This window comes from Enterobacter sp. JJBC, assembly GCF_036936505.1.
Taxonomy (GTDB): domain Bacteria; phylum Pseudomonadota; class Gammaproteobacteria; order Enterobacterales; family Enterobacteriaceae; genus Enterobacter; species Enterobacter hormaechei_C.
This window is the reverse complement of record NZ_CP136935.1, coordinates 2289552-2347222: the sequence shown is the minus strand read 5'-3', so window position 1 is coordinate 2347222 and position 57671 is coordinate 2289552. Positions and strand designations below refer to the sequence as shown.

The window sequence follows — 57671 nt, the reverse complement described above, 5'->3', positions numbered from 1 at the left end:
AAGCCGCGTCCCTGTTCACCCGCACGCGCCGCCTCGACCGCCGCGTTGAGCGCCAGAATATTGGTCTGGAACGCGATGCTGTTAATCACGGCGGTAATTTCAGAGATCTTCTTCGAGCTGGTGGAAATATTACCCATGGTTTTCACCACGCCGGAGACCATCTGCCCCCCGCGGCTGGCCTTCCCGGAGGCATCTTCTGCCAGTTTACTTGCATGATGCGCGTTATCGGCGTTCTGTTTCACCGTCGCGGTGAGCTGCTCCATGCTGGCCGCCGTCTGTTCAATCGCCGCCGCCTGCTGCTCAGTACGGGAAGAGAGATCGGTGTTACCCGCGGAGATCTCGCTGGTTCCCCGGTAGATCTCCTCCGCCCCTTGCCGCACGGTGCCTACGGTGGTCACCAGCGCGTGCTGCATCGTTTGCAGATCGCGCGTCAGGCGGCCAATTTCACTGCGCCCGGTCGGTTCGTCCGGCATGGTCAAATCGCCTTTCGCGATATTTTCGATACGCGTAGCGGCTCGCTGGAGCGGGTTTATCACCGTACGGCGCAGCACCACAAAGGTGATCACCGCCAGCGCCAGCGCCAGGCCAAACGCGCCGAACATAAACATCAGCCCCAGCCGGGTGCGGGTGTGAGCCTGCGCCGTCAGCGCGTTGGCGCGTTCGGTGCGGATTTTTATCGCCTTCAGCAGCACCGCGTTATAGGCATCGTCCAGCGGACGCGCGGTCTCATTTTCGTGGTTAATAATGGCTTCAAACATGCCGTTTTTGGCATATTTCAGCATCGGCTGCATACCGGCGATGTAGGCGTCATAGCGGGCTTTCAGATCGCCGTCCAGCGCTTCATCAGCCGGTGTGCGAATAGTGCGCTTCATATAGGCGGCAAATCCATCCTGCGACTGCCTGATGCGGGTCTCAGCCTCAGCGATGTTTTGTTTCATCGCCTCCATCTCCGCGATACGGCTCGCCGCCCCCGCGTGGATCATGTTGATACGGGCGGTGCGTAAATGGTTGGAACTGTTTGACAGCCCGGTGCGCACCTGGATTTCTGCCGTGACATCCTGCTGATCGTTATCGGCCTGGAGCAGGAAATAGCCTGCCAGACCCGAGCTCAATGCAAACAGGAGAATAATGCCACCGAGAATGGAGGAAAACAGCGGAACCAGCCGGATGTGATGCAAGAAACTCAGCTTATGCTGCGCCTGCATCGATGTTGTGTTGTCCATGACCGTCGACTCTCTTATAGGTAAGATGCGTAAAAACACGCCTGTAAAAGAGTCATCGGCACGCCAGGGAATTAGATTACGGTTAAAAGCGCCAGACAGGTCACACTTTAGAAAAGATCAGGGAAGAAATGCCAGCGGAAAAAACCGCTGGCAGAATAATCAGTTGTCGCCGAAATGGATAACGGTACGAATAGATTTTCCTTCGTGCATCAGATCGAAGGCTTCGTTGATCTGCTCCAGCGGCAGGCGGTGCGTAATGAACGGGTCGAGCTGAATTTTACCGACCATCGCATCTTCAACCATGCCCGGCAGCTGGGTACGGCCTTTCACGCCGCCAAATGCCGACCCGCGCCATACGCGCCCTGTCACCAGCTGGAAGGGACGGGTTTTGATCTCCTGACCCGCGCCGGCCACACCGATAATGATGCTCTCGCCCCAGCCTTTGTGGCAGCACTCAAGCGCTGAGCGCATCACATCGACGTTGCCGATACATTCGAAGCTGAAGTCCACGCCGCCGTCGGTCAGCTCAACGATCACCTCCTGAACCGGTTTGTCGTAGTCTTTCGGGTTGATGAAATCGGTCGCGCCCATCTCACCTGCGAGCTTAAATTTTTCCGGGTTGGTATCCACAGCAATGATGCGGCCAGCTTTCGCCTGTACCGCGCCCTGGATGACTGCCAGACCGATCCCGCCGAGGCCGAACACCGCCACGGTGTCACCCTCTTTCACTTTCGCCGTGTTATGCACCGCGCCGATACCGGTGGTGACACCGCAGCCGAGCAGACAGACTTTATCCAGCGGGGCCTGCGGATTCACTTTCGCCAGTGAGATCTCGGCGCACACCGTGTATTCGCTAAAGGTGCTGGTCCCCATGTAGTGATAAATGGGCTCGCCGTTATAGGAGAAACGGGTGGTGCCGTCCGGCATAAGACCTTTACCCTGCGTGGCGCGCACGGCCTGGCAGAGGTTAGTTTTGCCGGATTTGCAGAACTTACACTCACCGCACTCTGCGGTGTAGAGCGGGATCACATGGTCGCCGGGCTTCAGGCTGGTGACGCCTTCACCCACTTCCACCACCACACCGCCCCCTTCGTGGCCGAGCACCGCCGGGAATACGCCTTCCGGATCGTCACCAGACAGGGTAAACGCATCGGTATGGCAAACGCCGGTATGGGTAATTTTGATCAGCACTTCGCCTTTCTTCGGCGGAGCAACATCAATTTCAACGATTTTCAGCGGCTGGCCTGGGCCGAACGCGACAGCTGCGCGAGATTTCATGATGTCTTTCCCTTGTTGTGAGGTGTGTGGATTTATTTTAGATAAGAGCGCAGTAAATGGCCGACTTCCGCCATCCGCACAGCCCGCTGATCCGGGGTGGTCTCCCCCGTCACCAGCTCATCTTTGAGGTGAATTTCAACCATTTCCCCCATCAGGCCATTGGCAGCGCCGCGCACGGCGGCGATTTGCTGCAAAATGGCGAGACAGGGATCGCCCGATTCCAGGGCGCGTTCAAGGGCATCAACCTGGCCCCGAATGCGGCGGACGCGGGTCAAAATACGTTTTTTATCTTCGGGTGAATGCGGCATACGCCCTCCTGATACTATAGGGGGGTATTGTATCTGTTAATACGATTTTATGTAAACATGAAGTTTATTGTGGGTTTTAAGTAGAGCCGTAGGTAATGTGAAAAATCAGCGTCTGGAGTTAATATAGGTGACTCGCTGATATATCAGAAGTGGGCAATCACGTGCCTCAGGCGCGAAAAGTAGGTATTGCTAGAAAAGCATAATTTTTAGAAATCATGCTTCATAACATTTTTTCCACGTTGTCTAACCAGGCGGGAAGATGCTCTCTGTACCAGTTGAGATACAAGGGAAAAGTACTCTTTCGCCGCATATGAAGCAGGACAATCACTTCCGTGACAATCCAGGCTTTGACAACTGCAATTTCTCTGGCCAGCTCCCTGATATTTTGATGGGAGGATAGCTGGCAATAGCGTTCTGCAAGGTCTATAAATTCTTGTTTTGTCCCCATTCCCCTTATGAGGGGAGCCAGGTCAATAGCAGGACTCCCTTTGCCAAACCTTTCCCAGTCAAAAAGAACTAAATTACCGTTTTCTCTTCTTCCCCAGTTGCCTGCGTTGCTGTCGCCTGAAACCAGGCTTTGGCAGGCGAATAACGCATTACTATTCTGCTGAAATCGTCGAAGCTGCCGGACATTTAATTCAGGTAATGCCAAAAGCATGAGAGCGTTTTCAAGCGCTGTTTCTGTCCACGTATGCGTATGATAGAGCCATTCAGAATTTGCAGGATAGCGATGCAGGCGCCCCAGCATAGCTATGGCATAATCATTTGCCACCGCGGTCTGATCAACCTTATACGGAATATACTCTAGTTTTAACTGGCGTAAGGTGGCATCAGCAGAGAAAAGCGTTGGAGTAGCAATCCCTGCCTGGTTAAGCTCTGTTGCCGCGTAGAGATAAAAGGCCCACTCAACATCGCTGACAGGCCACTTTTCTATAACTATATGATTGCAATCACTGGTATTCAGCACCACTTTGGCAGTGCCCATTTCGGATAAATCCATGGCAGACATGTACTGTCCCTTAAAAATTCACATGTTGGTTGTTATTAAGTATAATGCAAGTGTGGTACAGATGAAGTCATAAAACGTCATCCTTCCTTAAAATCCTACTTTTAAAGACTTGTGCAATCACACTAACCCCCACTAAAGAACGTAGGTATCATAAGAATAAGAAAAAGAATATACTAATACATGTTGGATATTTATTTTTGATAACATTTAGCCTGTAGTAAACAAAATAAGTCGGGTGCAACATATTGAATTAGGGTCACAACGCCTCATCATTAAGGAATGAATAAGTATGAAAAGAATTGTTCTCGCCTCTTTGGTTTTATCTTTTTCGTTATCTGCTAACGCTAATCAATTAAGCATTGATGACCAAATTAATAATGCTTGTGCTAAGGCCTTAAGCGGTGACAAAGAACCTTTGGGTAACTTCCCACCCGATAGGTATGCTGCAACAGTCAGTCCGAAAGTTAAAGAAGCTTACAACGAAGTTTTAAAATCTCGGCCCTCTATTGTAAACGATCAGAGTTTACAGAATGCAACCAGTTGCGCCAACCTGGTTAGAGATAAACTAAAATCAAAAGGTGAGTACACAGAAGAAAAATGATTGCCAGGGTGGAGAAACAGCATTTTTTCTGTGGAGCTGAACGCTTTCTCTATCAGAGTACGTTCTTAAGAAAACATCGACAAGATAGTTCCGCAGCTGTGTTTTCCACCTCTCGCTGGTCCCCCAATATCCTAACATCCCCTTGCCTGATGACACCCTCCGCAATGACATTGCCCCGCCTTAACAGCACAGACGATGTTGACGATATTTACGCTTTCGTCTCTTCGTGACCAACCCTATTTAGCTCGAAATGTTAAAAATCCGCACTTATATGGCACAATGTGAACAGAAATAACATTCTCGTCACCTAACATACTCGCTACAAACAAAATGGTGGTGTTAATGATTGTACTAAAGAGCTTTTTATTCTTCGTTGGCGCAGCGGCCGCTTGCGCACTTATTGTACTTTGTCTTTGGGTTGATATGCGGTTTGTCGGCCATGATATTCCGGAATTATCACTGACCGAAATTATGCAGGAAACGGTATTAGCGACTATTGTCGTTCTCCATTTTCGTCTGGCGAAAATGGACGAATCCATGCGTTACTGCAATATTCTGGTGGGTGGATTTTTCCTGACAATGCTAATTCGTGAGCTGGACGCGCTTTTTGATCTCATTTCTCATGGGAGTTGGGTGTGGTTCGCGCTGATTACCGCTCTGCTGGCGTTAATTCGCCCCGTTATGCATTTTCGCGCTACCCTGGAACAGCTGGCAAAATATACCCAATCCCCCTGGTACGGTATTCTGTTGAGCGGCCTGCTGGCTGTACTGGTCTTCTCCCGCCTCTTTGGCATGCAGGTGCTGTGGCACGCCATCCTGGAGCATGGCTATATGCGTGTCGTGAAAAACGCTGTGGAGGAAGGTTCGGAATCGTTCGGTTATATGCTGTGCCTGGCCGCATCCCTTGGTTATTACGTTACCTTTCCCGCTCGCGCACGACAAAAATAATCTCTTCGCACTGCGTAGAGAGATGGCGAGGGAAATAGTGATCAAGAACATCCTAAGGACGTTAGGGTGGTCATGTAAGAAAGACATATCCTAAAAAGGAGCAATCAGGCGTCGATTTCAGCGAATTCTCGCTCACGCCTGAAATGAGCGTCTATCCTTAGACTATCAACAAAAGGAGGCTGGAATGTCTGATTTCGACACTGATAAAAATGCACAATACGCTGGCGATAAAGCCAAAAACAAACTTGATGAATTATCCGGCTCTGCGCAGCAGCAGTTTGGTGAATTCGTTGACTCCCCTAAACACCAGGTGAAAGGTGCAGCGAAAAAATATGCTGCCCAGGCCAGTGATGCCGTCTCGGATGTTACTGAAGCCGTCAGAAATAACCCGTTAACGGGCTTAATCGCTGCGGGTGCGGTAGGTATCGTTCTGGGACTTCTGCTGGGACGTAAATAATTTCAGGCCCTCCGGGGCCTTTTCTTTTCCCCTCTTTCCTTCTCTTCCCCCCCTAATTTTGATAGTTCTCCTGATAAAAGCTCAATCCATACGAAAAAGTTGTACAATTTTGATGTACAGATTTGACCATATAGTTTAAATTCGATGCCAGTGATGTTACAAAATTGTTTGTTAACGGTGGAAAATTATGCGTCGCAACCATGCTCCCTCTACAGCAGAAAGCGCTATAACCTTGTATTTTAACAAGGATAACGTCCCAACACAGCAGGAAACCCTTGGTGCCATCGTCAGTGAGATCATCAAAGAAAATGTACAACTGAGCAGAATGACAATTTGTACAAAGCTGTTGCGTAGAATTGAAGAATCCACGTCTGACGTTGAGAAAGCGCACTACAACGGTTTGATAGCCCTCTTCTTCGAGCGTTAACCTGAACACTGTTTTTTAACTTACTAAGTTAGTCATGCTGAGTGAGAATAGAGCTTCTGAATGCGATGACTAACCCCATGCTACAGCCTGCCGCGTGTAGCAGAGTGAGATTGAAGGTATGCATAGAACTAAATTTGAACGACTTAAGGATGACCTTATCGGTGAGGCCGTATTATCCATACTGAAAGAGAACGGACCTATTACCTTTGTGTCTCTTGCTAATCGCCTGCGGGCGATGGCTAACGTTGAATCAAATGATGAACGTAAAAATGCATTGATTGCCGCTGAAGATGAAGTGCGCCAGCGTGTAACCGGCGTCTCGCACGACCGGGGAAGAGTGATGGGCAATTATGACATGGGTCGCATGCGATCTCTCTTTACTCACAACACGCTTTTGACCCCAGACAAGAAACACTAATTTTAACCGAAACGGTGACCACCATGAGTAAAGCGATTATGCAGCAGACGTATAATTTTGAAGCCTTGCACGATAAAGGACTGGCGGAACATTTTCTTAATGCAGGAAAACATCTCAGTGGTGAGGTTGAAGTGTTGGGCTCGGCAATACGCTGTATTATGCTGACCGGTGACAATCTCTCTAATAAAGAGATTATCCTGCAACTGATTCACGCCCTCGAAATTACCGAGGAGCCCGAAGCCTGCGATGTCATTCGAAATACGCTTGAAATTGTTGTCGGTTTTACGCGCGATGATATCTGATAACAGATTATTGCGCTGGTGAGTGACTGTTTTTGCTGGTGGTAGAAAAGTTTCTCTGTCGTACCACCAGCATAGTGAACCCATTAACTAAATAGCCGTACCATTCGATCAAGCTCTTCTTCTTTAACCGCCCGGGAAAGATAATATCCCTGAAAGCGTTTAACACCTAACGCGACAAGTTTTTCAAATTTTTCTTCGCTATCGACGCCTTCCGCAACGCATTCCCTTCCCGTCATGTCGCTATATATCTGTATCGCTTTAATAATGCTATAGTCATTGTCGTTAGCAACAAAGTGCTCAACTATATCGCGGTCAAGCTTCAATCCATCAACATTAATCTGTCGGATGGGTAACATAGCGTAATCTCTGGAAAAGCAATCATCCAGAAACAGCCGACACCCCTCGGCGCGTAAACGCTGAAGAGTGACAGGAATATTTGGATCCTTTGTCACATCAATCGCTTCAGCTAATTCAAAGACAAGTTTCCCGGCCCACTGCGGCTTCAGTAACATCTCAACGGCTTTTTTCGCCATTCCCGGCAGCGCGTTCCCGGTAGCCAGTGGAGGCGGAATATTAACCGAAAAATAATATTTCCCATTGTATCTGTTGATACCTGACACGGCCGCGTGGATGACTAACGCCGTCAGCTTGAGCCATATTTCGCCATTTTTCACCCCACCCAGAAATTGGGCAGCCTTCAGAACCTGACCGTTTTTATGCCAGCGCAGCAGAATTTCAAAGCCTACTCCTTTTTTATCGCCATCGGTAATAATTTGATAAGCCGCAAAGATTTCCCGCTTATGTAACGCCTGCAAAATATCAATTTCCGCATCCGAAAACCCCTGCGGATTATTTTTTACTGCACAGACTTCATCTATGAAAACACGTGCATCGCTAAACCATACCCTGATAAGATATAATTTATCCAACCCCACTTTTCTATGGGTATAAATGGTTTTATCTGACAACCCTAACCTCGCAGACTGCTCTTTTATCGAAATACCCCGATAAAAATTCAGCAATACGGTTAATTCGCGCTTTGTTAAACCATTCAGACTTTCTTTACCTTCTTTCTCGGGTCCATCACGCAATATGCGTGACGAATCGGTATGCACGTCATAAATGTTGTCTGCACAGTCCATTACGTCTGAAATATTCGCTATCCTGATCATCGATAACGATTTGGTATTATTAACGAGACTACACAACGTGGCGTAAAGCCATCTCTCTGGTATTGCGCCATACAGCGTCACGCTACAAATAACCGGCAGCGCATTCAGCACCGATACCAACTGCTTCAGGCTTTCAAGAAAGGTAGCGACGTCGCGACCAAGAAAAACAGCAACTTCAGGTGGTTGATTTTGCATCATTTTATGAACATCACCTGAGCAAACTTCATCCTCTTCAAAATGGAGTCGCGTGGCGTTTACGCCACGTGACTTCAGAAGCAGGCTATACCCCTCGAAGGTGAAACCGCAGGCTGAAATAACAAACCGTTGCTTGTAGCACGTACCTTGTATAAAAGGTAAATTTTGAGACATAACCTGCTCCTGAGAATGCAAATAGTATTCCCATCTGTAATTAAAGCCAATACTCTTTGTCGCATTGAATAATTTTACCGCACCCTGTTTGGTTAATAAACCGTTATCAATGTTATGCACAGGAACATTTTTGCGTTAATCAACCGACTCATCCATATGCAGCATAAATATTACTTTCTTTTCATATAACGACAGTAAATATGCATTTCTCGAGGTATAATGAAAATTCCGAAAAAGAAGACCGGACACTTCATCTTATCGGCCCAGACAAAAAGAGAAAATGCTATGGATAATCACATCTCATCCAGGGCTTTGCTACATCGAAGGGATGTCATTAAAAACAACCCGCGATTTGGTGAAGCTATAACAGAACACTACAGAATTAATGATGCCATTTATAAAAAACAACCCTTGTTCTACAAAACGATGCTTCAGGAATCACGCTTCAACATAATACTGTCCATGTGTTGTTTTGTTTTTGGCAATCAGGCTGAGTCAGTTTCAGAGATTAAGGCGCTATGCACCCGTTATAATATCGCCAGCCCTAACAGTGTTATCGCGATCATTACCATACTTAAAACTACCGGGCGAATTAAGACCTGGCGCTGTAGTGAAGATCGCCGAAAAACAAAAATTGCGCCGACGGAAAAAGGACTCGATGAGCTTAAACGCTATATGTCCGGGGCGTTTACGCCTGTCAGCATTCTTTATCCGGCATTCAACATTAATGTTAACCTTCTGGACAATGACATTCTGAGGCACAACTTTTTCCGGCGCGCCGCAGAGTACCTTTTCCGCGGATTAACATTCAGGAAAGTGCTTCCGGAGGTGGGTTTATTTATTGATAAGGATGGTGGACGAATGATTATGCTCTATCTCTATTTGCAGGCCATTAAAAACAAAACAGCACACGGTGCCATAATAGCGTATTCAGCCAGCACGCTGGCAAAAGAATTTTTCGTCTCGCGTATTCACGTCAACCGCATTATCAAATCGGCGCAGGAGGCAGGTTATCTTAAAGATCGCGGCGATGGCCGGATGTCAATTTATCCGGCCTTTATCGAGCTTGTCGAAAATTATGCCGGATTATATTTTGCGTATGTCACACATTACATCAATGTGGTACCAAAAGAACGACGCCATGCTGTCAACATGACGCCTACACTCTGATCTGACGGGCGTTCGGTTTGCTGAACGCCTTTTTTACCGCTCGCGCAGCGCCTCTTTTGCCTTATTCAACGGTTTCAGCAGATAATCAATGACGGATTTACTGCCGGTTTTGATATCAACTGTGGCTATCATGCCCGGGAACACCGGGAACGCCTTGCCCTGCCTGTTGGTCAGATGGTTACTGTCTGTACGAATATAAACGCGATAATAATAAACATCCCGTTTCACCTCGTCCTGAAGGGTATCCGGGGAAATCATCGTCACCTCCCCTTCCAGCCCGCCGTAGATCGAGTAATCATAGGCGGTGATTTTCACCAGCGCTTTTTGCCCGGGATGGATAAACGCGACATCGCGCGGCGAGATTTTCGCTTCTATCACCATCTGGTCATCAAGCGGTACCAGGCTCATCAGTTTGCCGTTCGGCGGGATCACCCCGCCCACCGTCGTCACGTCAATATCCTTCACGATGCCACGCACCGGCGCATTAAACGTTAAGCGGGTGAGTGAATCTTCGCGTCCTTTCATGACCGAACGCTGCGCCTCTATTTCTGCGTTCGCTTTCGCCAGTTCTTCGCGGGCGCGAACGTAGTACTGGTTTTTCATCTCGGTGATTTTGCTCTCCAGCTCATTTTTTTGGCGTTCAAGGCGTAAGACTTCGACCTTACTGGCCGCCCCCTGCGTCACCAGCGGGCGCGTTAATGCCAGTTCACGCTGCACGAGATCCGCTCCCTGGCGTAAACCCGCCAGCCCTTTTTCAAGGCTTTCGCGACGTGACTGATAAAGCGCCGTTTCCTGTTTGACCAGCTCAACGTCGTCATCCAGCTCTGCCGGGAATGTCAGCCCGGTGTCGTTCACCTCAGCATTCAGACGCGCGGCCGTCGCCATTGCAGCGTTTAATCGAGACTCGCTCTCCAGCACGCTGGACTCGGTTTTCGTCCGGTCCAGTTGGGCAAGCTGTTGACCACGCTCGACGATGTCGCCTTCGCGCACCATCAGACTGTGAATAATCCCCCCTTCCAGGGACTGGATCACCTGCTCGTGGGAGGACGGGATCACCTTGCCACTGCCCGTAGTGACCTCATCCAGCTGGAACAGGCTGGCCCAGGTAATAAACACCACCAGCAGGGCAAACAGCGACCATGCCACCAGCGACGAACGCGGCAGGCGGGGCTCCTTCAGTCGGCTATTAAAGCGGGAGAAATCATTCATGCCACGCCCTCCGTTTTCAGTTTAACCGTACGCTGCGGCGCCTGCTGCGGGGCCATTCCGTGCTGGCGTAAAATGGCATCACGAGGGCCATCCATCACCACTTTGCCGTTTTCCAGGACGATGATGCGGTCAACCAGGTCCAGAATCGGCAGGCGATGCGTCGCCACCACCAGCGTCCGGCGCTTACCGAGCCACTGGTGCAGATGCTGGATAAACTGCTTCTCGCTGACCTCATCCAGCCAGGCGGTGGGTTCATCCAGCAGCAGAATATTCGGCGAGGTGATCAGCGCGCGCGCCAGCAGCAGCGCCTGACGTTGCCCGCCGGAAAGCCCCGTTCCGCCCTCGTTGATGATGGTGTTTAGCCCCATTTTCTGCTTGCGCACATACTCCAGCGCGCCGCTGTTGACCAGCGCCTGATGGATTTCCTCGTCTGTCGCCAGCGGATTACCCATCAGGATGTTGTCGCGTACGGAGCCGAAGAACAGCCGCGCCTGCTGGCTGAGCAACTGCATATCGCGGCGCACGTCGGCCGGGTCAAGATGATTGAGAGCAATATCGTCCAGCAAAATGCTGCCCTGCTGCGGCTCCTGCATTCCCGCGAGGAGGTGCAGCAAGGTGCTTTTCCCCGAACCATTCCGCCCGAGCACCGCCACGCGCTCCCCGGCGCGAATGCGTAGTTTGCTGATATTCAGCACGGTGAGCTTCTCTTCTTCGTCGTAATAAAACCCCACGTCGTCCAGCAGATAATCACCGCGCAGGTGGGCTTTATGCACCTTCTTTCCGTGCTGGGGATCGTCAATCGGGCGCTGCATCAGGTCATCCAGTCCCTTGCGGGCCACCTTTGCTGACTGCCAGCGGGAAAGCACGCCAGAAATTTGCGACAGCGGCGCAATGGTCCGGGACGCCAGAATCGAGGTGCCCACCAGCGCACCGGTGGTCATGTCACCGCTGATGACCAGGTAACACCCCACCAGCAGCACCACGGCGTAGACGATAGATTGCACCTCCTGGGTCCAGGTTAGCAGCAGCCCCGTCAGCCAGCGCTGCTTCATGCCGACGCTGGCGGCAACGTCATTGGTGTTATTCCACTGGTTCTGGAACCGCTGCTCAGCGCGCATCAGCTTGATGTCCTCAAGCCCCTGCACCGCTTCCACCAGCGTGGCGTTGCGAATCGCCGATTCACGCATCCCTTCGCTGGAGAGTTTCCCCAGCGGGCGCTGCACCAGCAGGCCAGGAATAAGCAACAGCGGCACGGCGAGCAGGACCACCAGCACCAGCGGACCACCAATCATCCACAGAATGAAGACGAACAGCAGGAAGAACGGCAGATCGGAGAGGGCCGCAATGGTCGTCGAGGTGATCAGCTCGCGCACCGACTCCAGCTCGCGGATCTGCGCGATAAACGACCCGGTTGATTTCGAGCGTGCGCCGTTTTTAATCCGCAGCGCGTGGGCAAAGACGCGTTCAGAGATGCGCAGATCGGCGCGCTTCCCCACCACGTCAGAAATGTGCACGCGCAGCATGCGCATGATGAATTCGAACACGATGGCAATCATCACGCCGCCAAACAGCACCCACAGCGTGGCTTCTGACTGCGACGGTACCACCCTGTCGTAGACCTGCATGGAGAAGACCATGCCGGAAAGCGCCAGCACGTTGGCGACCAGCGCCACCAGCATAATATCGCTGTAACGACGCCAGTCTTTCAGCGCCAGCTGCCAGAACCAGTTTTTCTCATAGGGTTTGATGTAATCATCCACGCGCGCATCCGGCGTGGACTCCAGGGGACGCAGCACCATCAGCCCCTTTAACCGCGAACCGAGCTCGTCCCGCGTCAGCGTTGTCTCCAGGCCGCCGTCGCCGCTAAACTGCACGCTGACGTTCCCATCGTTGTCCATACGGTTGATGACCGCAATTTGCCCGCCGGTAAACTCCGCCAGCAGCGGTAAACGCCAGGGATCGAGCGATAGGGCTTCCGCCGCCACCCACCGCATCCCCAGCCCAAGCTGGCGCGCCATCTCCTCCAGCACCAGCTGGCGTGGCGACTGGCTTTCATGGTTAATCGTGACCCGAACATGCTCCGCCGAAAAATCCAGCCGATAATATTTCGCGATGATGAGCATGCCCTGCAACCAGGGTTCGTACTGTGGATGTGTCTTCATAATGCTACGTCCTGTTCAGGGCGATGATTTCGCACTGAAATGATACCTTTCCGGGATGATTAGAAATCGAACACTGTCTAAACGAGCCCGCAAAATAATCTTGTGAAATATAGGGTTATGGCTATTCGTGTAAAGAAACGCAAAAAGCCGCGAGGATCGCTCCCCGCGGCAGTGTTTTACGCAATTAACAGCTGGTGGTTCGCCAGCAGCGTCGCCAGATCTGTCTGCACCCCGTTCAGCGTCACCAGCGTGGTGGGCGAGAACTGACCGCCGGTGCCGTCCAGGTCAACCTGGATCTCGGTGTTGCTGCCGTTCTGCACCACGCGGATGTAGTCGGCGATGTTGCCCGCGCTGCTGTCCAGCGTCGCCACGCCGTTGACGTAGCTCGCCGAGCCGGTGCCGGTATAACCGCTGTCAGAAAGCAGGTCGCGCAGGTCGATACGGTCCGTATCCGCCGTCCCTTCCCAGGTGCCGACGGTAAAGCCGTTCACCACATCGCTGCCGTTGCCGCCCGTCGCGTCAGACGCGTTGATCAGCTTATAGAGCAACGTATCGTGACCGCCGCTGCCGATGTTGAAGGTGTCGTTCCCGCCCCGGCCTTCGAACTGGTTATCACCGCTGTTGCCGGTGATCACGTCGTCATAGTCGGAGCCGTTGATGCCTTCAATATTCACCAGTGTCGCGGTATCGAATCCGGTACTCTGCGCCGTAGAGCGTCCTAAATCGACGGTGACGCCGGAAGTGGCGTTGCGATAATCCACGACATCCATGCCGCCCGTACTGCTCCACGTGTCGTGTTCAGAGGTCGTCGTCCAGCCACCGGAACCGTTGTAGGTATACGTCCCTGCTTCAGCGATAAAGGTATCGTTGTAGCCGGTACCTGTCAGGGTGCCCTGGTGACCGCCCGTAGCAGCTTCAGCCGTCAGGGCGTAACTTTCTTTACCGTCTCCTGCCGTCAGCCCGTCCCAGGTTACGTTACTCGAAACACCGTTAACGGCACGAACCAGCACCGCGTGATACGTCTCGCTGGGATCCAGGCCGTAAAAACTGATGAGCGACGAGGAATCGTTAATGCCAATCCCGGACTGGGCATTGATGATTTCACTGGCGACCAGCTGGCCTGCCGCGTTGTACAGCTGGACAGTGTTGCCAAAGAAGGCGTTAATCCCTTCGCTGTCGACAATCTTCAGATGCAAGGCCGTACCTGGTGCGACCGTATTGGTATTCCGCTCCAGTAAAACCGTACCGTTTTGACGGAAAATGAGCAGATCCTGTGCGCCATCCCAGTCGTAATCAAGCAGAGCCGCGCCGGATACCTGAGTTGACGTAGCGGTACTGAATTTCGAAGCAGTAAAGCTTGCAGTACCTGCCAGTCCATCATTGGTGTAAAGATAAGACTGCCCGCTATTCGCCAGCTTGATGATGTCCATGTGACCGTCGAGGTTCCAGTCCACCGCCACGCTGACGTTACCCACAAACTTATCCGTGGTCGCCGTTCCAACCGCGGTGCCGGCCAGAAGGTTGCCGCTACCGTCGTTCAGCATTAACACCCCGCCCTGACTGGTTCCGCTGGAGGTACGGGACATGCTCATATACAGGTCCATGTAACCATCACCGTTAAAGTCGGCCCAGGTCATACTCACGGCATTGGACGCTGCGGCGGAACCATAGCCGCTGTACATGGTATTGGTGAAGTTTTGCCCCCACGTAAATGAGCCATTGCCCTGGTTAAACATGGTCGACAGGGCATAGTTGTTGCCCCCGTTGGTCGTATGCTGGGCAATATCCACTTTCCCGTCGTTGTTCAAATCCACACCGGACGTTTCAATCAGACTGTTGTAGTTACCTACCGTTGATCCCGATACGAAACTGGAGTACGTACCGGACTTCGAACTGCCCGTCAGCGTGCCGTTGTTATTGAGCATGACGGTGCTGGAATCAGGCCCGCCAGCATCGCCGATGACAAAGTCAGTGTAACCATCGCCCTTGATGTCAATGGCGACCACCGCGCCATACCACACCGCAGCCCCCATATTGGTCAGCGTACTGGAAGTGTATGTACCGTCTCCATTGTTAATCAGCTGCACCATGTACGAGTAACTTGTCCCTTCCGCCAGCACGTCAGCCAGCCCGTCGCGGTTGATATCCGCGTAAGTACCGGTTGTGTAACTCCCCGTCATTGAGAAATTGCCTGAAACGGTGTAAGCGTTACGGCTACTGGTATTGGCGGATGCGAATTGCTGGTTGGCCATAATCGTCCACAGCCCATCCGAATCCAGCATATAGCTGGCAGAATAGGAGTAGTTCGCGGCGGTAAATGACCAGGCCGGCGTCAATGATTCTTCACTCCCTACAATCAGGCTACCGGTGGTCAACCCAGCGGTATTACCGTTGCCGGCGCTGCTTTTCACCTGTGCCGTAACATCATAATTCTTCACGCTCAGCGCATCGCCGTCAGGGAGCTGCAAATACCATGTGTTGTTATCCGGATCGACCACGACCGCACCGCCAGTCTCTGAGGTGTAGGTTTTATCGTTCACGGTGATAACCACGTACTCACCGTTGGTCAGTCCCGCCGATACAAGTCCACTCAGAATCGGGGTGCTATCTGTCGTCGTCTGAGGGTTAATGGTCACGGTGGTGGTCGGGATGCTCGTATCCACTTTCAGCACGAAATCATCTGAGTCGGTGAAGTTACCTGCCAGATCGGTCACACGCAGCATATAGACGTGATTACCGTCATTCAGACCACTGTCCTGGAAATACCAGCTGGCGGCGCCGTTCATCGTCACCTGTCCCAGCAGCACACCGTCACGATACAGTTGCACGATCTCGCCATTGTCCGGCGCACGGTTAAGCGTCCCGTTAATCACTGGAGAGTTGTCATCTGTTGCCACCGAAGCGCCGAAGCTGCCCTGACGTTCGCCTTCCCCGTCGGTATAGCTGACCACCGTTCCCACCGTATCAGGCGGCGTGGTATCAACCGTTACCACCTGCGAAGTGGTTGAGCCGACGTTGCCCGCCTGGTCGATGATCCGCACCTGGTAGTTGTAATCCCCGTCCGCCAGATCGCGGGTGTCCGTATAGCTCCAGCGCTGGTTAGTGACGGTAGCGTCAATCCAGGTATTGCCGCCGTCGAGGCTAATCTGTACGCGCTCGTCGCTGGCCAGCGCGCTGCCCAACGAACCGTTGATCGTCAGCGAGGTGTCCATGGTGATGAAATCACTTCCGGACTGCCCGGTATCTTCGCTGATGCTGTCAATGGTGATGCCGTACTGCGGCGCCTGGGTATCCACCGTCACGTCCTGCGTGGTGGTGGCCCCGACGTTGCCCGCCTGATCGACAACCCGCACCTGATAGCGGTAATCGCCGTCGGCCAGGGTGCGCGCGTCGGTATAGCGCCACTGGGTACCGCTTACCGTGGCGTAAACCCAGGTGGTGCCGCCATCCATGCTCACCTGCACATACTCACCCGCCCCGAGTTCGGCCCCGAGCGTCCCGTTGAGCGTGTACGAGGTCGAACTGGTCAGGAAGTCATTGTTATCGAAACCGGTATCGACGGTGATGTTATCCACGGTCACCGTAATCGCCGCATCCGGCGCGACCGTATCGACCGTCACCTGCTGATGAGCGCTGGCACCCACGTTGCCCGCCGCATCCACTACGCGAACGTAGTAGTCGTAGGTCTGGTTACCCAGCGTGCGGCCGTCCACGTAGTACCAGCTGTTGCCGGTGACGATCACGTTCTGCCAGGTGACGCCGCCGTCGATGCTGATCTGGGCATATTCGCCGTCGGCCAGCGTCGCGCCGAGTGAGCCGTGCAGGGTCAGGGACGTGTCGCGAGTGATAAAGTCGCTGCTGCTCAGGCCGGTATCGTCGCTGATGCTGTCGATAGCGATCGTTTTGCTGGCGTCCGGCGCGACGGTATCAATGGTCACCACCTGGCTGGTGGTGGCGCTGATATTCCCCGCGTCGTCAATCACACGCAGCTGGTAGTTGTAATCCCCGTCGGTCAGCGTACGGCCATCAATATACGTCCAGCTCAGGCCGCTAACGCTCACGTCAGTCCAGGTCGCGCCACCGTCCAGGCTGATCTGGGCGTGGTCGCCGCTGCCCAGGGCCGCGCCGAGCGTCCCTTTCAGGCTGATCTGGTTGTCGCTGGTAATGAAGTCGCTGTCGGACAGGCCGGTATCCTGCGAGACGGAATCCACGGTAATAGTCGCCGCCGCAGGCTTCGTCAGATCGATTACCACGTCCTGGCTGTCCGTTGCCCCAACGTTGCCTGCATTGTCGATCACGCGCACCTGGTACTGGTACGTACCGTCGGTCAGGGTACGGCCATCGGTGTAGCGCCAGGTGGTGCCGGTGACGGTCAGGTCAATCCAGGTGGTACCGCCGTCAAGGCTGATCTGCGCCTTCTCGTTATTGCCGAGCTGCGCGGTCAGGGAACCATTCACCACCACCTGGCTGTCGTTGGTGATGAAGTCATTCGCGCTGAGGCCGGTATCGTTTTGCAGGGAATCAATGCTGATCCCCATCGACGGTGCGGTGAGATCCACGGTAACGGTATGGTTATCGCTGGCGCTGTTGCCGATGGCGTTGCTCACCTGCGCGTTAATCACGTACGAACCGCCGTCCGCCAGCGCGGTCACGTCTGCGCTGCCGACCGTATAGCTCCAGGTGCCGTCATTTTGAACGGTAGCCGTGTAGGTTTTACCGTTAAGCGTAATGGTCACCGTCTGGCCCGTTGGCGCATCGGTGGTGCCGCTGATAACCAGCGGCGTGCCGTGCTCGGCGGCGTTGACGATATCATCCTGCGCAAAGGTGTTAATGGCGATGGTCGGCACGTCACCGTTCAGCGTCACGTCGTGCGTTGCGCTGCCCGGGTTACCTGCCTTATCGCTCACCGTAGCCGTAATGGTGTAATCCCCGTCGCTCAGTCCGAGGAAGTCGCGTCCCGGCACGAAGACGGACCAGGAGCCATTCGCCGCCACGGTCGCCTGATAGCTGTGGCCGTTGAAGGAGACGGTCACCGTCTGGCCCTGCTCCGCGGTGGTGGTCCCGCTGATGGTCTGTCCCGCCAGCTGCTCGGCGTCGTTGACGATATCGTCATCGGCCACGGTGCTGATGGTCACGGCTGGCGCGACGGTATCGACCGTTAAGGTATGCGTCGTCTGGCCGTTATTACCCGCCTTGTCGTTCACCGACGCGGTGACCGTCAGCGCGCCTTCGCTCAGGTTGGCAAGATCGGCGGCCGGGACGTCGAGCGTCCAGGTGCCGTCGTTTGCCACAAGCGCAGTGTAGGTTTTCCCGCCCAGCGTGACGGTCACCGTCTGGCCTGCTTCCGCGCTGGAAGAGCCGTGTACGGTGAGCGGCTGTTGGGCTTCCGCCGCATTCAGCACATCGTCGCCCGACAACGTGTTCACGCTAATCACCGGCGCGGTGGTGTCCACGCTGATGGTGTGCGTCGCCGAGGCGCTGTTCCCGGCGCTGTCCTGCGCCGAAACAGAAACCTGGTAGCTCGCGCCGTCGGCCAGGGTGCCCACGTCGGCGGCCGGTACGGTGGTTGTCCAGGAGCCATCGCTCTGGATAGTGGCCGTATAGATCTTACCATTCAGGGTGATAGTGACCTGCGTGCCGTTAGCAAACTGCGCGCTGGAGCCGTTGATGACCAGCGACGCCCCCGCTTCTGCCGCATTGATCACGTCATCACCGCTGAGGGTGTTGACGGTCAGCGCGACCGATGCGGTATTTACCACCACGTCATGGGTCTGGGTGCTGCTGTTGCCCGCGCTGTCGGTGATTGTCGCGCTGAGGGTCACGGTGCCGTCGGTCAGGGCAGAAATGTCGCTGGCAGGAACGCCCACGCTCCATTTGCCACTGGCGTCAACGGTGGTGGTGTACTGGTTCGAACCTATCGTGATGACCAGCTTATCGCCGACGCTGGCGCCGGTTGCGGTGCCGCTGATGACCTGCGCCTGCCCGTGCTCAACGCTGTTGATGACGTCATCGCCCGCCACGACGTTAAAGCTGACGGTCGGCGGCGTGGTATCGAGCGTAATCGCTTTGCCCGCGCTGCCCGGGTTACCCGCGGCGTCACTCACGCTCACCTGCACGGTGTAGCCGTTATCCGCCAGAGTGGACAGATCGGCGGCCGGCACGTTAATGCTCCAGACGCCGCCCTGCTGAACCTGTGCGGTATAGCTGTTTCCACCGAGGTTAACGGTTACCGTCTGACCGACTTCAGCCGTGGTGGTGCCGGAAATGGCCACGCCCGCAGCCGCTTCGCTGCCGTTGATCACGTTGTCGCCGGCTACCGTGTCAATGGTCACGGTTGGCGCCGTGGCATCCACGCTGTACTCCCGGCCCGCAGACGCGCTGTTGCCGTTCACATTGGTCACGCTCACCTGCACGCTGGCGTCGCCGTCTTTCAGACCCGCAAGATCCGAGGAAGGCACGGTGGCCGTCCAGTTGCCGTCGGCATCGACTTTGGCGGTGTACGTCTTGCCGCCGAAGGTGACGGTAACGGTCTGGTTTTCCTCTACGTTCGAGGTGCCGCCGGACAGCACCAGATCCGCGCCTTTTTCTGCCGCGTTAATCACGTCGTCGGTAGCAATCGCATCAATACTGATAGCGACTGCCGCCAGATCCACCGTCACGTCATGACTGATGGTCACCGGATTGCCCGCCGCGCTCTGGCCTGCAACGGTCACGGTAACCGTGCCCGCAGCCAGGGCCCCGACGTCTGCTGCCGGGATCGCCGCGCTCCAGGTACCGTCTGCCAGCACGGAGGCCGCATAGGTTTTGCCATTGACGGTCACGGTGAGCGTAGTGCCTGCCGCCAGTCCGTCGCTGGAGCCGGTGACAATCAGGTTCTGTCCATGCTCGATGCTGTTAATCACATCGTCGCCCGCGACGGTATCCACGCGCAGGCCCGGCAGGCTTGCGTCGATAGTGATATCGCGCTCGCCCGTTCCCGTATTGCCATGGTCATTAGTGACGGTTGCTGACACCGTTAAATCGCCATTGCCCAGCGCGGTCAGGACGGATTCCGGCACGTTAACGGACCAGGTCAGATCGCTCTGCACCGTCGCGGTATAGGTGTTGCCGCCGATGTTCACCGTCACGGTGTTACCGATGTCCGCGTTCGCCACCTTACCGGTAATGGTCTGGCCTGCGGCCACTTCCGCCGCGTTGATGACGTTGTCCCCCGCCACGGTGTTGATGGTGACGGTTGGCAGCGCGGTATCGACAAGCAGGTTCGCCGTAGTGCTGATGCTGTTGCCCACGCCGTTGGTGGCCGTCGCGCTCAGGGTGTAGCTGGCTTCACCGAGGCCTGACAGATCCGCAGCCGGAACCGTCAGGCTCCAGGTGCCGTCTGCCGCCGTCGTGGCCGTGTAGTTTTTGCCGTTGAGGGTCACGGCCACCACGGTGCCTTCTGCCAGGTTGGCGCTGGTGCCGCTGACGCGCAGATCCTGACCCTTCTCTACCGCGTTCAGCACATTATCATCGCTGATGGCGTTGAAGCTGACCGACGGCAGACCGGTATCGACGGTCACATTATGCGTGCCGCTGCCGGTGTTGCCCGCCGCGTCGGTGACTGATGCAGTGATGGTCGCGGTACCGTCGCTGAGGCCTGAAATCACATTTGCCGGGACGCCCACGCTCCAGTTACCCGCCGCGTCCAGCACGGTGGTATAAGTCTGGCCGCCGATCGTGACGGTGACCTTATCGCCCGCCGCCGCGCCGGTGGCGGAGCCGCTGACGATCTGCGCCTGATTGTGTTCAGCCACGTTAATCACATCGTCGCCTGCAACGGTATGGATGGTCACCGCAGGTACGGTGACGTCCACCGTCAGGGTGTGGTCAACCGACGCCGGGTTACCCGCCTTGTCGCTCACGCTCGCGGTTACGGTGACGCTGCCGTCGGTTAATCCTGCCAGATCCGCCGCCGGAACGTTCAGCGTCCAGCTGCCGTTCGCGCTGACGGTTGTGGTGAAATCTTTGCCGTTCAGCGATACGGTCACCGTCTGGCCCGCTTCGGCTGTGCTGGTGCCGGAGATTGCCAGGTCTGACTGCGCTTCCGTGGCGTTCAGGATATCGTCGGTGGCAATCGTGTTGATGGTCACGGACGGCGCGGTAGCATCCACGCTGTACTCACGGCCCGCCGAGGCGCTGTTGCCGTTCACATTGGTGACGCTCACCTGTACGCTGGCGTCACCATCCTTCAGGCCAGCCAGATCCGCTGACGGCACGGTGTAAGTCCAGTTGCCGCTGTCGTCCACGGTGGTGGTGTAGATCCTGCCGTTCAGACTAATGGTCACGGTCTGCCCGGCTTCCACGTTGGTGGTCACACCGGACAGCACCAGATCCGCGCCCTTCTCCGCCGCGTTAATCACGTCGTCGGTGGCAAGCGCATTGATGCTGATGGCAACGGTAGCCAGATCCACGGTCACGTCGTGGCTGATGGTGATCGGATTACCCGCCGCGCTGTCACCGGTAACGCTGATTTTCACGGTGCCTTCCGGCCACGCGCTCACGTCGGTGGACGGGATCGCCGCGCGCCAGGTGCCGTCTGCCAGCACCGTTGCCGCGTAATCTTTACCGTTGACGGTAACCGTCAGCGCCGTGCCCGTCGCCAGCCCGTCGCTGGAGCCTGAAACAATCAGATTCTGCGCGTGCTCGATGGTGTTGAGCACGTCGTCACCCGCCACGGTATCGACGCGCAGCCCCGGCAGGTTAGCGTCGATAGCGATCTCGCGCTCGCCGGTGCCGGTGTTGCCGTGTCCGTTGGTGACGGTCGCGGTTACGCTCAGGCTGCCGTTGCCGAGTGCGGTCAGCACGTCAGACGGCACGTTGACGGACCAGGACAGATTATTCTGCACCGTTGCGGTGTAGCTGTGGCCGCCGATAGCGACGGTCACGGTGTTGCCCGCTTCGGCATTCGCCACGGTGCCGCTCAGGGTCTGACCCGCGGCCACTTCCGCCGCGTTGATGACGTTGTCGCCCGCCACGGTGTTGATGGTGACGGTTGGCAGCGCGGTGTCGACAAGCAGGTTCGCAGAATTGCTCACGCTGTTGCCCACGCCGTTGGTGGCCGTCGCGTTCAGGGTGTAACTGGCCTGACCGAGACCGGCCAGATCCGCAGCCGGAACCGTCAGGCTCCAGGTGCCGTCTGCCGCAGTTGTCGCCGTGTAGTTTTTACCGTTCAGGGTCACGGTGACCTGGGTGCCTTCCGCCAGGTTGGCGCTGGTGCCGCTGACGCTCAGATCCTGGCCTTTTTCAACGGCGTTCAGGACGTTGTCATCACTGATGGCGTTGAAGCTGACCGATGGCAGACCGGTATCGACGGTCACATTATGCGTGCCGCTGCCGGTATTGCCCGCCGCGTCGGTGACTGACACAGAGACGGTCACGGTGCCGTCGCTGAGGCCTGAAATCACATTCGCCGGAACGCCCACGCTCCAGTTACCCGCCGCGTCCAGCACGGTGGTATAAGTCTGGCCGCCGATCGTGACGGTGACCTTATCGCCCGCCGCCGCACCGGTGGCGGAGCCGCTGATAATCTGCGCCTGATTGTGTTCAGCCACGTTAATCACGTCGTCGCCTGCCACGGTGTGGATGGTCACCGCAGGTACGGTGACGTCCACCGTCAGGGCGTGGTCAACCGACGCCGGGTTACCCGCCTTGTCACTCACGCTCGCGGTTACGGTGACGCTGCCGTCGGTTAATCCTGCAAGGTCAGCTGCCGGCACGTTCAGCGTCCAGCTGCCGTTCGCGCTGACGGTTGTGGTGTAATCTTTGCCGTTCAGCGATACGATCACCGTCTGGCCTGCTTCGGCGGTGCTGGTGCCGGAGATTGCCAGGTCGGACTGTGCTTCTGAGGCGTTGAGGATATCGTCGGTGGCAATCGTGTTGATGGTCACGGACGGCGCGGTAGCATCCACGCTGTACTCGCGGCCCGCAGACGCGCTGTTGCCGTTCACGTTGGTGACGCTCACCTGCACGCTGGCATCACCGTCTTTCAGACCAGTCAGATCCGCAGACGGCACCGTGGCGGTCCATTTACCCTCAGCGTCCACCGTGGCGGTGTAGCTCTTGCCGCCGAAGGTGATGGTGACGGTTTGATTTTCCTCTACATTCGCGGTGGTGCCGGAGAGCACCAGATCCGCACCCCTCTCGGCGGCGTTGATCACGTCGTCGGAAGCGATGGCGTCAATGCTGATCGCGACGTTTGCCAGATCCACCGTCACATCATGGTTGATAGTCACCGGATTGCCCGCGCTGCTCTGGCCTTCAACGTTCACGGTGACCGCGCCTGCGGCAAGGGCACTCACGTCCGCAGAAGGGATCGCCGCGCTCCAGGTGCCGTCTGCCAGCACCGTGGCTGCATAGGTTTTACCGTTTACGGTGACGGTCAGCGCTGTGCCCGCCGTCAGGCCGTCGCTTGAACCCGTGATAATCAGATTCTGCCCGTGTTCGATGCTGTTAATCACGTCATCGCCCGCTACGGTGTCCACGCGCAGGCCCGGCAGATTCGCGTCGATAGTGATATCGCGCTCTCCGCTGCCGCTGTTGCCCACGCCGTTCGTGACGCTGGCGGTCACGGTCAGATCGCCATTGCCCAGCGCGGTGAGCACAGATTCCGGTACGCTGACGGACCAGGTCAGATCGCTCTGCACCGTTGCGGTGTAGTTATGGCCGCCAACAGACACAGTCACGGTGTTGCCCGCTTCGGCATTCACCACTGTGCCGCTAATGGTCTGGCCGGTTGCCAGCTCCGCCGCGTTGATCACGTCGTCGCCCGCCACGGCGTTAATGATGACGCCAGGCAGCACGGATTCCACGTTCACGGTGTGCGAGGTGCTGGTGCTGTTGCCGACGCTGTCCGTTGCGGAGGCCGACACGGTGTAAAGCGCTTCACCCAGTTGCCCCACCTCGCTCGCCGGAACGGTTGTGGTCCATTGGCCATTGGTATCCACCGTGGCGCTGTACGCTTTGCCGTTGAGCATCACGGTGACCACCGCGCCCGCGGCCAGCCCGGAAGCCGTACCTGTGATGGTCAGATCCTGCGTTTTCTCACTGCTGTTGATCACATCGTCGCCGGACACGGTGTCAATGGTCAGCACCGGCGCAGTGAGGTTGACTTCAACCTCGTGCGTTGTGCTGTTGCTGTTTCCGGCTTTATCGGTCAGTGCCGCGGTGATGGTGTGATCCCCGGCGGTCAGGGCACTCACGTCCGCCGCAGGCACGCCCACGCTCCACCTGCCGGAAGCGTCCAGGGTCGCCGTGTAATCTTTGTTATTGATGGTGACGGTCACCACGTCGCCCGCCGCCGCACCGGTCACGGAACCGGTGACAATCAGCGCCTGCGCATGCTCGGCGCTGTTGATCACGTCGTCGTCGGAAACGGTGTTAATGGTCAGCTGTGGCACCGTGGTATCCACCAGCACATCGCGGTCCGCCAAGGCCGGGTTACCCGCCTTATCCGCGACGGCTGCCGTGATGGTGTAACTGCCGTCGGTAATCGCGCCGATATCCGCAGACGGTACGGTGACGCTCCAGCTGCCGTTCGCCTGTACGGTGGTGGTGTAGTCCACGCCGTTCAGCGTCACGGTGACGGTCTGGCCCGCTTCGGCGTTGGAGACACCGTTAACGACCAGATCCTGCTGCGCTTCGGCCGCGTTGATGATGTTGTTGTCGCTGACGATCTCGATGGACACCGTCGGCGCGGTGGCGTCCACGCTGTACTCGCGGCCCGCCGAGGCGCTGTTGCCGTTCACGTTGGTGACGCTGACCTGCACGCTGGCGTCGCCGTCTTTCAGGCTACCTAAATCGGCAGACGGTACGGTCGCCGTCCAGTTGCCGCTGGCATCCACCGTCGCGCTATAGGTCTTACCGCCGAAAGTGATGGTAACGGTCTGGTTTTCTTCCACGTTGGTGGTGGCACCCGACAGCACCAGATCTGCGCCTTTTTCTGCCGCATTGATTACGTCGTCGGTAGCGATAGCGTCAATGCTGATAGCAACCGTCGCCAGGTCGACCTTCACGTCGTGGCTGATAGAAACCGGGTTGCCCGCTGCGCTCTGGCCTTCAACGGTCACGGTGACGGTGCCTTCGCTCAGCGCGCCGACGTCTGCTGCCGGAACGGCGGCCGTCCAGGTACCGTCTGCCAGTACGGTGGCCGCGTAGGTTTTACCGTTAACGGTCACCGTCAATGCTGAACCCGCTGCCAGACCGTCGCTGGAGCCGGTGATAATCAGGTTTTGTCCGTGTTCGATGCTGTTGATCACGTCGTCACCCGCCACCTTATTGACCCGCAGGCCAGGCAGGTTGGCATCAATCGTGATGTCGCGCTCGCCGGAGCCGGTATTACCGTGGCCGTTAGTGACGCTGGCGGATACGGTCAGGTCGCCGTTGCCGATGGCGGTTAACACGTCAGACGCGACGTTAACCGACCAGCTTAAATCGTCCTGCACGGTTGTCGTGTAGGTATTGCCACCCACCGAAATTGTGACAGCGTCACCACTCGCGGCACCGCTCACTTTCCCGCTCAGGGTTTGTCCGGAAGCCACTTCCGCCGCGTTAATGACGTCGTCGGTGGCAACCGCATTAATGGTGACCTGCGGCAGCGCGCTGTCGACCAGCACGCTATGGCTGGTGTTCGCACTATTACCCGCAGTATCGGTCACGCTGGCCGTCACGCTATAGCTCGCTTCGCCCAATGCCGAGACATTTGCCGCCGGAACGGTGACGCTCCAGTTACCGCTGGCATCGGTGGTGGCGGCGTAACTGATACCGTTCAGGGTTACGGTGATGCGGGTCCCGTCCGGCTGGTTGCTGGTACCGGAGATCAACAGGTCCTGGCCTTTCTCGGTCGCGTTGATCACGTCGTCAACCGCCAGGGTATTGATGGCAATCACCGGCGCGGTCAGGGAGACGTCAAACGCGTGCGTCGCGCTGGTGCTGTTGCCCGCTTTATCGGTGACCGTGGCGGAGATCGTCTGATCGCCGTTAGCCAGCGCGCCCACGTCTGCCGCCGGAACGCCCACGCTCCAGCTTCCGGCACCGTCCAGCATCGCTGTGTAGTCTTTGCCGTTCAGGGTCAAGGTAATCACATCGCCCGCCTGCGCGCCCGTCACCTTGCCGGTGACAATCAGCGCCTGGCCGTGCTCGGCAATATTAACAATGTCGTCGCCCGCCACAATGTTGAAGGTAATCTGCGGCACGGTAGTGTCGACCAGCACGGACGCCCCCGCGCTGGCCGGGTTGCCCGCTTTATCGGACACGGTCACCGTGACCGCCGCGCTGCCGTCGGCGATCCCCGCCAGATCCGCCGCCGGAACGTCCAGCGTCCAGCTGCCGTTCGCCTGCACCTGGGCGGTGTACTGATTGCCGTTGAAGGTCACGGTGACCGTCTGGCCTGCTTCGGCAGTAGACGTCCCGCTCAGGGTCAGATCCTGCGCCGCCTCTGCCGCATTCAGCATGTTGTCGCCGCTGATGGTGTTGATGGTGACCGCTGGCGCGGCGGTATCGACGCTGAATGCCTGCGAGGAAGAGGCCGCGTTGCCGTTCACGTTGGTTACGCTGACCTGTACGCTGGCGTCGCCGTCCTTCAGGCCGCTCAGATCGGCAGCCGGTACGGTGCAGGTCCAGTCGCCGTTGGAATCGACCATCGTGGTCCAGGTTTTACCCGCAAAGATAATGGTAACGGTCTGGCCCGCTTCAACGTTCGAGGAGGAGCCGGACAGCACCAGATCCTGGCCTTTTTCTGCCGCGTTCAGCACGTTGTCGTCCGTCACGCTGTTAATGCTTATCGCCACCGGGGCGAGATCGACATCCACCACGGTGCCGATGTTCACCGGGTTGCCGGAGGTATCCTGCGCGCTGGCGCTGATGGTGAGCGACCCGTCCGCCCACCGGGAGACGTCTGCGGCCGGAACCGCAGCCTGCCAGGTGCCGTCCGCCTGTACCGATGCGGAATAACTCTTGCCGTTGATGGTCACGGTGACGGTGCTACCCGCCGCCAGGTCGGTGCTGGTGCCGGAGATAACCAGGTTCTGCGCGTGTTCAATAACGTTAATGACGTCGTCACCGGCGACGGTATCAATGCGCAGGCCGGGCAGCTGGGCGTCAATGGTGACATCCAGGGAAGACGATCCGGTATTACCGTGCGCGTTCGTCACGCTGGCCGAGACGGTCAGGTCGCCGTTGCCGAGCGCGGTTAACTGACTCTGGGTTAACGGCAGGCTCCAGGTGAGATCGTCCTGTACTGTAGCCGTGTATGTCTGCCCGCCGAGGATAATCGTGACGGTATCGCCCGATGCCGCGTTAGAAACCTTTCCGGTCAGGGTTTGCCCTGCGGTCACTTCCGCCGCGTTGACGATATTGTCGCCCGCGAAGTTGTTGAGGGTAACAACCGGCAGCGAGCTGTCCACCAGCACATCGTGCGTGGCAGCGGCGCTATTGCCCACATTATCGGTGACGCTCGCCGTTACGGTGTAATTGGCTTCACCCAGCGCGCTCACCGCAGAGGCGGGTACGGTAACGCTCCAGTTGCCGCTGGCGTCGGTGGTGGCGGTGTAGTTGATACCGTTCAGATTAACAGTGATGGTGGTTCCTTCCGGCTGGTTGCTGGTACCGGAAAGCAGCAGATCTTCGCCCTTCTCTGCCGCATTGATCACGTCATCCGCTGCCAGCGTGTTAATACCGATAACGGGCGTCACAGTATTGACCACCACATCCACTGAACTGCTGCCGGTGTTGCCGGACCGATCGGTCACGGAGACGTTAATAGTCCAGGTGCCGTCCGTCAGCCCCTGAATGACGGACGCAGGCAGGCCGAGACTCCAGTTTCCTGCCGCATCCACCACGGTGGTGTAGTCCACGTTATTGATGGTGATGGTGACCAAATCGCCCGCTGCCGCGCCGGTGACGGAGCCGCTCAGGATCTGCGCCTGAGCATGGGCCAGCTGGTTAACGGTGTTGGTGTCGGTGACGAAATCGTTGATGGTCACCTGCGGTACGGTGGCATCCACCAGCCCAACGCGATCCGCGCTGCTGCTGTTGCCCGCCACGTCAGTGACGGTGGCCGTCACGGTGACATTGCCATCGGTCAGCGCGCCTACGTCGGCGGCAGGCACGTTCAGCTGCCAGCGACCGTCCGCCTGTACCGTGGTCTGGTAAGATTTACCGTTCAGCGTCACGGTGACCGTCTGGCCCGTTTCAGCGGTTGTGCTGCCGCTGAGCACCAGATCCTGCTGCGCTTCTGCCGCATTAATGATGTTGTCGTCGGTCAGGTTATCAAGCGTAATGGCTGGCGGCTGCGTATCGACGATCACCACGCGTGAGGCGTCCGCGCTGTTGCCGTTGACGTTAGTCACGCTGACGCTCACCTGCGCACGCCCGTCGATCAGCGTTTCCATCGCGCTCGCCGGAACGGTCAGGTGCCAGGAGCCGTCCTGCTGCACCTGTGCGGTAAAGGTTTGATCCGCGAATTTCACCACCACGGTCTGCCCGGCCTCCACGCCCTGCGTCTGACCAGAAAGCGTGACATCCGCGCCTTTTTCCGCCGCGTTGAGCATATCGTCAGTGGTTACGGTATCGATGGTGACAGCCACCGCATTCAGGTCAAGCTCGATCGGGTGTTCAGCCGCCACGGTGTTGCCCCAGGCATCTTCCGCGCTGACGCTGACGGTCATGCCTCCCGCCGTCCATGCCTGAAGGTCCGCCGCCGGCACGCCAATCTGCCAGCTGCCGCTGGCGTTAACCGTGGTGACGTATTCGACATTATTGATGGTGACGGTGATCTGTGTGCCTTCGGCCAGATGAGTGCTGGAGCCGGTTACGGCCAGATCCTGCTGCTGCTCGATGGCGTTAATCACGTCATCGCCAGAGATCGTGTTCACGCGCAGGCCCGGCAGTTCGGCGTTGATGTTGATATCACGTTCGCCGGTGCCGGTATTGCCGTGCGCATTGGTGACAGAGGCGCTGAAGGTTAAATCGCCGTCGCCAAACGCCTGGAGGTCGGCCGATGGGATCGTCACGCTCCATTTCAGGTCGCTGCCAACCGTCGCGGTGTAGCTCTTGCCGCCCACGGTGACAGAGACGGTATCGCCCGCCGCCGCGCCGGTGACGCGTCCACTGAGGGTTTGGTCAACCGCCGCTTCGGCGTTATTGACCAGGTTATCCCCGGCAAAGGTGTTGACGATCACCTGCGGCAGCACGGTGTCTACCAGCAGATTCGCCTCGGCGGAGCCGCTGTTACCCACGCTGTCGGTGCCGCTGACGCTGACGGTGTAAAGGGTATTCGCCAGATCCAGCACGTCGGAGACCGGCACCTGAACGGACCAACGACCGTTCTCAACGGTGGTCTGATAGTTAACGTTGTTCAGCGTCACGGTGACAGCGCTGCCGTTCGGCAGATTACTGGTCCCGCTCAGGCTCAGGGGCTGCATGGCCTCCTGCGCATTCAGGACGTTATCCTGGCTGATGGGATCAAGGGTAAATTCCGGCGGGTTGCCGCTCAGCGTAATGCCGTGCGTCGCGCTGCCGGTGTTGCCCGCCGCATCGGTCACGGCAACCGAAATGCTGTGGCTACCTTCCCCCAGCGCGCCAATGACGGAGGCAGGCACGCCGACGCTCCAGGTGCCGTCCGCCTGAACGACACCGGTAAAGGTCTTGCCGCCAACGGTCACGGTGACAACGTCGCCCTCCGCCGCGCCGTTCGCCTGGCCGGAAATAATCTGCGCCTGCCCCTGCTCGCTGGTGTTCAGAATGTCGTCGCCCGCGACGGTGTTGATAGTGACCACTGGCGCTGCGGTATCGACCGTGAAATCGGCGGTGATGGAGGACCCATTACCCGCTTTGTCGCTGACGTTTACCGTCAGGGTGTGCTCGCCGTTAGCCAGTGTCTGTACTTCACTGGCCGGAAGCGTAACGGACCAGCTGCCGTCGCTGCCCACGGTCGCCGTGTGATTTTTGCCGTTCAGCGTGACCGTCACAATCTGGCCCGCTTCCGCATCGGTTTTCCCGGTCAGCGTCAGCGGCTGATTATGTTCAGCCGCGTTGATGATGTTGTCCTGGGCGATCGTGTCGACAGAGATCACTGGCGAGGCGGTATCCACGCCAATCGTCTGGCTGCCGGACACGGTGTTGCCCGCCGCGTCTTTTCCGCTGACGTTGACCGTCCAGGTACCATCGCCCAGCGCCTGTGCGTCGGCAGCAGGCACCTTCACGCTCCATGCGCCGTTTGCTCCCACTTCTGCGGTATAGGTTTTACCGTTGAGCGTGACGGTAAGCTCCGTTCCCTGCGCCAGGTTTTTGCTGGTGCCGGACAGCGTAAAGCCCGCGGACTGTTCGCTGGCGTTGATCACGTTATCGCCCGCCGTGGTGGCGAGCGTCACGCTGGTATCCGCTGTAGAAACGGTTACGGTAATACTGCCCGCAGAGGTCGTTTTACTGCCGTCGATCTGTACGACGGACCAGGTATGTTCCCCGTCCGCCTGGGTCGGGAGTGTTACCGTCCAGGTGCCGTCCTTCGCGACCATGGTGCTGGCGATGGTGCTGCCGCTGCCGTCTTTAACCTGAATGGTCGCGCCCGGCTGCCCGGTACCGCTGAAGGTGGGGGTGTTATCATCCGTGACCTCTTTTGCACTCAGCACGCCCTGCTTGTCACCCGCGTTGTCCGCCAGCAAAAATGTCGGCGTAGCGCTTTCGACTTCTTTTGTATTATCAATAACCCTGGTTTTGGTTTCGCCATCGCCGCCGTGAGCCAGCAGTGCGCCGATCGCACCGCCCCCTAACGCCGCACCGGCAATCCAGCCCCACGGCGCATCGCTTAATACGCTTCCCTGCTCCAGGAAAGGTTCAATGCTGCTAATGGGTGCAGCCTGGGCGGTTAATTCGGTGGCGGCAACGCCTGATGCTTCGCCGGCATCGGCAAATGAAATATGCGTCAACGCCTGGTTATCGTTAAATACCAGTTCGGAATGATTATGGGTTTCCGTGTCTTCGACAAAATAATTATTGCAGCGGATCACGCTGCCATCTTTCATATAAATGAGGAGGTCATTCCCCTGGCGGACATAACGCACCACGTCCTGAGCAGAACCCTGAATTTCAATCACGCTCGGTGAGGAAATAGAAACCGAGAGATTCCCTTCACCGGTTAATTTCGTCTTCTCTGCCGTTTTGCGAATGATGACATCAACAACTTTTGCGGTACTCATATTCTTCTCCTTGCAGGTGCGCGTATTCCTGTGGATATGTCCACCAGAGGGATGTAGCTATCCTTGGGAAAAATCACCCATTATTGTCTGACTTATTTCGCGCAGAAAGGCGCGCCTTTTTTAACTTAAATCAGGTAATTTCGCGGCAGCGTTTTTCTCTATTCCGATAAGCGGCATGAGATTATCCACCGCAGAGGCGTAATTAATCGCCGCACTCCAGCCATCGTATTCAGCCATTATTTTCGCGGAGGTGGCAGACCAGACATCCTGCTCCACGCTGAGCAGATCGTTAATGCTGCGCTTGCTCAGGGTATATTCATTTTTGTAGACATCGCGGGCGCGCAACGCATTTTCCAGCTGACGTTTCCCGGCTTCCATTCGTCCACGCGCCCCGGTCCAGTCGGCCTGTGCGACGGAGGCTTTTTGCAGGACATCAAAACGGGCCTGATCGACCTGAGACGATGCCATTGCCCTTGCGCCCTCGGCCTGACGGACGCGCGCCGAGACCGCGCCGCCCTGATAAAGCGGTGCGTCAATATTGAGCTGGATCTGATCATCCCAGTACGCGCGATTATCCGACTCATAGCGGGTGCGGCCCCCTTTCAGGCTTAAGGTCGGCCAGTGCTGAGACTTCGCGGTTTCTACGCCGTACTGGGCTGAACGCTCCATGTTCTGCGCGGCCATCACCGTTGGGATCAGTGAATAATCAATCCGATTGAGAGAATCCGGCTCCACGGCCAGACCTCCCGGAACCGGTGAATAGCGTTCAGCCTGTATGCCAGTTAATACCGCCAGCCGCGCGCGGGCGCTGTTCAGGGACGCATTGTACTGCTCTACCGTCGCCTGCATCCCGGCAATACGGGTGCGGGTCTGAAGCTCATCAGAGGTGGAGCTTACGCCAGCGTCGGCGCGGAGTTTTGCCAGCTGCTCAACGTTTTTAAGCGCCTGCACGTTCTCTTTTGCCGCCTGCAACAGATCGCTGTAGCGTTTCACTTCCACATAGCTGAGGGCTGTTTTTTCCGCGACGGCAGACATCGTGCTCATCAGCTGGTAGCGATAGCTGTCACGCTGAGCTGAAGACTGGCTGATGCTGTTGTTGGTCTTGCCAAAATCGTACACCAGCTGCGTCAGACTCAGGCCCCAGGCTGCGGAATTTCGCAACGAGCCGCTTGAATCGGTGGTCTGGCTGTGACCTGTACTCCCGTTCAGGGCTATTTGTGGCATCCAGCCACTGCGCGCTTCGTCTATTTGTGCCTGGCCGATCCCCAGCTGTGCCGCCTGCTGACTCACCGAGGGGTCGCGATCGAGAGCGAAAAGAATACTTTCTTTCATCGTCATTGCCGCAACGGGAGATATCCCCGCCTGGCCGTTATTTGCATTAGCCGCAGTCACCACCAACGAAATTAAGGTCAGGGAGGCAGATAATCTGAGTAACCTGTTATTGCATTTCATCTTCATAATATCCCCCGACTCCAGGTGATAGCCAAATAAATACCCAGGAAGAGGTACAAATAATTCGCCAGAAATCCATTGTCCCTTCTCCATTAATTCCGGGCAAGAGTTCCCCTAACCCATTTCAATTGAGACGAGAGCCGTTCAATCCTTTTTTTCTTTTAAGAATTTACTTAAATATTTATTGATTCGCAGCATAACAAAATGTGATATAAGCAACCACACCCGCAATGTTAATGTGTTGTTACAAATAAGAAAAAAGATGGGGTTTCTGGACAAAACGTTATAAAAGACCTTTCAGATGAAACAAATAAACCCCCTGTAATATAAAGAAAATTCTAAAATACCCCGGTGTACATTTTTGCGTTAATTTCACCCCGAATCAGACACAAAGATTTTCAAAGAAATGTCAACTTAAGTAATCCACCGAATAAAACTGGATTATTTTACTTTATAAACACAGATTGTTAGATATATACACTAATTTATAATTACAAATTAGTTATAAATATCAATTAGGCGCTGGAATGTGGCAGCTTAAGCCAAATTTATAAGTAAAACATAGCGATAACAACATACCTAAAAGATACATACATGTTTTTGATGACTGATTAATGCGATATCAATAATCACACCATTAAACTGTTTTTGGATAACATCCCGCGCCTGTCCCGATTCCCTTTTCTGCAAAATGCTGTAAAATGCGAAGTATTGCGACATTTTGCAGGATACTGCGCCCATGCATAAAACCGCCAGACAGAAATATGTGCTTGATATCATTACTGAACAAGGCCAGGCCAGCATTACCGAGCTGGCAGATCGATTGCAGGTTTCAGCGGACACTATCCGTCGCGATCTGACCGACCTGGAAAAACAGGGACTGGCACAAAAAAACCATGGTGGCGCCATCGCGCTGAATCTCTCGACGATGAACCGGGTTAGCAGGAATACCTTGCTGCCTGAAATCAAGCAGCGGCTGGGTAAACAGGTTGCGCAATGCGTGCCTGCGGGCTCGACGCTGTTTCTGGATGCCGGAAGCACACTGCTGGCCGTTGCCTCTTTCCTTCATGGGCCGCTGACCATCATCACCCCTTCTCTTGATATCGCCCAACAGGTGAGCGATCGGGAAGGTATCGACCTGATCCTGCTCGGTGGAAAGTGGGATCAGAAACAGCGCCTGTTTGCCGGAAGCGCCACCCTTTCACTGCTCTCTCGCTACCGGGCGGATATTGCCATCCTTGGCGCATGCGCCATCCATGCCGAACTCGGATTGAGCGCCAGTCAGGAGGCGGATGCCGAAGTGAAGCGTGCCATGCTGGCCGCAAGCCAGGCGCACTGGGTAGTCGCCGACCATCTAAAACTCAACCAGTGCGAACCGTATCTGGTGTCAGGGTTATCCGAGATTCATCAACTGTTTTTAGATCGTCCCTGGGCAGAGCTCGGGGACCATAGCGCCGTGCAGGTTACCGTTTGCGCACATTAACGTGGAGAAGGTCATGAATAAAGTGAAGACAATGAATATTGCGCTGATCGGGTATGGTTTTGTGGGTAAGACGTTCCATGCCCCGCTGATCCAGTCCGTTGACGGCCTGAAGCTGGCGGTGATCTCATCCCGGGATGAAGAGAAAGTGAAACGCGATCTGCCGGACGTGCTCGTTGTCGCCACGCCGGAAGAGGCCATTCAGCACCCGGATATCGATCTGGTGGTTATCGCCTCCCCTAACGCGACCCATGCGCCGCTGGCCACCCTGGCGCTCAATGCCGGCAAGCATGTGGTAGTGGATAAGCCGTTCACGCTGGATATGCAGGAAGCGCGGGATCTGATTGCGCTTGCGCAAGAAAAACAGCGGCTGCTCTCCGTCTTCCATAACCGCCGCTGGGACAGCGATTTTCTCGGCATTAAGCAGGTGATTGCGCAAGGCAGCATCGGCAAGGTGAAACATTTTGAGTCGCATATCGATCGTTTCCGCCCGGAGGTTCGCGTACGCTGGAGAGAGCAAAACGTTCCCGGCAGCGGCCTGTGGTTCGACTTAGGCCCGCACATGATTGACCAGACGCTACAGCTTTTTGGTCTGCCGCAGTCGGTACAGGGCAACATCGCCACCCTGCGTGACGGCGCGGAGATTAACGACTGGGTGCACGTGGTGCTGAATTATCCGGAACACAAAGTGGTCCTCCATTGCAGCATGCTGGTGGCGGGCGGCGTATCCCGCTTTAGCATTCACGGTGACAAGGCTAGCGTGGTGAAAGCGCGCATCGATCAGCAGGAAGCCCAGCTGCTGGCAGGCGTCATTCCGGGTAGTGAACGCTGGGGTGAAGACAGCGACGCTATGGTGCTGCTTAATGCCCAGGGTGAAGCCAGCGCTATCCCTGCGCCAAAAGGCGACCAGCGGCAGTACTATATAAACGTGCGCGATGCCCTGAACGGCAAGATTGACAACCCGGTCCCGCCGGTGGAAGCCCTGGCGGTGATGGCGGTGCTGGAAGCGGCGGTAAAATCTTCAGAAACGGGTACAACTCAGGAACTGGACTTAACGGCGCAGGAGCGCGCGCAACTGCAATAAGCCGCAAAAAAATGCCCTGCGGGTTCGCAGGGCATTATCGGTTACTGACGCTTTTTTGGCATCATCCGCAGCAGCGTGTTGTCTTTCCAGAAATAGTGATGCATCAGCGCGGCAAAGGCGTGCAAACCAATCACGAAATATCCCAGATTCGCCAGCGTCACGTGCCACGCTTTTAGCGTATCCACCAGGTCAAAATTCCCCTCCGCCGCATGCGGCATCGTCAGGCCAAACGCAAACCAGTCATTTCCCCGGTTATACATCATCACCATGCCGATCAGCGGCAGCGCAATGAACAGCAGGTAGATAACCAGATGCCCCAGATGGGACAGCCCGGTGATCATCGCTTTTGGTTTCGGTTGAATAGGCGGAGCCGGGAATTTGAGGCGGATAAGCAGGCGCGCCACCATCAGCACCAGGATGCTGATCCCGCAGGAAACGTGGATCATATTAATGAGCGGACGATCGCTTCGCGGGAACCATCCCCTGAACTCCATGGCGCAATAGGCCATAATAACTAACAGAAAAACCAGCCAGTGAATGCTGATTTGCAGACCCGTATATTTTGTGCGCATGTTGTTTCCCGATAAATAACCATTATCGCGCCAACATAACCACCTTTCCTGAAAATGTGAACCCCCTCGCATGGAGGGGGCTCCTGATTACGACTGTAAATAGACCACCTGCGTCTGCAAATACTCATTCAGACCGTGTTTACCATCTGCCCCGCCGATTCCGGATTTCCGCCAGCCCGCATGGAAGCCCTGCATCGCTTCAAAGTTTTCACGGTTAATGTAGGTCTCGCCGAACTTAAGCCCCTTAATGGCTTTCATGGCGACGTTCAGGTCCTGCGTATAAACAGACGAGGTTAAACCGTAGTCGCTGTCGTTGGCCATGTTCAGGGCCTCTTCCAGGGTGTCGAAAGCCACCACCGGCAGCACCGGGCCAAAGGTCTCTTCGTGCATGATGGCCATATCCTGACGCACGTCCAGCAGCAGCGTTGGGGGATAAAAATACCCTTTACCTTCTGCCGCTTTACCGCCAAGGACCACTTTGGCCCCCTCCTGCACCGCGCGCGCCACCTTCTGCTCCACGCGCTCCAGCGCGGCGGCGTTGATCAGCGGCCCCATGGCAATATCCGTTCGCTCAGCCGGATTGCCAAACTGGACGGTTTTCATTGCCTCGCCCAGACGATTCACAAAGCGGTCGTAGATCCCCTTCTGGACATAGACACGTTCCGCGCAGTTACACACCTGCCCGGTATTGATGACGCGTGAATCCACAATGGCCTTCACGGCCAGCTCAAGATCGGCATCGTCCATCACGATGGCCGGGGCTTTACCGCCCAGCTCCAGCCCCACTTTGGTGATGTTTTTCGCAGCCGCAGCCATGATCTTTTCACCTGCCCCGACGCTGCCGGTCATGCTGACCATCGCCACTTTCGGATTCCCGGCCAGCTCCTGTCCGACGGTTTCACCCCGGCCCAGCACCAGGTTAAAGACGCCTTTCGGCAGGCCAATCTCATCGACGATTTTGGCAAACGCGATGGCGTTGTTTGGGGTAAATTCGCTCGGTTTGATAACGATGGTGTTGCCGGTGATCAGCGCGGGAGCAAGCTTACGGGCAATCAGGAAGAAGGGAAAGTTCCACGGCAGAATGCCGGTGGTGACGCCCAGGGCACGCTTAAACACCAGAATATTCTCGCCCGGACGGTCGCTCTGAATGATTTCCCCTTCATACCGGCGCGCCCACTCGGCCATATAGTCGATATAGTCAGCGGTAAAGTTCACTTCCACTTCCGCCAGCTGCTGGATCTTGCCGCCTTCGGCCACAATCAACGCGCTGATTTCACTGACGCGCTCGCGGATCCCGGCAGAAATTTTGCGTAGCCAGCTGGCGCGTTCAATGGCTGGCAGCGCCTCCCAGCCAGCCTGCGCGCGCTCTGCCGCGTCAATGGCTTTGCGGGCGTCCTCGGCGGTGCCGTCGGGAATACGGGAAATGACCTCTTCCGTGGCCGGATTGATCACGTCAATCCATGCATCACCCTGCCAGGCAACAAACTGTCCATCAATATACATAGGATGTTGTACGGGTACTGTCATAACCTGCTCCTGTAATCACACTGTTTTTAACAAGTAAACTTATTGTTAAAAACTATAATTACCGGGGCAATTGCCTACTCTATGAGTCTGTTTTTGTGAGATATCTCATAAAAGATACGGGTCAGCCCGTTTCCAAAATCACAAATCGGCAACAAAGGCTGCCCGTTTGCGTAAAAGATGGCGCAAACGGGCAAGAGCATTACAGCAGAGAACGGCTCACCAGCGCGTCGGTGAGAATGACGTCGTTTCGCAGGATCTGCCACGCGGCGTCCACGTCGGCAGGGATATCGACATGGGCAATGAAATCACGTCCCGCCGGACCGTAGCCGTTGATGTCGTCCCTGAGTCGCGGAAATTCACCCAGCACCAGCGACAGGTAACGTTCTACCGGCCATAACCCCTCGACCGGGCCGCTAAACACCAGACCGTCGTCGCTGTTTTGCAGCACGGGCGTCAGGCCGGGATGACTCACCCATGCGGGCGCTGCGGCCTCGTCGCGGCATACGCGGGCAAACGTAGCCATTGTGCGCCGCTGCATCGTCGGGTCTTGCACCACCAGCACCCGGGCGGCGTTCAGTCCGGATTGTTTCATCAACGCCCGGCTGAAGCGGGCGTTTTCACCACAGTTGGTCGACTGATCCTCAACGTGAAGATGCTCAGCCGGAATGTTCCAGAATTCACGGGCGATGTCGGCCAGAATAGCTGCCTCAGCCCGCCCGGTGGTGGGTATCCTGTTATAGCGGGGGTGTTTCGCAATCGCGGCGTAGAGGAAGGTCGTCGAGTGACCGATCCCGCCGCTGATGATCAGAGGAACACCCTGTTCAGCCGCGTTTTTACAGGCAGCATCAATCGCGGGGATCACCGCATTACCCGCCAGAATCACCAGATCAACGGGCTGATTGTCCTGATAGTCGTCCTGAGCAAGCCACGCCCCAACGGTATTCACGGCGTCGAGGGTTGGGCCAGGCAGACAGGGGAAAAGTGCCATTGTCATCGTTACCTCCTTACAGCATACAGAGTCATCGATTATCCCCCTTTCTGCGCGTCATGCTATGGCATGAATGCTGAAAAAACGGGCTGGAACGTTCTCAAAAAGCACTCACATTTGATTAACTTGAGAAAATCGTATTCACTTGAATTATGATTTGCGTCAGCCTTAGAATCATTAGCCCGCTCACAATTCAACATTTTGAAAGGTAAACCACGTTATGCGCCTGCCCCAACGCGACCCTTATGCTCCTCGCGAGTGGCAGCCACACGAGAAACCCGCCCTGCTGGGTTCCCCTTCCACCCCGGAACATCCAACCCCAAAACGGATCGCCTATGGCGTGGTCGGCCTGCTGGTATGTCTGACCGGGGCGCTGGGTAACGCGGTCGTCACCGCTAATCTGCAAAATCTGCAAGGCACTTTTGGCGCCTGGTCGACTGAAATCGCCTGGTTGCCTGCCGTCTATGTCATGACCAACGTTTCCATCAACCTGCTGCTGGTAAAGTTTCGCCAGCAGTACGGTTTGCGCGCCTTTACGGAAGGCTTCCTGGTGCTGTATGTGCTGGTCACCTTTTTCCACCTGTTTGTGAACGATCTTAGCTCGGCGCTGATGGTAAGGGCGGCACACGGGATGGTCGCCGCCGCGCTCAGCTCGCTCGGCATTTATTACCAGATCCAGGCCTGGCCCGCGAAGCATCGACTGAAGGCGCTGACCATTGGCATTACCGGGTCGTCGCTGGCGATCCCGCTGGCGCGGCTGTTCTCCACCGAGCTGTTACAGCTTGATGAGTGGCGCGGGCTGTACTTCTTCGAGCTGGGTCTGGCCCTGATCTCCCTGGCCTGCGTGATGGTGCTAAAGCTGCCGCCGGGCGATCGGCGCAAAGTCTTCGAGAAGAAAGATTTCATCACCTTCTTTTTGCTTGCGCCCGGCATGGCGCTACTGTGCGCGGTTCTTTCGTTAGGGCGTCTGGACTGGTGGTTTGAAGCGCCGTGGATCGGCTGGGCGCTGGCCCTCTCGCTGGTGCTGATTGTCTCTGCGATCGTGTTTGAACATAACCGCAGCAACCCGCTGCTTAATACCCGTTGGCTGTCCAGCGGCAGCATCGTACGCCTGGGGCTGATTATGCTGCTGATCCGCATCGTACTGGCGGAGCAGAACACGGGCGTCATCGGCTGGCTGCAATATGTGGGCCTACAGAATGAACAGATGACCCATCTGGCGTGGGCTATTTTCGCCGGGATCGTCTGCGGTATCGTCACCAGCTGTCTGACGATTAAGCCCACTAAACTGGCCTGGCCGATAATCACCTCGCTGGTGCTGATGATCGTCGCCTCGCTGCTGGACAGCCAGTCCAACAACCTGACCCGGCCGGATCAGCTTATTTTCAGCCAGTTCCTGCTGGGCTTCGGCAGCGCTTTCTTCCTCGCGCCTGCGATGCTGGCCGCCATTGGCGGGGTGATCGCCGACCCGCGCAACCTGGTCAGCTTTTCCGTGATGTTTGGCATGAGTCAGAACCTTGGGGGCCTGCTGGGTTCCGCGATCCTCGGCACCTTCCAGACCTGGCGCGAGAAGTACCATTCCAGCCTGCTGGCTGACCAGCTCACCACCCTTAACCCGCTGGTGAACGAACGTATTCAGCTTTACACCCAGATGTACAAAAGCCTGATTGGCGACAGTTCCCTGCTGGGAACCCAGGCCATTACCCAGCTCCAGACGGTGACGGCGCTTGAGGCAAATATTCTGGCTTACAACGATACTTATCTCCTGACGGCGAGCATTGCCACTGCCACGCTGGTCTGGATTTTATGGCGCTTGCTGCGCCTGCGCATCACCGCCCGTATGGCCCTTAAGAACGCCACTGGCAACAAGTAATGACTATTTTTCAGGAGAGGTTATGAGTCAGCAGGATGCCGCCAAAGAGCAGGCCAACACCCGTAAAAACGTGCGCGTCGTGTCCATTTTCACCGCCGCGGCTATCGGCATTGTCGGGGTACTGGTGATCCTTTATGCCTGGCAGCTGCCCCCGTTCACGCGTCATGCCCAGTTTACCGATAACGCCTACGTGCGCGGCCAGACTACGTTCATCAGTCCTCAGGTAAACGGCTACATTACCGAGGTCCATGTTCAGGATTTCGCGCAGGTTAAAAAAGGCGAGCTGCTGTTGCAGATAGATGACCGTATCTATCGCCAGCGCGTCCATCAGGCCGAGGCGCAGCTGGCAATGAAAATTGCAGCTCTTAATAACAACCTGCAACAGCGCAGAAGTGCGGAAGCGGTGATTGCCAAAAACGAGGCGGCGCTGAAAAACGCCCGTGCCCAAAGTCTGAAAACCCAGGCGGATTTGAAACGCGTGAAAGAGCTGACCGCGGACGGCTCCCTTTCCATTCGCGAGCGCGATTCGGCACTGGCCAGTGCCGCCCAGGGGAGCGCCGATATCGACCAGGCGAAAGCAACGCTTGAGATGTCGCGTCAGGATTTACAAACGGTTATCGTCAATCGCGGCTCGCTGGAGGCCGACGTTGAGAATGCAAAAGCCGCGCTGGAGCTGGCGCAGATCGATCTGCAAAACACCCGGATTGTCGCGCCGCGTGATGGTCAGCTCGGGCAGATTGCAGTGCGTCTGGGGGCGTACGTCGCCGCCGGGACGCACCTTACCACGCTGGTCCCGCCGCAGCACTGGGTGATCGCCAATATCAAAGAGACGCAGCTGGCGAATTTACGCGTCGGACAGCCGGTGAAATTCACCGTCGATGCCTTAAACGATAAAGCCTATCAGGGCCGCGTGGAGAGCATATCCCCGGCCACAGGCGTCGAGTTCAGCGCTATCACCCCGGATAACGCCACGGGCAACTTTGTTAAAATCGCCCAGCGCATCCCGGTACGCATTGAAGTACTCGGTGAGCCGGAGGCGTACCGGCTGCTGCGCCCTGGCATGTCGGTGCAGGTGACCATCGACACGCGGGAGGCGAAACAATGACGCTTCGCCCGATAGCCGGCCTGCTGATGATGGCTATCCTGGCGGGATGCCAGTCGGTTGACGTTGAGCCCGCCAAATCGTCCCTGCACATACCGGCCCAGTGGCGCGCGACGTCGGGGCCAGCCAGCCCGACAGAGCAGCTCTGGTGGCGAAATTTTCACGACAGCAATCTGAACCGCTATGTGGATCAGGCGCTGAAGAACAACAGCGACGTGCTGATTGCACGCGAGCGGATTAACGAGTACCAGGCCCGGGTGTTCGCCGCCGACGGCAGTCTGTTCCCGTCGCTTGACGCGGGCGTGACCGGGACGCGTGCGCGCTCGCAGTCCGCCGCCACGGGGCTTCCGGTATACGGTACGTTGTACAAAGGCAGCCTGACCGCCAGCTACGACGTGGATATCTGGGGCGTAAACCGTAGCACCTCCCGTGCCGCTGAAGCATCGCTGGAGGCACAAAAGGCGGCGGCAGCGGCGGCTGATCTTACCGTCGCATCATCGGTGGCCTCCGGGTATGTCACCCTGCTGTCGCTGGATGAACAGCTTCGCGTTACCCAATCCACGCTGAAGTCGCGTGAAGAGGCGTTCAATCTCGCCAAACGACAATTTGAGACGGGATACAGCTCTCGCCTTGAGCTGATGCAATCGGATTCTGAGCTGCGCGCCACCCGCGCCCAGGTTCCACTGCTTCAGCACCAGATTGCACAGCAGGAAAATGCGCTTAGCCTGCTGCTGGGCAGCAACCCGGGTGACGTTGCGCGCGGTGAAAGCTTTGATGCCCTGACGCCGCTGAAACTGCCCTCCCAGCTGCCGTCGACACTACTCAACCGGCGCCCGGATATCGTTCAGGCGGAACGTCAGCTGATTGCGGCAGACGCGACGCTGGCGGCATCGCGCGCCAGCCTGCTGCCGTCGATCAACCTCACGGCCACGGGATCGGTGCAGGATCGCACGCTGTCGGGATTGCTGGATAACCCCCTACAGCTCTGGAGCGTGGGCGGCAGTATTCTTGCGCCGCTGCTGAACCGTCAGGCGCTGAATGCGCAGGTGGATATCTCCCAGTCCCAGCGGAATCAGGCTCTGTATAGCTACGAAAAAACCGTGCGTAACGCGTTTGCTGAGGTGAATGACAGCCTTGATGCCATCACCCGCTATCAGGAACAGCTTACCGAGCTGCTGGCACAGCAGGCGGTCGCGCAGGAGACGCTGCGGATTGCGCAAAACCGCTACCGCAACGGGTACTCTTCTTATCTGGATGTGCTCGATGCGCAGCGCACGCTGTTCTCGGTGCAGACCAGCGTGGTACAGGTGAAAAACAACCTGTTGCTGGCGCAAATTGATTTGTATAAAGCGCTGGGCGGCGGTTGGAGCAGTGCGTGAAAACATGCCGGGTGGCGCTGCGCCTTACCCGGCCCACATGCTCTCCCGTAGGCCCGGTAAGCGCAGCGCCACCGGGCAACGGTTTTAGCCGGAGATCTGCTCCATCGCCTGCAAGATACGCTTATCCGAAATCGGATACGGCGTACCGAGCTGCTGGGCAAAGAAGCTGACGCGCAGCTCCTCGATCATCCAGCGGATCTCCCGCACGTCGTCGTCATCGCGACGCGCTGGCGGCAGTTTGTTGAGCCACTGCTGCCACGCCTGCTGCACGTTTTCGACTTTCAGCATCTGCGCGCGATCGCGATGCGGATCGACCGCCATTTTCTCCAGACGCTTCTCAATCGCCTGCAAATAACGCAGCGTATCGCCCAGACGCTTAAAGCCGTTGCCGGTGACAAAGCCCCTATACACCAGCCCCGCCATCTGCGCCTTGACGTCCGACAGCCCCAGGGCCATGGTCATATCCACCCGCCCCTTCAGGCGCTTGTTGATATTGAACACGGCGGTAAGGATCTGCTCGACCTGTTTGGCAATCTCCACCACGGTGTCGTTCAGCTCCGCGCGCACCTTTTCATGAAGCTGAGCAAAGCCCTCTTCCGTCCAGACCGGACCGCCCGCCTCGTGGATCAGCTTATCCACACCGCAGGAGATGCAGTCGTCGATCAGATCCAGCACCTTACCGTACGGGTTAAAGTAGAGCCCCAGCTTGGCTTTGTTCGGCAGCTTCTCGTGCAGATACTTAATCGGCGACGGGATGTTAAGCAGAAGCAGTCGACGCAGCCCGCGCCACATCATCTGCTGTTGTTCTTGCGGATTGTCAAAGAGCTTAATCGCCACGCTGTCGCGCTCATCAACCAGCGCGGGCCAGGCTTTGACCTTATAGTTCCCGCGCTTCTGCTCATAGCTTTCCGGAAGCTGACCAAAGCTCCAGATGTGCAGCCCGCTCTGCTCGATACCGTCGTCCGCCACGGCAGACAGGGTTTCCTGCACTTTGCCCTTCAGGGCGTCCTTCAGTTCCGAAAGCGAGCGGCCTTCCAGCAGCTTTTTGTTTTTATCGTCCACCACGCGGAAGGTGATTTTCAGGTGATCGGGCACCTGATCCCAGTTCCAGTCGTCGCGGTCGATGGTGGTCCCGGTCATGCGTCGGAACTCACGCTCCAGCGCGTCCAGCAGCGGCAGCTCCAGCGGCGTGACGCGGCCCAAAAACGCTTCGGCGTAGTTCGGCGCCGGCACAAAGTTACGCCGCACCGGTTTAGGCAGGGATTTGATTAATGCAATGACAAGCTCGCGGCGCAGGCCGGGAATTTGCCACTCAAACCCGCTCTCGTCGACCTGGTTTAACAGCGGCAGCGGAATATGAACGGTCACGCCGTCCGCGTCGGCCCCTGGCTCAAACTGATAGGTCAGACGCAGCTTGAGGTTGCCCTGATGCCAGAAGTTCGGGTAGTCGAGCTTGCTGACCGACTCCGCGCCCTCTTTGATCAGCATGCTCTTTTCAAAGTTGAGCAGGTCCGGGGTCTCTTTGCTGGCTTTCTTCCACCAGCTGTCGAAATGGCGCGCCGAGATCACATCGTGGCTGATGCGCTGGTCGTAAAACTCAAACAGCGTCTCGTCGTCCACCAGAATGTCGCGGCGGCGGGACTTGTGCTCAAGCTCTTCCACCTCGGCACGCAGCTTGAGATTTTCGCGGAAGAACGCATGACGCGTCTGCCAGTCGCCCTCCACCAGCGCATGGCGGATAAACAGCTCGCGACTCAGCGCCGGATCGATCTGGCTGTAGTTAACCTTACGCGCGGCCACCACCGGCAGGCCGTAGACGGTGACTTTTTCCGTCGCCATCACCGCGCCCTGCCCGCGCTCCCAGTGCGGCTCGCTGTATGAGCGTTTCAGCAGGTGCTGCGCCACCGGCTCAACCCACTCCGGATCGATACGCGCGGCGATACGCCCCCACAGACGGCTGGTTTCCACCAGCTCGGCGACCATGGTCCACTTCGGCGGTTTCTTGAACAAACCGGAGCCCGGGAAGATGGAGAAACGCGCGTTGCGTGCGCCGGTAAATTCCTGTTTATCCGCATCCTTCATCCCGATATGGGACAGCAGGCCGGTCAGCAAGGCGATATGAATTTCGCGGTACTCCGCCGGTTCACTGTTGACCGGAATGCCCAGCTCTTTTACCACCTGGCGCAGTTGGGTGTAGATATCCTGCCACTCGCGCACGCGCAGGTAGTTGAGGAAATCCACCCGGCACTGACGGCGGAACTGATTTGAAGAGAGCGTTTTTTGCTGCTCGCCCAGGTAGTTCCACAGATTCACAAAGGCCAGGAAATCAGACTCTTTATCGTGGAAGCGACGGTGTTTTTCATCCGACGCCTGCTGCTTGTCCATTGGGCGCTCGCGCGGATCCTGAATGGAGAGCGCCGAGGTGATGATCATCGCCTCGCGCACGCAGCCGTGTTTTTGCGCCTCCAGCACCATGCGCGCCAGACGCGGGTCGACCGGCAACTGGCTAAGCTGGCGGCCCAATGGCGTTAGCTTGTAGGCCGTCGCCTGCTCGTCGGTGGTGATGGCCCCCAGCTCTTCCAGCAGGCGCACCCCGTCCTGAATATTGCGTTTATCCGGCGCTTCCACAAACGGGAAGGCGGCGATATCGCCCAGCCCCAGCGCGGTCATTTGCAGGATAACGGATGCCAGGTTGGTCCGCAGAATTTCCGGATCGGTAAACTCCGGGCGCGACAGGAAATCGTCTTCCGAATAAAGACGAATACAGATCCCTTCCGACACGCGGCCGCAGCGGCCCTTACGCTGATTAGCCGACGCCTGGGAAACCGGCTCAATCGGCAGGCGCTGAACTTTGGTTCGGTAGCTGTAGCGGCTGATGCGCGCCGTACCCGGGTCGATCACGTATTTAATGCCCGGCACGGTGAGCGAGGTTTCGGCCACGTTGGTCGCCAGCACGATGCGGCGTCCGCTGTGCGGCTGGAACACGCGGTTCTGCTCACTGTTCGACAGGCGCGCGTACAGCGGCAGGATCTCGGTATGGCGCAGATCGCGTTTGCTGAGCGCATCGGCGGTATCGCGGATCTCGCGCTCGCCGCTCATGAAGATCAGAATGTCGCCAGAACTCTCGTTGCCCAGCTCGTCGACGGCATCGAAGATGGCCTGAAGCTGATCGCGCTCGGTATCGTCCGCCTCTTCCACAATCGGGCGATAGCGCACTTCAACCGGGTAGGTTCGGCCTGAGACTTCAATGATCGGCGCATTGTTGAAATGTTTTGAGAAACGCTCCGGGTCAATGGTCGCAGAGGTGATGATGATTTTCAGATCCGGACGCCGGGGCAGCAGCTCTTTCAGGTAGCCGAGCAGGAAGTCGATGTTCAGGCTGCGCTCGTGCGCTTCATCGATGATGATGGTGTCGTACTGCATCAGCAGACGATCCTGCTGGATTTCCGCCAGCAGGATACCGTCTGTCATCAGCTTAACCATGGTGTTATCGCTGACGTGGTCGCTGAATCGCACCTTGTAGCCGATGCAGCCGCCCGGCTCCGTTTGCAGCTCTTCCGCAATACGGTTCGCCACGGTGCGCGCCGCCAGACGACGCGGCTGGGTGTGACCGATCAGCCCATTCAACCCGCGGCCCAGCTCCATGCAGATTTTCGGCAGCTGAGTGGTTTTACCTGAACCGGTTTCCCCCGCGACGATCACCACCTGGTGGTCGCGTACGGCCTCAAGAATGTCCTGTTTCTTCTGGCTGACGGGCAGGTTTTCCGGATAGGTAATCTCCGGGCGTGCGGCTTCACGCAGCACAACTTTCCCTGCCGCCTGTTCAATCTCTTTGGCCATTTCCTGGTAAATGGCCTGTTGTGCATCAGGATTTTTAACCTTCTTAACGCCGTGCAGACGGCGCGCAAACCGCTGTTTATCGCGCAGCATCAGTGAATCAAGCTTTTGCATCAGCATGGAGAAGGTCAATTTTTGGTGTTCTGTCATAGCGTTAACGGGCAGTGCACTGCCGGATAAAATCTCTTTTTAATGATTGCTATAGAGTACCACATCAGCGCTTTTCTCGCCTTATTCAAAAAATTCGAACATAGGCTTCGATATATTGCGCTATCCCTGTGGCAGGATTGTGAATAAAGTGTCAACAAGCAACGGGGCAACCCCCTCAATCAAATACAAAACAGGAATTTCCCATGAGCAAAGTATTAGTGTTGAAATCCAGTATTCTGGCAGGGTATTCACAGTCTGGTCAGCTGTCTGACTATTTCGTTGAACAGTGGCGTGTACAGCACAGCGCGGATGAAATCACCGTGCGTGACCTGGCGGCAAACCCAATTCCTGTGCTGGACGGCGAGCTGGTTGGCGCGCTGCGTCCGAGCGATGCGCCTCTTACCCCGCGTCAGCAGGAAGCCCTGACGCTCTCCGACGAGCTGATTGCTGAGTTGCAGGCGCACGACGTTATCGTGATCAACGCCCCAATGTACAACTTCAACATTCCTACCCAGCTGAAGAACTACTTCGACCTGGTGGCGCGCGCTGGCGTAACCTTCCGTTACACCGAGAACGGCCCGGAAGGTCTGGTAAAAGGTAAACGCGCTATCGTCCTGACCAGCCGCGGCGGTATTCACAAAGATACCCCAACCGACCTGGTGGCGCCGTACATGACGCTGTTCCTCGGCTTCATCGGCATTACCGACGTGAACTTTGTGTTCGCTGAAGGTATCGCTTACGGCCCAGAAGTGGCTACCAAAGCGCAGTCCGACGCGAAAGCCGCTATCGACAGCCTGGTCGCTGCCTAAGATCTCCCCCTCTCACCGCCCGGTGGGAGGGTTTTTCTTTTCCTGCATATTTCGTTATCATCCGCACCCACTCTCCAGCCCGGCGGCCTGATGTCTGTCATTATCGATACGTTTATTGCACCACCCTGTCACGACGACATTGAGATCCTCTGGCAGGACGAGCATCTGCTGCTGATCAACAAACCTTCCGGTCTGCTCAGCCTGTCGGGGAAAAATCCGCAAAACCGTGATTCCGTTCACCATCGTCTGGTGCAAACCTTTCCTGGCTGCACGCTGGTGCATCGCCTTGATTTTGGCACCTCGGGCCTGATGGTCATTGCGCGTAACAAGGCGATTAACGCCGCGCTTTGTCACCAGTTCAGCCAGCGCGCCGTGAGCAAGGTTTACACCGCCCTGTTGTGCGGACATGTGGAACAGGACGAAGGGACCGTGGATGCCCCGATTGCCAAAGATCCGGCACTGTTTCCGCTGATGACGATCTGTGCCCGCACCGGTAAGCCCGCTCGCTCTCGCTATCGGGTGATGGAACGTATTTATCAGGATACGACAATGCCATTGACGCGGGTAGAGCTTACCCCGGAGACCGGGCGCACCCACCAGCTGCGCATTCACTGCCAGCAGTTAGGCCACCCGATTCTGGGGTGCGATCTGTATGGTGGTCTGGAATGGCCGGGCGCGGAAGAAACGCCCCGGCTGATGCTGCATGCCAGCGTTCTGAATTTTATTCATCCGCTGAGCGGCGAGACGATAAACGCCTGTCACGCCGCGCCATTCTGAGCGGGGATTACCACATTAAATCGTCAGGGATTTTAAAGTCTGCGTACGGATCGTCTTCGTCCTGCTCTTCCTGACTCAGCGCGCTGTTAAGCACAATGCTGTCCGCATCGCGTTGGGCAATTTTATCCGCCACCACCGCCGGGATAATTGCGTAATCACAGTCGCCCTTCGCATTAATCACCAGTCGGGCAATCGCCAGACGGCCGTTGATCAGCTGGGTTTGCGTCTGCTTATCGACCTCGATTTTTTTGATCAGGTTGCCGTCGGTAAAGTTAAAGGTAATGTTGCCCTTCGCCACGGTGATGCGGTTCATCTCAATCAGCTGCTTCACCTGCGCCCTGAACTCTTTTGCCAGCACCGCCTGTTTTTGCTGTTCGCTCAGCTGCTTATCACGCTCAAGCTGCGCTTTCTTATTCTCTTCAACGGCTTCTCTCGCCTCGCGAGCCTGGACGCGGGATTTTTTCGCCGTGCGCTGAACCTTCGCCATTTTTTTACTGCTGACCAAGCCCGCTTTCAGCATCTGCTCTTGCAGGGTGAGTTTTGTCATGTTCGTTTAAACCGGTTGGAAATGTCGGGGGATTATACCTGAATCGCGCAGTTCATGAAGAACCCTCATGACGCAGTGAAATTAAGTCACTTCCCCTGCGCCAGTGGCTCAGGCATAAATTATGCATTGATAACGTTCCGGCAACATGAACTTAGGATGCATAACCAAATGAGTCAGGCTTTCACATTTACCCTTAAGCGCAGTTGCTTTGATGAAAATTATAACCCGTCAGAAAACACGCGTACCACCACCAACTTCGCCAACCTGGCGCGTGGCGAGAAGCGTCAGGAGAACCTGCGCAACACGCTGGTGATGATCAACAACCGCTTTAACGCGCTGGCGAGCTGGGATAACCCAAAGGCGGACCGCTATGCCGTCGAGCTGGAGATTATTTCAGTCGATATGAATATCGGCGGCGATTTTACTTTCCCGGCCATCGAAATTCTGCAAACGACGATTGTGGATAAAATGACCCACGAGCGCATCAAAGGCATCGTCGGGAATAACTTCTCATCGTATGTTCGTGACTATGATTTCAGCGTCCTGCTGCTGGAGCATAATAAAGATCAACCCCGTTTCACCCTCCCCGAGAATTTTGGCGAGCTGCACGGCAATATCTTTAAAAGCTTCGTTCATTCTGCGGAATATCAGGCGAACTTCAAAAAAGCGCCGGTGATCTGCCTGAGCGTCTCCAGCAAAGACACCTATCGTCGTACCGGTAACCACCACCCGGTGCTGGGGTATGAGTACCAGCCGGACGGCGAGTCGCTAACGGAACAGTACTTCGCGAAGATGGGCCTGAAGGTTCGCTACTTCATGCCGGAAAACAGCGTCGCGCCTTTCGCCTTCTTCTTCACCGGCGATTTACTGCGTGATTACACCAATCTGGAGCTGATCGGCACCATCAGCACCATGGAGACGTTCCAGAAGATCTATCGACCGGAAATTTACAATGCCAATTCCGCTGCGGGACAGTGCTATCAGCCCGACCTGAATCAGCAGGATCACTCATTAACAAAAATCGTCTATGACCGTGAAGAGCGCAGCCGGCTGGCCATTGAACAGGGGAAATATACCGAAGAGCGGTTTATCAAACCCTACAAAACCCTTCTTGAGCAGTGGTCTCATCACTTCACGCTTTCATTTAATACGGATAAAAGGTTCTTCTCATGAAAACATTGCTCCCGACATCGACGGCTGGCAGCCTGCCGAAACCCACCTGGCTTGCGCAGCCGGAAACGCTCTGGTCGCCGTGGAAACTCCAGGACGAGGAATTACTTGCAGGGAAACAGGATGCGCTGCGTTTGTCTCTGGATGAACAGATTCGCGCCGGGATTGATATCGTCAGCGACGGGGAACAAACTCGCCAGCATTTCGTCACCACCTTTATTGAACATCTCAGCGGCGTGGATTTTGAGAACCGTCAGACGGTACGCATCCGTAACCGTTACGATGCGAGCGTGCCGACCGTGGTAGACGCGGTGGCGCGTCAGAAACCGGTGTTTGTTGACGACGCGAAATACCTGCGCCAGCTGACGGACAAGCCGATCAAGTGGGCGCTGCCCGGCCCGATGACCATGATCGACACGCTATACGATGCTCACTATAAAAGCCGTGAAAAGCTGGCCTGGGAGTTCGCAAAAATCCTTAATCAGGAAGCCCGCGAGCTGGAGGCGGCCGGTGTCGACATTATTCAGTTCGATGAACCTGCCTTTAACGTCTTTTTCGACGAGGTGAATGACTGGGGCATTGCCGCGCTGGAGCGCGCCATTGAAGGACTGAAATGCGAAACCGGGGTACATATCTGTTACGGGTACGGCATCAAAGCCAATACGGACTGGAAAAAGACGCTCGGCTCCGAGTGGCGCCAGTATGAAGAGGCGTTTCCAAAGTTGCAGACCTCAAAGATCGATATTATCTCGCTGGAGTGCCACAACTCGCGCGTGCCGATGGATCTGCTGGAGCTTATCCGTGGTAAAAAAGTGATGGTCGGGGCAATTGACGTCGCCACCCAGACCATCGAAACGCCTGAAGAGGTCGCCGATACGCTGCGCAAGGCGTTGCAGTTTGTTGATGCAGATAAGCTCTATCCGTCCACCAACTGCGGTATGGCTCCCCTTTCCCGCCAGGTCGCCAACGGTAAGCTGAAGGCGTTAAGCGCCGGGGCTGACATTATCCGTCGCGAGCTTGCCCGCTAATCTTCAGGTTTGCCAGTACAGCGGCGTACCGAATCGCTCAATATAGTAATCAATCACCGCCCTGACGTTCAGGGGCGGATGACGCGCGTTCGGGTAAATCGCCGCAATCGTCAATGGCTCCGTATTAATTGAACACTCCATTTCCGGCAGCAGTGCCACCAGCTCACCGCTTTTGAGTCGTTCGCTCACCATCCAGTCCGGGAAAAGCACAACGCCCATACCGCCCAGCGCCGCAATCAGGAGCGTTTCCGCGTTATTGGAAGTCATCAGCGGTACGATGGGATAGTGAACCCACGCCTCGCCCGGCTGTCGGATCAGCCAGCGGTTAGGCCCGGACGAGCCGCGGTAAACCAGACAGTGGTGACGGCTGAGATCGTCCGGCCCCTCGGGCGCGCCATGTTTTTGCAGATAGTCCGGCGAGGCCGCCAGATGGTAGAACTGCTGCCCGAACACCCGGGCGTGAAACGAGGAGTCCGTCAGCGCGCCGATGCGGAAGATAACGTCCGCGGCGTCACGGTGCGGATCGATAAAATCGTCGGTGAGGGTCAGTTCAATGGAGAGGCGCGGGTAACGCGCCAGAAGCCCCGGCAGGCCCGGCGCGATGTGCCTCTGTCCGAAAAAGACCGGGCCATTGATACGCAGCGTGCCCGACGGCTCGCGGGCGCGTTCATCCAGCTCGCGTCGCGCGTCCTCCATATTCCCGGCCATCGCCCTGGCATAGCGCACAAAAAGATGCCCGCTCTCTGTGGGCATAATCGCCCGCGTGTTGCGGTAGAAAAGCTGTTGCCCGAGGGCGTCCTCAAGCTGGTGGATCACGCGTGAGACCTGCGACGCAGAAATCCCTTCCCGCCTCGCCACCACGGAGAAATTCTGCGTTTCATAAACGTCGATGAAGATCAGCAGCGCGCGAATGCTGATATGTCCGGCATCCATCATTAATGCATTTCCTGCACAGGTGTTTCCTGCATTATGGCATTTTTCTCAATGATGTTCAGACGTAATCTTCTCCGCCTGGAAAAAGGAGAAAAAGCGTTATGCACATTATTTTAATTTTACTGGTGATTGCCGGTGGCATGGGGCTGTCCGTGGAAGCCGGGCTGCTGGGGCCGCTGGGCGCAGAGGTGGGCGACCTGTGGGCGGCGTTCAGCATATTTAGCGTGGGAACGGGGCTAACGTTTCTGCTGATGCTGTTTTTCAGCCCCCGCAACAGTCCCTCATTTTTTGCGCAGCCTTCATGGCACCTGTTAGGCGGCGTGCTCGGCCCGATTTATGTCATCATTCTCACCATTGCCACGCCTGCGATCGGCATTGCCATGACGATGATCGGCATTCTGGCAGGCCAGGTTTTTAAAAGCCTGATTATTGACCACTATGGCCTGCTGGGTACGCCGCACCGCAGGATCGATACAAAACGCATTATTGCGCTGGGATTTATCATCGCCGCGCTCATTCTCGTGGCGCAGGGGTAACGTTATGACAGTGATTATGATTATTCTGGCGGTGATTGGCGGCGCAACGCTGAGCATTCAGGCTGCCATCAACGGGCAATTAGGCAGCAGCGTGGGGGTATTCAAAAGTGCGTTTCTGACGTTTTCCGTCGGCGCGCTGGTGACCGCCCTGCTGATCTTCTTTTTTGAGCCGAAACAGGCGGTCAGCCTGATGGATGTACCCAAATGGCAGCTTCTGGGCGCCCTGTGCGGCGTGCCCTATATCGTGATTATGGTGCTCGCGGTGCAGCGCATCGGGACCGCTGTTGCCACGGTAGCGGTTATCCTGGGCCAGCTGGCCATGAGCATGCTGATTGATAACTTTGGCTGGCTGAACAATGAAGCCATTCCGTTTTCAGTGAGCCGTTTCGGGGCCGTCGTCTGCCTGAGTATTGCGCTCTTCTTCATTTACTCAAGCAGTAAACTTCAGCCCGAAGAGAATTAACCGCCCTCTTTGCGGGTAAAGAACAGCGTCACCGTGGCGACGGTGACGCCAAATTTCTTCATCTCCGTTTTATTGAACAGACGGGTACTGTCCTGCAAATACATCCAGTCATCAAAGTGCAGCAGCCAGGTTTTGCCGTCCGCCTTCACGTTCATGCTGTAGCGCCAGTTAAGGGCATTGCCCGCCGCCTGGCCTGTCGCGACACCTTCTATGTCACCCGCCGTGCCTTCATAGCGATTCTGCCCAACGCGGCGGATATGCCAGACGCGCTGCTGCTTTTCGCCGTCATCGTAGACAAAATGCTCGTTCAGGGTCAGCGTATCGCCGATAACATCCCCGGCGATCTTGACGTGAAAACGGCGGATCTGCTTACCGCTGCGATCCTGCACCATCCCCCACGCCTCGGTTTTCCCCTGGAAGTAAGTAAAAATATCAAGCCGTGGCTGCTGCTGACGATACTCTGTCACCTCGGTGCTACATCCGGCCACCAGCATCGTCAGGGCAAGCGCCACTAGCAGGAAACGTTTCATTGTGCTCCTCCAGTTAACTGCTGACGCAGTTCAGGATATTCGGTGCGGGGATCGAGCCATATCGCCAGAAAGCGTGAGCTAAACGCTGCCGTCTGGCGTGGCCCGAGTGGCGTAAATTTTTTCTGCGACGCCGTGGGGCGATACCAGAATTGTCCCTGGCCGTTATTAACCACAAACGCGAGCTGCGTGCCGGGCGTGACGTCGGGCCAGAGCGCTTTTAGCATCCGCAGCCAGGCTTCACTCTGCGGCTCCTGCTGCAAAATGCCCTGCGCCTGCCACTGGTCGCGGGTCGCCTCGACCAGGTCGTCACCATCGATGTCCCGGGCATAGGTGATAATCAGCGCATTATCGCCGTCTAATCCTGTATAGCTGCCGTCGGGCGTCAGAAGCTGAGAGGTATAGACGGTAAACGGCCCCCAGGTGAGGGTGGCGTCACCCACCTTGCGCCAGCTCAGCCAGTCTGCCGCCTGCACGGTACAGGTGAAGACGGATAACGCGAGCATCAGTACCAGATTTCTCATTGTTGTCTCCCCATCAACAGGTGGAAAAACAGCATCAGCACCAGCCAGCCGGGGAACATCCAGCTGACGACGATAAAGGTCGGCTCCTGAAACGTAATGGCCCCAAGATGCTCGCCGATCAGGTAGGCTACCGGTCCGCCCAGAGTCGCCAGCACCGTCAGCAACCATCCTGGCAAGGTGGTCGTGCGGGTCAGGTGCGTCCAGACGGTGGCAAACATTAGCCACAGCGCCACCATCCATAGCGGCATCAGGGACGCGCCTGTGAACGCAATCAGCCCCGTCAGCGCCCAGAGGGCGTCCAGCAGCGCACCCGACGCCGCCAGCACAAGGGCGTATACCCGGTGTGATGGCGGTAATAACAGCCAGGCAAGCACCGCCAGCGCGATCCAGATGACCAGCCCCTGCTCGCGAAACAGCACCACCAGCGTCCAGTAGAGATCAAAACCGATGGCCAACAGAAATACCTGCCCGTAACGCTTCATACGCGTTCCGCAGTCAGCTGCACCACGCTGATGGTGCGGGCATTAAACCCGGCTTCACAGTAGCCGAGGTAGTACAGCCACATCCGCCGGAAACGGTCATCAAACCCGAGCTTTTCAATCTCCTGCCAGGCGTGAACGAAACGCTGACGCCAGTGCGCCAACGTGCGGGCGTAGTCCGGCCCCATATCGAAGAGATTACGCACCACAAAATCGGTATGGCGGGTCATCAGTTCATTCATGGCGGTGATGCTGGGCAAAAAGCCGCCGGGGAAGATGTAGCGCTGAATAAAATCGACGCTTTTGCTGTAGTCGCGATAGCGCTGATCCTGAATGGTGATGGCCTGAATCGCCATCCGCCCGCCTGGACGCAGACGCGCCTGACAGGTACGGAAAAACGTTGGCAGGTAGCGTTGGCCGACGGCTTCGATCATCTCAACCGAGACCAGTTTGTCGTAAACCCCGGTCAGATCGCGGTAGTCGCAAAGCAGCACCTCAACGCGATCCTGCAACCCTGCCCGGGCGATCCGCGCGGTGGCCCAGTGGTACTGCTCCTGCGACAGCGTGGTGGTGGTCACCCGACAGCCGTAGTGACGGGCGGCGTATTCCGCCATCGCCCCCCAGCCGGTGCCAATCTCCAGCAGATGATCGTTTGCCGTGAGCGCCAGCTGGTCGCACAGCCTGGCCATTTTCGCCTGCTGAGCCGCGTTCAAATCCTGCTCGTCCCCGTTAAACAGCGCGCTGGAGTACAGCAGGTCTTCATCAAGGAAATGGGCGTAGAAGGCGTTGCCCAGGTCGTAATGGGCGGCAATATTTTCACGCGCCTGAGCGCGGGAGTTGCGCCGCATCCAGTGCCGTAGCCGCTCCACCGGTTTCCCGAGCAGGCGAAACCCTTTTTCCAGCTGCCCGAGGATTTGGCTATTACGTGCAATCAGCTCCAGCAGCGGCGTCAGGTGGGGCGTCTCCCAGTCGCCATCCATCCACGCTTGTGCCGCGGCGAGGCTGCCCCCGGTTAAAATGCGCCAGTAGACGCCCGGAGCAAGTACCTGCACCTCAGCATGAAGCGCGGCGGAGGCGTCGCCGAACTGGAACGTCTGCGCGCCTTCACGCAGCGTCAGCGAGCCACCGCGCAGACCGTTCAGCAGGCGGAAGAGCAACCATCGCGCGACGCGGACGTTGCGCGGGATATCGGGTTCAAGCGCAAAGACGGGATCGGTCATGAGCGTTCACTCCTGCTGAGGGGATGGTTATGCAGCGGCACGCGCTTCAGCCACAGCCTGAGCGCCTGCCAGTAAATGGCGAAAACGGTTTTGAGGGTCATCAACGGGATCCGCGCCAGCAGCGAACGCAGCGCTGCGCGCGTCAGCGTCGCCCGGCGTAGCGTCAGGGTGGCATCAAACACCTTCGTCTCCTGATGGTTTTCGATATGCATGCGCAGCGTGCTGTCCGGGCTGTTGAAGCGCCAGTGGTAAACCATATCCATCGGATTAAAGGGCGAGACGTGAAACGCTTTCTCCGTCGGCGGGGCGTCCCGCCCCGCTACCGCGTAGTAATGTCGTTCATTCCACGGCGTGTTACGCACTTCGGCGAGAACCCAGCGCAGAGTGTCTTCGCCGTCATAGCAGTAGTAAAAATTGACCGGGTTGAAATGAAAACCGAAATAGCGCAGCTGAGTCAGAAGCATGACCCGCCCCGCCGGACGTTCGCCGGTCAGCTTTTCCAGACGCTCAAGGACACGCGCTTTGAGCGGCGTGCCCAGCGGGTAATCCGCATCATAAAATGCCGCGGGCGCAACGCGGTTACGACGCACGCCGACAGAGGGCAGCGCGTCCAGCTCATCGAGATCGAGCCACGCCATAAACACGCTATAGGTAAAATGGTGCGCTTTCGGCGCAAGCCGACGATGGCGCAATGTACCGTGGTAAAGGCAGCTCTTCATCTCAGTTGCCCTCCCCGGCCGCGATAGCGTTGACCACGTCCAGCGCACTGCGCACGCCATCTTCGTGGAAGCCGTTGTACCAGTACGCGCCGCAGAACCAGCTCCGATGGCGACCATTTATTTCGCCGCGCCGGGCCTGAGCTTGCCAGCTTTGCGGGTTAAAAAGCGGATGCTCATAGACAAAGCGGCGCAGCACATAGCGTTCTTCCACCGGTGTTTCCGGGTTGAGGGTGACGCAAAACAGCGGGCTACCCGGCGGCAGTCCCTGCAAGATATTCATGTTGTAGGTGACGCAGGCGCTGGCCCGATCCTGTTCGCTGAGGCGGTAGTTCCAGCTCGCCCACGCGCGCTTGCGCACCGGCAGCCAGCGCGGATCGCTGTGAAGCACCACCTCGTTACGCTGCCAGCCGATATCACCCAGCACCTCACGTTCAGCCTGCGTTGGGCTGGCGAGCATCGCCAGCGCCTGAGCAGAGTGACAGGCGAAAATCACCTGATCGAAGGTATGAGTGACGCCTTCCCGCTCAATATCGACGCCACGATCGTGGCGAACAACCTTCTGAACCGGCGCGTTGAGGTGCAGCGTCAGGCGATCGCCAAGCTTGTCCATCATCGCGCGGATATACTCCCGGGAGCCGCCTGGCACGACGTACCACTGCGGACGATGGGTAATGTCCAGCAGACCGTGGTTTTCAAAAAAGCGTAAAAAGAGCGGCAGCGGAAAGCGTTTCATCTCCTGTAGCGACGACGACCAGATAGCCGCTCCCATTGGCAGGATGTAGTGGCGCGCAAAAAAGGGCGTAAAGCGGTGCTGGCGCAGGAACGTTTCCAGCGTGGCGGATCCATCGACTTCGCCCCGGAGCGTCTGTTTCGCCAGCCGGTTAAAGCGCACGATCTCCTTCAGTAGCGTCCAGAAGGCAGGGTTCAGCAGATTACGACGCTGGGCGAACAGCGACGTCAGCGTGTGGCCGTTGTACTCCAGCCCGCTCTGCGGGTTATGTACCGAAAAACTCATCTGCGTTTTTTGCCCGCTGATGCCCAGTTCGCTGAGCAGCCCCATGAAGCGCGGATAGGTGCGGTCGTTGTAGACGATAAAACCGGTATCGATGGCAAAGGTACCCTGGGGCGTGTCGACATCTACCGTTGAAGTATGGCCGCCCGGGGTGGCCTGCGCCTCAAACACCGTGATCTGATGATGTCCGGCGAGCCGCC

The 57671-nt window shown here is 56.8% G+C and carries 39 protein-coding genes (2 of these 39 cut by a window edge); 18 read left to right on the top strand and 21 right to left on the bottom strand.

The features are described from left to right. From RY075_RS11360 to RY075_RS11345, 4 genes are all read right to left on the bottom strand, one after another. Positions 1–1223, bottom strand: partial view of a methyl-accepting chemotaxis protein gene (locus tag RY075_RS11360; protein WP_023314123.1) — the 5' portion only. 469 nt of this gene lie to the left of the window's left edge; the window shows 1223 of its 1692 coding nt (coding positions 1–1223); its start codon is at positions 1221–1223; its stop codon lies off the left edge, out of view. A gap of 159 nt (positions 1224–1382) precedes the next feature. Continuing rightward, a complete protein-coding gene (locus RY075_RS11355; protein ID WP_003857251.1) occupies positions 1383–2501 on the bottom strand; it encodes an S-(hydroxymethyl)glutathione dehydrogenase/class III alcohol dehydrogenase in 1119 nt (372 codons plus the stop codon). A gap of 32 nt (positions 2502–2533) precedes the next feature. After that, a complete protein-coding gene (locus RY075_RS11350) occupies positions 2534–2809 on the bottom strand; it encodes a metal/formaldehyde-sensitive transcriptional repressor (protein ID WP_003857256.1) in 276 nt (91 codons plus the stop codon). Positions 2810–3029: 220 nt separating this feature from the next. After that, positions 3030–3818 carry a phosphotransferase gene (locus tag RY075_RS11345; RefSeq protein ID WP_109948937.1) on the bottom strand — a complete coding sequence of 263 codons (789 nt, stop codon included), beginning with the start codon at positions 3816–3818 and terminating at the stop codon, positions 3030–3032. A gap of 289 nt (positions 3819–4107) precedes the next feature. Between RY075_RS11345 and RY075_RS11340 the strand changes: the two genes are divergently transcribed. From RY075_RS11340 to RY075_RS11315, 6 genes are all read left to right on the top strand, one after another. Further along, on the top strand, positions 4108–4419 hold the full coding sequence (locus RY075_RS11340; RefSeq protein ID WP_045333020.1) for a hypothetical protein: 312 nt from the start codon (positions 4108–4110) through the stop codon (positions 4417–4419). A 342-nt stretch (positions 4420–4761) separates the two neighbouring features. Continuing rightward, positions 4762–5367 carry a hypothetical protein gene (locus RY075_RS11335; protein WP_045896787.1) on the top strand — a complete coding sequence of 202 codons (606 nt, stop codon included), beginning with the start codon at positions 4762–4764 and terminating at the stop codon, positions 5365–5367. A gap of 184 nt (positions 5368–5551) precedes the next feature. Beyond that, positions 5552–5824, top strand: a complete 273-nt coding sequence (locus tag RY075_RS11330) for a CsbD family protein (protein ID WP_003857263.1) — start codon at positions 5552–5554, stop codon at positions 5822–5824. A gap of 187 nt (positions 5825–6011) precedes the next feature. Further along, positions 6012–6251 (top strand): regulatory protein YcgZ, encoded by a 240-nt coding sequence (gene ycgZ, locus RY075_RS11325; RefSeq protein ID WP_003857265.1) that lies wholly within the window; start codon positions 6012–6014, stop codon positions 6249–6251. 118 nt (positions 6252–6369) lie between these two features. Continuing rightward, positions 6370–6669 carry a hypothetical protein gene (locus RY075_RS11320; protein WP_003857266.1) on the top strand — a complete coding sequence of 100 codons (300 nt, stop codon included), beginning with the start codon at positions 6370–6372 and terminating at the stop codon, positions 6667–6669. Positions 6670–6692: 23 nt separating this feature from the next. Then, positions 6693–6971, top strand: a complete 279-nt coding sequence (locus RY075_RS11315; protein ID WP_044596271.1) for a biofilm development regulator YmgB/AriR family protein — start codon at positions 6693–6695, stop codon at positions 6969–6971. 83 nt (positions 6972–7054) lie between these two features. On the opposite strand, the gene RY075_RS11310 is transcribed toward RY075_RS11315, so the two are convergent. Beyond that, positions 7055–8512, bottom strand: a complete 1458-nt coding sequence (locus RY075_RS11310; RefSeq protein WP_338628605.1) for an EAL domain-containing protein — start codon at positions 8510–8512, stop codon at positions 7055–7057. Positions 8513–8797: 285 nt separating this feature from the next. Here RY075_RS11310 and RY075_RS11305 point away from each other — a divergent pair, with 285 nt between their 5' ends. Continuing rightward, the gene (locus RY075_RS11305; RefSeq protein WP_032634546.1) at positions 8798–9682 is read left to right on the top strand and encodes a hypothetical protein; all 885 of its coding nucleotides are present in this window, start codon (positions 8798–8800) and stop codon (positions 9680–9682) included. 33 nt (positions 9683–9715) lie between these two features. Here RY075_RS11305 and RY075_RS11300 read toward each other — a convergent pair whose 3' ends face one another. From RY075_RS11300 to RY075_RS11285, 4 genes are all read right to left on the bottom strand, one after another. Next, complete coding sequence (locus RY075_RS11300; RefSeq protein WP_022651165.1) at positions 9716–10891, bottom strand: HlyD family type I secretion periplasmic adaptor subunit; 1176 nt, start codon at positions 10889–10891, stop codon at positions 9716–9718. Beyond that, positions 10888–13053, bottom strand: a complete 2166-nt coding sequence (locus RY075_RS11295) for a type I secretion system permease/ATPase (RefSeq protein ID WP_058658924.1) — start codon at positions 13051–13053, stop codon at positions 10888–10890. Before RY075_RS11295 ends, RY075_RS11300 begins: the two co-directional genes overlap by 4 nt. 176 nt (positions 13054–13229) lie before the next feature. Further along, on the bottom strand, positions 13230–31283 hold the full coding sequence (locus tag RY075_RS11290) for an Ig-like domain-containing protein (RefSeq protein WP_338628604.1): 18054 nt from the start codon (positions 31281–31283) through the stop codon (positions 13230–13232). A 120-nt stretch (positions 31284–31403) separates the two neighbouring features. Further along, positions 31404–32741 (bottom strand): TolC family outer membrane protein, encoded by a 1338-nt coding sequence (locus RY075_RS11285; RefSeq protein ID WP_023324619.1) that lies wholly within the window; start codon positions 32739–32741, stop codon positions 31404–31406. A gap of 733 nt (positions 32742–33474) precedes the next feature. Between RY075_RS11285 and RY075_RS11280 the strand changes: the two genes are divergently transcribed. Both RY075_RS11280 and RY075_RS11275 read left to right on the top strand, forming a co-directional pair. Continuing rightward, entirely contained in the window at positions 33475–34218 is a 744-nt protein-coding gene (locus RY075_RS11280; protein ID WP_022651161.1) for a DeoR/GlpR family DNA-binding transcription regulator, read from the top strand. 13 nt (positions 34219–34231) lie between these two features. Continuing rightward, positions 34232–35299, top strand: a complete 1068-nt coding sequence (locus RY075_RS11275; RefSeq protein ID WP_338628603.1) for an oxidoreductase — start codon at positions 34232–34234, stop codon at positions 35297–35299. 41 nt (positions 35300–35340) lie between these two features. Here RY075_RS11275 and cybB read toward each other — a convergent pair whose 3' ends face one another. The 3 genes from cybB to RY075_RS11260 form a co-directional block, all read right to left on the bottom strand. Beyond that, entirely contained in the window at positions 35341–35871 is a 531-nt protein-coding gene (gene cybB / locus RY075_RS11270; RefSeq protein ID WP_003857288.1) for a cytochrome b561, read from the bottom strand. A gap of 87 nt (positions 35872–35958) precedes the next feature. After that, the gene (gene aldA, locus RY075_RS11265; protein WP_022651158.1) at positions 35959–37398 is read right to left on the bottom strand and encodes an aldehyde dehydrogenase; all 1440 of its coding nucleotides are present in this window, start codon (positions 37396–37398) and stop codon (positions 35959–35961) included. A gap of 199 nt (positions 37399–37597) precedes the next feature. Beyond that, complete coding sequence (locus RY075_RS11260; RefSeq protein WP_072268200.1) at positions 37598–38392, bottom strand: YdcF family protein; 795 nt, start codon at positions 38390–38392, stop codon at positions 37598–37600. 220 nt (positions 38393–38612) lie between these two features. Here RY075_RS11260 and RY075_RS11255 point away from each other — a divergent pair, with 220 nt between their 5' ends. From RY075_RS11255 to RY075_RS11245, 3 genes are read left to right on the top strand one after another with little or no spacing between them, the layout of a single operon-like run. Continuing rightward, positions 38613–40259 carry an MFS transporter gene (locus RY075_RS11255; protein WP_086532031.1) on the top strand — a complete coding sequence of 549 codons (1647 nt, stop codon included), beginning with the start codon at positions 38613–38615 and terminating at the stop codon, positions 40257–40259. A 22-nt stretch (positions 40260–40281) separates the two neighbouring features. Then, entirely contained in the window at positions 40282–41364 is a 1083-nt protein-coding gene (locus tag RY075_RS11250; protein ID WP_003857294.1) for an HlyD family secretion protein, read from the top strand. After that, on the top strand, positions 41361–42740 hold the full coding sequence (locus RY075_RS11245; protein WP_023324614.1) for an efflux transporter outer membrane subunit: 1380 nt from the start codon (positions 41361–41363) through the stop codon (positions 42738–42740). Before RY075_RS11250 ends, RY075_RS11245 begins: the two co-directional genes overlap by 4 nt. An 84-nt stretch (positions 42741–42824) precedes the next feature. Here RY075_RS11245 and hrpA read toward each other — a convergent pair whose 3' ends face one another. Further along, entirely contained in the window at positions 42825–46727 is a 3903-nt protein-coding gene (gene hrpA / locus RY075_RS11240; RefSeq protein WP_045336214.1) for an ATP-dependent RNA helicase HrpA, read from the bottom strand. A gap of 203 nt (positions 46728–46930) precedes the next feature. Between hrpA and azoR the strand changes: the two genes are divergently transcribed. Both azoR and RY075_RS11230 read left to right on the top strand, forming a co-directional pair. Next, positions 46931–47536, top strand: a complete 606-nt coding sequence (azoR, locus tag RY075_RS11235) for an FMN-dependent NADH-azoreductase (RefSeq protein WP_302378253.1) — start codon at positions 46931–46933, stop codon at positions 47534–47536. 90 nt (positions 47537–47626) lie between these two features. Next, the gene (locus RY075_RS11230) at positions 47627–48313 is read left to right on the top strand and encodes an RluA family pseudouridine synthase (RefSeq protein ID WP_045336212.1); all 687 of its coding nucleotides are present in this window, start codon (positions 47627–47629) and stop codon (positions 48311–48313) included. A 7-nt stretch (positions 48314–48320) separates the two neighbouring features. Here RY075_RS11230 and RY075_RS11225 read toward each other — a convergent pair whose 3' ends face one another. Further along, positions 48321–48860 (bottom strand): DUF2058 domain-containing protein, encoded by a 540-nt coding sequence (locus RY075_RS11225; RefSeq protein ID WP_003857300.1) that lies wholly within the window; start codon positions 48858–48860, stop codon positions 48321–48323. A gap of 168 nt (positions 48861–49028) precedes the next feature. On the opposite strand from RY075_RS11225, the gene RY075_RS11220 reads away from it, so the two are divergent. Both RY075_RS11220 and RY075_RS11215 read left to right on the top strand, forming a co-directional pair. Then, entirely contained in the window at positions 49029–50033 is a 1005-nt protein-coding gene (locus RY075_RS11220) for a DUF1852 domain-containing protein (protein ID WP_061856177.1), read from the top strand. After that, positions 50030–51058 carry a methionine synthase gene (locus RY075_RS11215; RefSeq protein WP_096947162.1) on the top strand — a complete coding sequence of 343 codons (1029 nt, stop codon included), beginning with the start codon at positions 50030–50032 and terminating at the stop codon, positions 51056–51058. Before RY075_RS11220 ends, RY075_RS11215 begins: the two co-directional genes overlap by 4 nt. A gap of 3 nt (positions 51059–51061) precedes the next feature. On the opposite strand, the gene RY075_RS11210 is transcribed toward RY075_RS11215, so the two are convergent. Beyond that, positions 51062–51994 carry a LysR family transcriptional regulator gene (locus RY075_RS11210; protein ID WP_023303693.1) on the bottom strand — a complete coding sequence of 311 codons (933 nt, stop codon included), beginning with the start codon at positions 51992–51994 and terminating at the stop codon, positions 51062–51064. Between the two features lie 98 nt (positions 51995–52092). Between RY075_RS11210 and RY075_RS11205 the strand changes: the two genes are divergently transcribed. After that, positions 52093–52527 carry a DMT family transporter gene (locus RY075_RS11205; RefSeq protein ID WP_338628601.1) on the top strand — a complete coding sequence of 145 codons (435 nt, stop codon included), beginning with the start codon at positions 52093–52095 and terminating at the stop codon, positions 52525–52527. A 4-nt stretch (positions 52528–52531) separates the two neighbouring features. Next, positions 52532–52990, top strand: coding sequence for a DMT family transporter (locus RY075_RS11200; protein WP_023314104.1), 459 nt, complete (start codon positions 52532–52534; stop codon positions 52988–52990). On the opposite strand, the gene RY075_RS11195 is transcribed toward RY075_RS11200, so the two are convergent. The 6 genes in view from RY075_RS11195 to RY075_RS11170 are tightly spaced (at most 1 nt apart) and all read right to left on the bottom strand, a layout consistent with a single transcriptional unit that may run on beyond the window. After that, on the bottom strand, positions 52987–53520 hold the full coding sequence (locus RY075_RS11195; protein WP_232933777.1) for a DUF3833 domain-containing protein: 534 nt from the start codon (positions 53518–53520) through the stop codon (positions 52987–52989). The genes RY075_RS11200 and RY075_RS11195 overlap by 4 nt on opposite strands. After that, positions 53517–54041, bottom strand: coding sequence for a hypothetical protein (locus RY075_RS11190; protein WP_003857307.1), 525 nt, complete (start codon positions 54039–54041; stop codon positions 53517–53519). The genes RY075_RS11195 and RY075_RS11190 overlap by 4 nt, the downstream gene beginning before the upstream one ends. Then, the gene (locus RY075_RS11185; protein WP_003857308.1) at positions 54038–54523 is read right to left on the bottom strand and encodes a DUF2878 domain-containing protein; all 486 of its coding nucleotides are present in this window, start codon (positions 54521–54523) and stop codon (positions 54038–54040) included. The genes RY075_RS11190 and RY075_RS11185 overlap by 4 nt, the downstream gene beginning before the upstream one ends. Then, on the bottom strand, positions 54520–55740 hold the full coding sequence (locus tag RY075_RS11180; protein WP_003857310.1) for a cyclopropane-fatty-acyl-phospholipid synthase family protein: 1221 nt from the start codon (positions 55738–55740) through the stop codon (positions 54520–54522). The genes RY075_RS11185 and RY075_RS11180 overlap by 4 nt, the downstream gene beginning before the upstream one ends. Continuing rightward, positions 55737–56459: a DUF1365 domain-containing protein gene (locus tag RY075_RS11175; RefSeq protein ID WP_045342874.1), complete on the bottom strand. Its 723-nt coding sequence runs from the start codon at positions 56457–56459 to the stop codon at positions 55737–55739. Before RY075_RS11175 ends, RY075_RS11180 begins: the two co-directional genes overlap by 4 nt. 1 nt (position 56460) lies before the next feature. Beyond that, positions 56461–57671: the 3' portion of an FAD-dependent oxidoreductase gene (locus tag RY075_RS11170; protein ID WP_129318644.1), read on the bottom strand. Its footprint extends 49 nt past the window's final position; 1211 of the gene's 1260 nt are visible here — the last part of the coding sequence; the start codon falls outside the window, past its right edge; it ends in the stop codon at positions 56461–56463.

What these genes read in the sequence shown, in the direction of transcription:
- RY075_RS11355 (WP_003857251.1), bottom strand. Translation starts at nt 2,501, where the DNA reads ATGAAATCTCGCGCAGCTGTCGCGTTCGGCCCAGGCCAGCCGCTGAAA.
- RY075_RS11350 (WP_003857256.1), bottom strand. Translation starts at nt 2,809, where the DNA reads ATGCCGCATTCACCCGAAGATAAAAAACGTATTTTGACCCGCGTCCGC.
- RY075_RS11345 (WP_109948937.1), bottom strand. Translation starts at nt 3,818, where the DNA reads ATGTCTGCCATGGATTTATCCGAAATGGGCACTGCCAAAGTGGTGCTG.
- RY075_RS11340 (WP_045333020.1), top strand. Translation starts at nt 4,108, where the DNA reads ATGAAAAGAATTGTTCTCGCCTCTTTGGTTTTATCTTTTTCGTTATCT.
- RY075_RS11335 (WP_045896787.1), top strand. Translation starts at nt 4,762, where the DNA reads ATGATTGTACTAAAGAGCTTTTTATTCTTCGTTGGCGCAGCGGCCGCT.
- RY075_RS11330 (WP_003857263.1), top strand. Translation starts at nt 5,552, where the DNA reads ATGTCTGATTTCGACACTGATAAAAATGCACAATACGCTGGCGATAAA.
- ycgZ (WP_003857265.1), top strand. Translation starts at nt 6,012, where the DNA reads ATGCGTCGCAACCATGCTCCCTCTACAGCAGAAAGCGCTATAACCTTG.
- RY075_RS11320 (WP_003857266.1), top strand. Translation starts at nt 6,370, where the DNA reads ATGCATAGAACTAAATTTGAACGACTTAAGGATGACCTTATCGGTGAG.
- RY075_RS11315 (WP_044596271.1), top strand. Translation starts at nt 6,693, where the DNA reads ATGAGTAAAGCGATTATGCAGCAGACGTATAATTTTGAAGCCTTGCAC.
- RY075_RS11310 (WP_338628605.1), bottom strand. Translation starts at nt 8,512, where the DNA reads ATGTCTCAAAATTTACCTTTTATACAAGGTACGTGCTACAAGCAACGG.
- RY075_RS11305 (WP_032634546.1), top strand. Translation starts at nt 8,798, where the DNA reads ATGGATAATCACATCTCATCCAGGGCTTTGCTACATCGAAGGGATGTC.
- RY075_RS11300 (WP_022651165.1), bottom strand. Translation starts at nt 10,891, where the DNA reads ATGAATGATTTCTCCCGCTTTAATAGCCGACTGAAGGAGCCCCGCCTG.
- RY075_RS11295 (WP_058658924.1), bottom strand. Translation starts at nt 13,053, where the DNA reads ATGAAGACACATCCACAGTACGAACCCTGGTTGCAGGGCATGCTCATC.
- RY075_RS11290 (WP_338628604.1), bottom strand. Translation starts at nt 31,283, where the DNA reads ATGAGTACCGCAAAAGTTGTTGATGTCATCATTCGCAAAACGGCAGAG.
- RY075_RS11285 (WP_023324619.1), bottom strand. Translation starts at nt 32,741, where the DNA reads ATGAAGATGAAATGCAATAACAGGTTACTCAGATTATCTGCCTCCCTG.
- RY075_RS11280 (WP_022651161.1), top strand. Translation starts at nt 33,475, where the DNA reads ATGCATAAAACCGCCAGACAGAAATATGTGCTTGATATCATTACTGAA.
- RY075_RS11275 (WP_338628603.1), top strand. Translation starts at nt 34,232, where the DNA reads ATGAATAAAGTGAAGACAATGAATATTGCGCTGATCGGGTATGGTTTT.
- cybB (WP_003857288.1), bottom strand. Translation starts at nt 35,871, where the DNA reads ATGCGCACAAAATATACGGGTCTGCAAATCAGCATTCACTGGCTGGTT.
- aldA (WP_022651158.1), bottom strand. Translation starts at nt 37,398, where the DNA reads ATGACAGTACCCGTACAACATCCTATGTATATTGATGGACAGTTTGTT.
- RY075_RS11260 (WP_072268200.1), bottom strand. Translation starts at nt 38,392, where the DNA reads ATGACAATGGCACTTTTCCCCTGTCTGCCTGGCCCAACCCTCGACGCC.
- RY075_RS11250 (WP_003857294.1), top strand. Translation starts at nt 40,282, where the DNA reads ATGAGTCAGCAGGATGCCGCCAAAGAGCAGGCCAACACCCGTAAAAAC.
- RY075_RS11245 (WP_023324614.1), top strand. Translation starts at nt 41,361, where the DNA reads ATGACGCTTCGCCCGATAGCCGGCCTGCTGATGATGGCTATCCTGGCG.
- hrpA (WP_045336214.1), bottom strand. Translation starts at nt 46,727, where the DNA reads ATGACAGAACACCAAAAATTGACCTTCTCCATGCTGATGCAAAAGCTT.
- azoR (WP_302378253.1), top strand. Translation starts at nt 46,931, where the DNA reads ATGAGCAAAGTATTAGTGTTGAAATCCAGTATTCTGGCAGGGTATTCA.
- RY075_RS11230 (WP_045336212.1), top strand. Translation starts at nt 47,627, where the DNA reads ATGTCTGTCATTATCGATACGTTTATTGCACCACCCTGTCACGACGAC.
- RY075_RS11225 (WP_003857300.1), bottom strand. Translation starts at nt 48,860, where the DNA reads ATGACAAAACTCACCCTGCAAGAGCAGATGCTGAAAGCGGGCTTGGTC.
- RY075_RS11220 (WP_061856177.1), top strand. Translation starts at nt 49,029, where the DNA reads ATGAGTCAGGCTTTCACATTTACCCTTAAGCGCAGTTGCTTTGATGAA.
- RY075_RS11215 (WP_096947162.1), top strand. Translation starts at nt 50,030, where the DNA reads ATGAAAACATTGCTCCCGACATCGACGGCTGGCAGCCTGCCGAAACCC.
- RY075_RS11210 (WP_023303693.1), bottom strand. Translation starts at nt 51,994, where the DNA reads ATGATGGATGCCGGACATATCAGCATTCGCGCGCTGCTGATCTTCATC.
- RY075_RS11205 (WP_338628601.1), top strand. Translation starts at nt 52,093, where the DNA reads ATGCACATTATTTTAATTTTACTGGTGATTGCCGGTGGCATGGGGCTG.
- RY075_RS11200 (WP_023314104.1), top strand. Translation starts at nt 52,532, where the DNA reads ATGACAGTGATTATGATTATTCTGGCGGTGATTGGCGGCGCAACGCTG.
- RY075_RS11195 (WP_232933777.1), bottom strand. Translation starts at nt 53,520, where the DNA reads ATGAAACGTTTCCTGCTAGTGGCGCTTGCCCTGACGATGCTGGTGGCC.
- RY075_RS11190 (WP_003857307.1), bottom strand. Translation starts at nt 54,041, where the DNA reads ATGAGAAATCTGGTACTGATGCTCGCGTTATCCGTCTTCACCTGTACC.
- RY075_RS11185 (WP_003857308.1), bottom strand. Translation starts at nt 54,523, where the DNA reads ATGAAGCGTTACGGGCAGGTATTTCTGTTGGCCATCGGTTTTGATCTC.
- RY075_RS11180 (WP_003857310.1), bottom strand. Translation starts at nt 55,740, where the DNA reads ATGACCGATCCCGTCTTTGCGCTTGAACCCGATATCCCGCGCAACGTC.
- RY075_RS11175 (WP_045342874.1), bottom strand. Translation starts at nt 56,459, where the DNA reads ATGAAGAGCTGCCTTTACCACGGTACATTGCGCCATCGTCGGCTTGCG.